This window comes from Yinghuangia soli, assembly GCF_021502675.1.
Classification (GTDB): domain Bacteria; phylum Actinomycetota; class Actinomycetes; order Streptomycetales; family Streptomycetaceae; genus Yinghuangia; species Yinghuangia soli.
The window spans coordinates 565538-618389 of the sequence record NZ_JAKFHA010000001.1 but is presented as its reverse complement, the minus strand read 5'-3'; the positions used below and the strand labels follow the sequence as shown (position 1 = coordinate 618389).

The following is a 52852-nucleotide window of genomic DNA, read 5'->3' as shown; positions in this document are numbered from 1 at the left end:
GAGGGGGGGCGCGGGGGGCGGGGGGGGGGGGGGTGGGGGGGGGGGGGGCCCCCCCCCCCCCCCCCCCCCCCCCCCCCCCACCCGCACCGCGACGCCTACTGCTCACGCGCCGCCGTCGAGCGCCGTATTCAAGGTAGGTCCTAGTCGACCTCGATGCTGACCTTCCACGTCCTGGTGGTGGACGGGCACTCGGCACCCGACGCGACGGGCTTGCAGACCCCCTGCGCGGTGATGGCGCTCGTTCCGGGCTCCTGGACCTTGAAGACCGCGGTGGCACCGCCGTTCGGGGACGTACTGCCGGCGGTGCGCTCCAGCACGCCGGAATCGGAGGCCGAGGGAACACGCCAGGTCCACTTGAGGCCCTGGGCCTGCTTCGGGGTGAGGGTGACCTTGACGGTGTCGCCCACGGGGACCAGGACGGTCTTCCCGCTGTCGGCGTTGGTCAGGGTCACGGTCGCGGCGGACGCCGGGGTGTAGGCGCCGACGCCGACGCTGAACACGACGGCGGCAGCCAAGGACAGGCCGGCACGGCCAAGACGAGATGCAGTCATGCAGAGATCCAACGACGAGGGCCGCACTGCGGCACGTCTCCACCGCCCGAGCCGCCACACCGTCACACCACCGGCTCAACGCGGCCCCGCACGCAGGAGAACCGCTCGTGTCGTGCAGCGATGCGACCGCTGTCGGGCGCTGCGGGCCATGCCTTCAAGGCACTGCCGTGTGTCAGTACGCCAGCCACTCCCGACGCGGCAACGGCCCCTCGGAATCACACAGATACTCGCTCCAAGCAGGGCCCACAAACACAGCGCGGGTCAGCATGATGTCTCCCGCACGCTGGGCGCGCACCATGAGTCCGACGCCCGCGGAACCGAAGTCTCGGGTAGCGGTCTGATAGACCGTGTCGCCCAGTCCGAGCCCGTCCACCTTGGCGAAGAACGACACAACGGTTGTCGAAGGGGTCCGTCCGATCAACTCCAGCCCATCCCAGGTGACCTGTGGCCCGAGACAGGCGTCCACCGCGACTCCCGCGAGCTCGTCGACGTCAGCGCGCCGAAGGCCGTGACCAGTCGGGCCGGTGGCCGCGTTTTCCGGGGAAACTGCACGGTAGTACGCAGTCACCCCATCCCCGGGCAGCGGCCGGTCAAGGAGCCGAAAGCTGTCATGGTCCGGGCTGCTGCACGTGGGCCATTCACCCAATGCGTCCTGCACCTCGGCACGGGTCATCCCGAACCGCAACGGACCCACTTCGATCAGTGGGCTGAAGTCCCACCGCCTGCGCTCCTCTTCCGCCAGCATGGGCCACACACCGTCAGCCCAAGCATGCGTACTACTAAATGCGTTCACGCGCGTCCGCCCCAGTCACTGTCATGTCCTCGCCCGGCGGCCACTGGCAACACCGGCACCTGCTCAGCCGAAGAATCGACGCCGACGCTTCTCCGGCGGAGGCGGAACGACCCGTTTCGGGGGGACGAACGAGGTGGTGCGGACCAGCTTGGCCACGCAGAGGCGGAAATGCCGTGTGTGCGTGCCGTCCTGGATGGCCACCAGCCAGGAACGCTCGCCCAGTTGGTAGATGCGTCGGGAATGTGACCACAAGCCATGTCTGAAACGTCGACTCGGAAGGTGGGTCTGCAGGAGCTCTTCCGCCCAGGCGACGGCGTGCTCTTCGTCCCGTGCCTCATGCTCGGCGACAAGCTTCCAGCGGTAGACGTCGAAGCCACCTACCCCGTCCACGTCGCCGATGTCATCATCCTGCTCGATCAGGACGCACCACGTTCCCTCGGATTCCACGTCCACCACCCCCGAGACCGATTCACGGCATCCCGAGGCAAGCGAGCCCGCAGCCTCGGACGACACCACAGCGAAGCAACCTTGACATCCGCTTTCGGGATGGGCCCGTACATGCCACACGGTGGCGTCGCGGCTTCGCGCGACGCCACCGTGTGAAGTGCCCGGGACTCAGCTTACGAGCGGTGACCCGTGGAGCGGCCAGAGCACGGGGCCCTTGCCGTCGTTGGCGATGTCGGCGTAGACGGACCCGTCGGTGGACCAGCTGCCTCGCGTCGGGCCGTACGTCGTGTACTCGAACGTGTCGGTGCTGTTCGGGTAGCTGGCCGTGCGGACGTTCCACGTCTTCTGTGTCATGCGCCGATCCACCCGTTCGCCGTACATGTCGAACAGGAAGGAATTGAACGCCGGCGCGCTGCGCCCGGAGTCCCAGCTGTACGCCTGGACCTTGGCCGTGTGCCGTAGATAGGCGCCCTGCCGCTGGATGCACAGGGTGATGGTGATCTTGACGTCGCCGCGATTGGGCAGGTCGAAGTTCCTGGCACTGGATTGGCACACGGGCGCGGGCGCGGCTTCGGCCGGGGCCGCCATCGCAACGCCGGCGCCGACCGTGGCGGCCAGGGTGACGAGCATGCTGGCGATCTTCTTGCGCAAATGACACCTCGAGGACGGGAAGGGGCGCGCTCGATCCACAGAACGCCGTGGCCTGCGGGTTTGCACGCGGATGGTGTTTTTACACTAGGTCTGCGGTGGCCGACCGCGATATCCGCTTGGCGCCGGATGCCCCGCGCGCGGATGACGGCAGAACTGCCCTGAACAGGCACCGTCGCCGCCTCACCGTCGGCGCGGAGGTCGTCCTCACCGACGGCCGCGGCCCGCCCTACGCGGCACCGTCGCCGCCGTCGAAGGCTCATCGAGTTCTGCCCAGACGGTCTTGCCGGCCGAGAGGTACGGAGAAGCGCCCCAGCGGTCGGCCAGGGCAGAGACGATGAGGAGTCCGCGGCCGGACTCGGCCTCGATGCCTGGCAGTTGCGTGGGAAGGGACAGATCTGAGCTGTGCGGATCCGCGACCTCGATGCGCACAGTTCGCGTCGGGGAACCGAGGCGGAGAACGAGCCGGAAGTCCCAGTCGCCGGCGGCTCCGTGCAGCACCGCGTTCGCGGCCAACTCCGCCACGATGGTCTCGCCGCGCTCGGCGATGTCGGGCGGCAGCCGCCAGGCTTGAAACTGCTCAATGGCGAGAAGCCGGGCGAGGCGGGCCCCGCGTGGGGTGGCGGTCAGCACCTGGGCGAATGTATCTGCGGCGGGCGGCAGTTGGGGAATCGTCGCGCTCATGGAGTCAACCGTGGCCGGTTTTGAGTGCCGTCGGCGAGCGACTCGCTTCGTACGGTGGGTGAGCGTACGGGTGCAATCCGTAGACGGTACGCATGCTTTCCGGCCAGTCTGTTGCGTTGGACAACGGGGGACCCATCGCACGCACGTTGCACAGGAGGGGCCGCACATGACCGACGACGAGCGCGGCGACGTGACGGAAGAAGATCTCGGATGGGAACGGGAACCCGATCCCTCGGACAGCCTGCGGACGTTCGGAGCAGTGCTCCAAGCGCTGCGCGAGCACGCGGGATTCAGTCGGGCGGCATTCGCCGAGAAGGTGCGCTTCTCGAAGCACACGATCGAATCGGTGGAACTGGGTCGGCGGATGCCGGACAGCTCGCTCATCGACCGCGCGGAACCGCTGCTCGGCAACACGGGAGCGCTCCGCAAGGCCGCGAAGCACCTGACCCGCAGCGACCCGGGCCTGGCAGCGTGGTTCCGCCGCTGGGCCCGCTTGGAGCGCATCGCAGTCAGCCTCTACACGTACGAATGCAGGCTGGTGCCAGGCCTGTTGCAGTCGGAGGCGTACGCGAGGGCGGTATTCGAGGGCACTATTCCGCTCTTGACGGACGCCCAATTGGACGCGCAAGTCGCTGCGCGACTTGAACGCCAGCGGATGATGACCGAACGCCCGCACGTGCCGTTCAGCTTCATCGTGGAGGAAGCCGTCCTGCGCCGCAGGTTCGGCGACCCGGACGCGATGCGGGAGATGCTCAGTCTTGTTCTGGAGCACAGCAGGCCCCGCAATGTGACGTTGCAGGTCGTGCCGATCGAGGCCGGACTCCACGCGTGCTTGGACGGCCCGCTGCAACTGCTCCAAACCCCCGACGGAAGGCGCCTGGCTTATGCCGAGGGGCAGCAGAACGGGCGACTCATCGCTGACTTGAAAGAGGTAAGCCTCCTGCATCAGCGCTATGACACACTGCGCTCGCAGGCCCTGAACCCTGATGACTCGCGGGACCTGCTGGAGCGACTGCGAGGAGAACTATGAGTACGTCGGAACTCTCCTGGTTCAAGTCCAGCTACAGCGGAAGCCAAGGGGACAGCTGCGTGGAGGTGGCTGTGACTGAGCAAGCCGTTCACGTACGGGATTCCAAGACGACGGCCGGGCCAGCGCTCACGCTCGATCGCGCAGACTGGGCGCGATTCGTGGCATCGGCCGAGCGCGGGGATGCTCGGGCATGACGCGCCGAGACTGGTTCAAGTCCAGCTACAGCGGTACGCAGGGCGACAGTTGCGTAGAGATCGCGATCACGGCGCAGGCTGTTCACATTCGGGATTCCAAGGTGGCTGAAGGGCCCGTGCTCCTGGTCCGCCCGGGCAATTGGGCGCGGTTCCTCCACGGCGCCGAGGGACTCGATCATGGCTGAACTGACCTGGTTCAAGTCCAGCTACAGCGGCAGCCAGGGCGACGACTGCGTCGAGGTCGCCGTCAGAGAAGCGGCGATCCACGTCCGCGACTCCAAGCATGAAGGCGGGCCCATGCTCATGGTCCGTCGCTCCGACTGGGCGCGGTTCGTGCGTACCGCCGGACGGTCTGTGTAGAACCCGAGTCAAGCGCGTCCGGCCCCTGCCGCATCCTCGGCAGGGGCCTTGCCTCTCGCGTACGCCCGTTCTGGTAGGCGTGGAGCCCCCGAGGCGTCGACGAGTACCGCGCGGCAGTCGGGGAATCCTCGCGCTCGTGAGGTCAACCGTGGCCGGCGTTGAACGCCGGCGGCGAAGGACGCGCTTCGTGCGGGGTGATACTCCTGCCCGGCCACGACCTACGACGGACGGTAGAGCGTCGGCAGGTCGATCAGGTGGATGTCGGGCGAGGCCTCGGCTGCCGCTTGGGCCTTGGCGTTGAATCCGGCTCCGCTGAAGCAGAGCAAGCGTGTGCCAGACGTGTCGTAGCGACCCGCCGCGGTGACGAGGTCGCGGATGTGCTGCAGCCGCTCGATGTGCGCGATGCCGATCGTGTCGTTCCATTTTGCTTCGCCGATGGCGAGGAGCGGTGGTTTGGTGCCGTCCGCGATACCGACGGCCGCGACGTCGACCTCGTGGCCGGTCCGGGTAGTCGCGTCGTGGACGACTCCGTGCCCTACGCGCGCGGGCAGGCCGCCCAGCAGTTCGGGGTCTGCGTGGTGGAGCGTCCAGTCCCGGCAAACCTGTTCGAAGTGCGGCCCCAGGACGTTGCTGGTGAAGCGGTGGCGGCTGGCTCGCCAGACCCGCGCTGCACTGCCGGGACGTTCCAACTGGTCCCAGACCGGGCGCATGATGGCGTGGTAGAAGCCGATCAGGGGCTCGGCGATACGGTACGTCGGACGGTTGTCACGGAAGACATCCGCGTCGCGGTGCAACAGGCCCGCATCCTCGAGCACGTTGATCGGGTGCGCGATGTCGGTCGCTTTGCGCTCCAAGTAGCCGGCCATCCCACCGCGCGTGGCGTTGCCGTCGGCGACGGCGGCCAAGACCGACAGGTACAGCCCGGTGTCGCGCAGTTCGGGCTCCTCGGCCAGCAGATACCGCGCTTCCCGGAACAGCGGGGTCTCGGGGTTCAGCACCGTACGGACGATCCAGCTATCGAAGTCGTCGGGGCCGTCCGGGCTGTCGTTGCGGGCGAATTCCCGGCGGTACGCGGGAGTTCCGCCCACGACTGCATTGACCTTGAGAGCGAGGTGGGGGTCGGTGATGCCCCAGAAGTCGGCGGCTAGGCGATGGTCCAAGGGACGGACGATCAATTCCAGACCGGCCCGGCCGCGGAGCGGTGCGTTGCCGGAGAGCAGGCTTCCCATGAACGACAGCGCCGAGCCGCACAAGAGAAGGCGAGTGCGTGACGCCGCACGCTGGTCCCGAAGCGGGCGCAGCGCCTCCTGGATGACGGACGGGAGCTCGGAATTTGCTCGGGCGAGGTAGGGGAACTCGTCGATCACCACAGGTACCGAGTGCTCGGTACCGAGGGCAAGCAGCGCGTCGATGGCTTCGGCCCAGTTCGCGAAATGGAACGGGCTTGCCGGTCGGACGTGCTCGGTCAACGCGGCGCTGATCCGCCGCAGGGATTCTGCGTCGGCCCCTTCGGTCGCCCCGAAGTAGAAACCACCGGCTGCTCGGCATGCTGCTTCGAGCAGGAAGGTCTTCCCCTGCCGGCGTCGTCCGGACACGACGCCGAGCGTTGCGCCGGGCTGGGGGTCCGTGATGAACCGGGTCAGCGCGGACCACTCGAAATCACGGTCGAACATCTCCACGGGCTTGCGCACGCCGCACCTCGACAGTTTATAGAACTACACTTCTATAAACTGTACCCCTATATTGGTGACCACTCTCCGTAGGTGGACAATCTCCTAGCGTAGAGCGCTCAGGGGCCTGGGGCGGTGCGGGTACCGGGGAGGCGCATTCGTACGAGGGTGCCGCCGCCTTCGGCTGGTTCGAGGGCTACGGTTCCTCCACTTTCGGCGACTGTGCGGGCGACGATGGCGAGGCCCAGACCGGAACCGGGGAGGGCGCGTGCTGTGTCGGAGCGCCAGAAGCGTTCGAAGACGTACGGGGCGTCGGCCGGGTCGATGCCGGGGCCGTGGTCGCGGACGGTGAGTTGGCCGTCGGTTAGGCGGACCTCGATGGTGCCGTCGGCGGGGCCGAACTTGATGGCGTTGTCGAGGAGGTTCAGGACGGCGCGTTCAAGTTCCTGTTCCTCGCCGCGGACGTACCAAGGGGTCAGGTCGACGGCGAACGTGACGTCGTGGCTGCGGAGTTTGGCGCGTTCGACGGCCTGTTCGGTGGCGGTGTGGAGGGCGGCGATGCCTTCGGGGCGGGTGTTTCGTACGCGGTCGGGGCGGGCGAGTTCGAGTAGGTCGCCGACGAGGCCGGAGAGTTCCCGGAGTTGCCCGCGGACATTGCGCAGCAGGCGCTTCTTGTCGTCTGTGGGAAGCGGGCGGCCCTGCTCCTCGCTGAGGAGGAGCAGGTCGGTGTTGGTACGCAGACTGGTGAGAGGTGTACGGAGCTCGTGGCCGGCGTCGGCGATGAGGCGCTGTTGGCGCTCACGGGAGGCTTTGAGGGCTCCGGTCATGGAGTTGAAGGAGGCTCCGAGGCGGGCGATTTCGTCCTTGCCGTCGACGGGGATGACGGTGTCCAAGTCCTCGGTGCGGGCGACGTGCTCGACGGCGTCGGTGAGGCGATCGACCGGCTTGAGGGCGGCGCGGGCGACGAGGAGGCCGGCGGTGCCTGCGCCGATGACGCCGACTCCGGACACGATCGCCAGGAGGATCGCCAGGTTCTCGAGCGAGTTGTCGATTTCGGTGAGAGGGCGGGCGACCGAGGACGCACCGACTGTCGACCCCGACCTGTTGAGGATGGGACGGGTGAAGACACGGAGGTGCGTGCCGTCTTCGGCGGTGGCGTTGTGAAAGGTCTCCGGTTCCTTTCCTTGCGCCACCTTGATGTCGCCTGAAGAAGCCGGGAACGGCGATGCGTCCGGCTGTGTGCACGCCTCGCCGGCCGGCGTGACGATTTGCACTGATTCCAGTATCGGCCGTGGTTCTCCCATGAAGCGCGGCGACATCGAGGGCATCTCGATGTCCTCACAGGTGAGAGTGGTGCCGGGCGGCGGGTCGAGGCGCATGACCGGCCCTCGCCTGAGTGATTCGTCCATCTGGGAGATCAACTGATCCCGCGTCAAGAACCAGCACACCAAGGACGCCGCGGCCACGGCGAGGGCGACCGCGACGCCGGTCAGCAGGGCCAAACGGGCGCGGAGCGTGAGGCGACGCATCAGGACCCCTCGGGGGCGCGGAGGACGTAGCCCACGCCGCGGACCGTGTGGACCAGGCGCGGCATGCCGCCCGCCTCGGTCTTGCGGCGCAGGTACATCACGTACACGTCCAGGGAGTTCGACGACGGCTCGAAGTCGAAGCCCCAGACGTTGTGCAGGATTTGCTCGCGGGTGAGGACCTGCCTCGGGTGCGAGAGCAGCAGCTCCAGCAGCGTGTACTCGGTACGCGTCAGCTCGATGGACGTACCTGCCCGGGTCACCTCGCGGGAGCGGGTGTCCATCCGCAAGTCAGCGAATTCGAGGGTGCCGTCGTCGTCTGCGGCATCGCCGTTGGCTCCGGACAGCATCGTGCTACGCCGCAGCAGCGCCCTTACCCGGGCGAAGAGTTCGTCGAGTTCGAACGGCTTGACGAGGTAGTCGTCGGCGCCCGCGTCCAGGCCCGTGACGCGGTCGCCGACCGCGTCGCGCGCGGTGAGCATCAGGATCGGTACGGTCTCGCCCCGCGCACGCATGCGCCGTGCCGCGGTCAGCCCGTCCATCCGCGGCATCAGGACGTCGAGGATCACCAGGTCGGGAGTGGCCTCCCGCTCCAGAGCCTCCAGCGCCGCGAGGCCGTCGGGGGCCAGCGACACCGCGTAGCCCTCGTACCGGAGGCTGCTCTCCAGCGCTTCGCGCACCGCGGGCTCGTCGTCGACGACGAGGATGCGGGCGCTTGCGGACGCGGGACTGCTCATCGGGCTGCTGTTCTCCTCATCGTTCTGCTCATCGGTCTGTTCATGGTCTGCCGTGCGCACGGGCACCGCCCGCGGCCACGCTCCCACGCCGTTCGTGCGCCGCGGACGATTCACGCCGGACGCGGGGCCTTGTGTCGCCCCCGCTTATGCCGCCGTGCCGGACTCGAGGTTGCTCAGCAGGGCCTTGACCTGGTTGATCGGGATGGCGAAGCCGAGGCCGACGCTGCCCGCATCGGTGCCGAGTGCGCCCGAGGTGGGGGAGTAGATGGCCGAGTTGATGCCGATCACGCGCCCGTTCATGTCGACGAGCGGGCCGCCGGAGTTGCCGGGGTTGATCGACGCGTCGGTCTGGATCGCCTTGTACTTGGTGCCCTGCGCGGCGGAATCAGAGCCGGAGCCGGAGCTGCCGGACGTGCCGGACGTGCCGAACGGCAGCCCGCGCGGGTCCTGCTGCTCGTCCGGCACGGTCACCTCGCGGTTCAGCGCACTGACGATGCCGGACGTCACCGTGCCGGTCAGGCCCTCCGGCGAGCCGATGGCGACCACCGGGTCGCCGACCGCGACGCTGTCCGAGTCGCCGAGCGTGGCGGGCTTCAGGTTGTCGACGCCGTCCACCTTGAGGACGGCCAAGTCGCTGGCGCTGTCGCTGCCGAGGACGGTGGCCTTCGCGGTGCGGCCGTCGTTGAACGTGATGGTGATCGTGCCGTCGGTGGCGCCGTCGACCACATGCGCGTTGGTGAGGATCTTGCCGTCCGCACTCAGGACGATGCCGGAGCCGGTGCCCTCGCCGCTGCGGGTCCGGACGCCGATCTCGACGACGCTGGGCAGCACCGCGGCGGCGACCGCCGAGATGCCGGTGAGGTTCTTGTCCGCAACCGAGGTCACGGGGGCCGCGCCTGAGACGTACGCGTCGGGCTTCGACGAGCCGCCCGCCTCGGTACCGATCCAGCCGCCCGCCGCGCCGCCGACCAGTCCGGCGGCCAGCGCGGCCGCGACGACGACGGCGAGGGCGCGGCGCTTGCGCGGGGCGCGGGCGGGGCCGTCGGATGCCGCCGACGGCATCGGGGCCACGGCCGGGAGTACCGCGGTGGCGGCGGACCCGTCCGGGGCGGACAGGTAGCCGGTGAAGGGGTTGCCGGTCGGCGGGGTGCCAAGCGACGGAGCGTGCGACGCGGCGTCCTGCCCGGGAACGGGCGCGGGAGCGGGAGCAGCACCGGCACCGGCAGCGGGAAGGGGAGCGGGAGCGGCGGAGTGGGCCTGTGCCGGGGTGGGGCCGGCTACGTCCGGGACACCCTCGGGGCGCGGCGGGAACGGTTCCTGGCCGGGGGTCTTCGGTGTCGTGTCCATGGGCAAGAGCGTCGGGCGGGATTCTGAGAATCGGCTGAGTGCGCGATGAAGTACGCCCTCAATCTCAATCTCGGCGGAGGAGCGGCGAGGAACCGGCGGACATCGCGCCGCAGAACCCGCGGGAGACCGTCGGGACGCCGACCGGGAGCCGCCAGGAAGCCGACCGGCCGCTGACCTGCCCCCGGTCCACCGCCCGCAGCCCCCGCCGGAGGCGAAAGCGCAGGCAAACGCATCCCCGACCGCCCTTGACCCTTGCAGAGGCCAGTGGCTAAATCGGAGCCGGTCACCCCGGATCACCAGGTTCAGCCGCACCGGCCGGACCGATGGGACCCCGGGGCCCGGCCGCCGAAGAGCACACGAGGAGAACTACATGCGCGCGATCCTGCACACGGCCAACGGTGTCGAGACCCGGGACGACGTCGAGATCCGGGACCCGGAGGCCGGCGAGGTCCTGGTGCGGATCGCGGCGACCGGCGTCTGCCACAGCGACGTCAGTGTGCTGGAGGGCGTCATCGAGTGGCCCGCCCCCGCGGTTCTCGGCCACGAGGGCGCCGGCATCGTCGAGAAGATCGGCGCGGGCGTGACCGCGGTCAAGCCCGGCGACCACGTCGTCATCACCACCATCGCGGCGTGCGGCATGTGCCGGTACTGCCAGACCGGGCACCCCAACCGCTGCCGCCAGACGCTCGGCAACCGCAGCACGCCGTTCTCGCTGAACGGCGAGCCGGTGTGGAACTTCGCGGGTGCCTCGACGTACGCCGAGTTGACCCTGGTCAAGGAAATCCAGTGCGTGACCATCCCGGAGGACGTGCCGCTCACCTCCGCGTGCCTGGTCCCGTGCGGCGTGGTGACCGGCGCCGGCGCGGTGCTCAACCGGGCCAACATCCTGCCCGGCCAGACCGCCGCGGTGATCGGCCTGGGCGGCGTGGGCCTGTCCGCGGTCCAGGCGCTGCGCCTCAAGGGCGCCGGCCGCGTGGTCGGCGTCGACACCGTGCCCGGCAAGTTCGACCTGGCCCGGCAGTTCGGCGCCACCGACTTCGTGCAGGCCGGCAAGGACGTGGACGTCGCGGACGAGATCCGCACCCTCTTCCCGTACAGCCCCACCCAGAAGGTCGGCACGTTCGGCGCGGGCGGCGTGGACTGGATCTTCGAGTGCACCGGGCACCCCGCGGTCCTGGAGAACGCGCTGGAGGCGCTCGACTGGGGCGGCACGCTCATCGCGGTGGGCCAGCCCTCGCAGACCGCGACCGCCAACATCCGGATCGCGAACCTGCTGCAGTGCGACCGCGGCATCCTCGGCACCCGGGCCGGCGGCGTGCGCCCGCACGAGGACATCCGGGCCATTGTCGAGCTTTACCGGCAGGGGAAGTTCGACCTGGACGCGCTGGTCTCCAAGGTGTATCCGTCGGACGGATTCCTCGACGTTCTCGACGACATGCACAACGGCCGCATCGCGCGCGGCGTGCTCGCATTCTGAAAACCGGTTTTCGTCAGCAGGTTATGCCGGTCCGGCACGTTCCACTCGTTCCATCCGAGCTCGGGGAGAGCCCATGGCAGAGCAGGCGGAGACCGCGGTCGGCAACTGGGGCCGCTGGGGCCCCGAGGACGAACGCGGCACGCTCAATCTGATCGATGCGAAAGGCGTCGCGGCGGCCGCGCACGAAGTGCGCACCGGCCAGGCCTATGCGCTCGGGCTGCCCATCCAGCGGGAGGGCGCGCCGATCTTCGACTACCGCGGCGCGCCCCAGCGGCTGACCCTCACCAGCCAGACGGACAACATGTTCGACGACTTCCCCGGCGGCACGGAGGTCGGGGCGAACGAGGACGTCCTGGTGATCGCGTCGCACAGCATCACGCACATGGACGCGCTGTGCCACGTGCAGCACCGCGGCAAGTTCTACAACGGCTTCGACGCCTCGACCTTCCGCACCCACACCGGTGCGGCGCGCTGCGGCATCGAGAAGATCGGGGCGTTCGCGGCCCGCGCGGTGCTGCTCGACCTGCCGCGCTTCAAGGACGTCGCGTTCCTCGAGCCGGGTTACACCATCACCCGCGCCGACCTGGAAGGATGCGCCGCGGCGCAGGGCGTCGAGGTACGGGCCGGCGATGCGCTGCTGGTGCGCACCGGGCACCTGGACAACTTCCGGGCCGAGACGTCGGCGGGCCGCGAAGTGCCGTTCGCGCAGGCCGGACTCGGGCTCGACGCGGTGTCCTTCATCCGCGAGCACGACATCGCCGCGGTGGGGTCGGACAACAGCGCGATCGAGGTCATCCCGTTCGACGACAACGTCTTCCTGTCGGTGCACATCGCGCTCCTCGTGGAGCTGGGCGTGCCGCTGATGGAGCACCTGTGGCTGTCCGACCTGGCGGCCGGCATGGCCGAGGCGGGCACGTACGCGTGTCTGCTCACCGTGACACCGCTGCCGGTGACCGGTGCAACGGGGAGTCCCATCAACCCGGTTGCCATTGTCTGAACGGCTGGTCACTGCCATAGTTCGGAGATAGTTCGGAACGGCCCCGGAATTTCGGTACGCCGGACGGGAATGCAGCATCCCGCGTACCGTCACCGACAGGCCGTCTCGGTCTCGTTTCCTCCGTCGGGACCGAGACGGCCGCCCGGATTCACCCCGCCCGGTGTCACGATCCGGAAATCGGATTAATAAATTGACGAAGTCAAGTACTGGTACGATGGCGCCGTGAACTCCACCGACAATGTCGAGGCGATCCAGCGGGCGCTGGAAGCCCTCCTGCGCCGTCACGCCAGCCGCCGAGTCTACGCGCAGCAGGCAGCGGTCGCCGGGGCCACCATCTCGCAGCCCGCGTACGTCCTCCTGCGCCGCGTCAAGAAGGCCGGGCCGCTGCCGATGGGGGAGCTGGCGCGGCTGACCAACATGGACCCGGGTGCCACCGCGCGCCAGGTGGGCCAGTTGGAGCGCGAGGGCTACGTGAAGCGCTCGCCGAGCCCGGACGACGGCCGCGTCAGCCTGGTCTCGCTGACCCCGCGCGGCGATGCGGTGCGGCGCCGGCTCAGCTCCGTCATGGACCAGCACCTGAGCGAGATGCTGCAGAAGTGGAGCGAGGACGACCGCGCCGCGTTCGCGGTGCTGCTCAACCGCTTCGTCGAGGACATGGCGACCACCGAGCTGCACAGCACCGTCGAGGACGAGTCGGCCTGACGCCGCGGTCCGGCGCGTCGGAGCCTGTTCGGACGTGTCGGCCCCTGTCTGGCGCGTCGGCCCCTGCCTGACGCCGTCCAATTTGCGCGGGATTTCCGCGATCGGACGCCGGCTCCGACGTACCGGCGGGCCGGGTCCGATCCGCCCGGGCGGCGGCGCTCCGACTGCGGCGCAAGCCGTACTCCCGTGCTGCCGAACGTGATTCCGGCCCGGTCTCGACGAGACCGGGCCGGTTTGCGTCCGTCTTCCATATGGTTCCGTCTGGTTTACTGTGGTCTGGACCAATCGGCGGAGGATCGTCGCCAACCGTGCAACTCCACGGTTGTTTGCCGCGCGCGATCATCCCGTAGCATCGCCCGCTGTGACTCTCGATCCGCGCGTCCTGCGCCAGAGTTTCGCCATAGTCGAGCGCCGCGGCGACCGGATGGCGAAGTACTTCTACGCCCATTTGTTCCGCGAGCACCCCGGCGTCCGCGGCCTGTTCCCGGCCGACATGCAGGAGCAGCGCGACCGGCTGTTCGGTGCCCTGACCGCGGCCGTGACGCATGTCGACGAGCCGGACGTGCTGGTCCCGTTCCTGCAGAAGCTGGGCGCCGACCACCGCCGCTTCGGCGCCCTCGCCGCGCACTACCCGGCGGTCGGCGCCAGTCTGGTCGCGACCCTGAAGTACTTCTCCGGCGATGCGTGGAGCGAGGAGGTCGAGACGTCCTGGCTGGCCGCGTACACGGTCATCTCGGACGTGATGATCGCCGCCGCGCAGCAGGCCGAGGACGACGGCGAACCCGCGGAGTGGCGCGGCGAGGTGGTCGCCCGCACCCGCCCGGTGCCGAGCGTCGCGGTGCTCACGGTGCGGATCGACCCGGAGTACCCGTACGTCCCCGGGCAGTACCTGAGCGTTGCCCTGCACGACCCCGAAGTCCTCAACGTGTGGCGGCAGTTCTCCATCGGCAACGCACCGCGCAAGGACGGCACGGTCGACCTGCACGTGCGCCGAATACCCGGCGGCGCGGTGTCCGAGCGGCTCGTCGACGGCATCCGCGTGGGCGACACGCTGCGCATCGGCAAGGCCATGGGGGCCGCCACGCTCATCGAAGGCAGCGACCGGCCGCTGCTGTTCGCGGCCGGCGGCACGGGCTGGGGCGCGGTCAAGGCGCTCGTCGAGGAGTACGAAGTCACCCGGCCGGACCGCGCGGCCACCCTGCTGCTGATCGCCCGGGACGGCGACGACGTCTACGACGCGGAGGCCGTCGAGCACCTGCTGTACCGCTGCCCGAAGCTGGAGGCCTGGGCGATCCTGCCGAACGGCGCACGGGCCGGGGAGGAAGTCCCGACCGCGCTGGAGCGGCACTTCCCTGGGCCGGAGGCCGAGGCGTACCTCGCCGGTCCGCCCGGCATGGTGCGCGCCGCGCGCGAATGGCTCACCGCGGTCGGCGGCCTGCCCGACGAGCGGATCCGGCACGACGTGCAGCCCGAGGAGTTCTCGGTGACACGGCCGCTCACCCCGGCGGACTGGTTCATCCAGCGGCCGCCGGTGCCCTGGATCCGGCGGCCGGAGTAGGGCGCCCGGGCCGGGTGCTGCATGCGAAGTGCGGGGCGCGGGGCGCGGGGAAAGCCGAACGGCCCGGTGGCGGGCCACCGGGCCGAACTGCGTTCCTATGAAACGCGCGTGCGGACTACGCGAGGCCGGAGAAGTCGATGTTGCCGACCGTCAGACCGGCGTTGAAGCCGCCGTCCAGGTTGATGTTCACGCCGTTGATGAACGCCGAGGCGTCCGCGCCCAGGAACGCCAGGCCCAGCGCGACGTCCAGGCCGGTGGCCAGGCGGCCGTTGCCCTGCGAGACGTTCCAATCGATGACCTTGTCGGACATCGTCTTGCGGAAGTCCGGCAGCAGCGGGGTGTCGATCGGCGACGGGCAGATGCTGTTGACGCGCAGGTTCTTGGCGGCCGCGGTGCGCGCGTAGTGCATCGTGTAGACCTGCACGATCTCCTTGGAGTAGGAGTACGCCTCGACCTCGCGGGAGGCCAGCTCGGCCTGCGCGGCGTCCCAGTCCTCGATCGCGATGAGCGCCTTGATGTCCTCGAGGTGCGGGCCCCAGCCGAAGCCGGCGATGGACGCGGTGTTGACGATCGCGCCGCCGGCCTGCAGCGTGCCGTTGTCCACCAGCGCCTCGGTGAGGCGGCGCAGGCCGAGGTAGTTGACGCCGAACACGACCGGCGCCGGCAGCGTGCCCGCCACGCCCGCGTTGTTGAACAGGACGTCCAGCGGGCCGTCTTCGGTGATCGCGGCGATCGCGGCGTCGACCGAGGCCGGGTCGTTCAGGTCGGTCTGGATGAACTTCTGCGCCGAACCGGTCGGCTCCTTGACGTCCAGGACCGTGATGTGCGCCGCACCCAGGTCGGCCAGCAGTTCGACGAGGGCGGCGCCTACGCCGGAGAAGCCGCCGGTGACGACGACGCGCTTGCCTTCGTAGCTGAACGGGCTGGTCATGAAGCAGTTCTCCTCAGAGCGTGGTGCGGGAGCCTGGTCAACGTATAACCGTCGCTTGACACGGTCAAGAGTGCTGCTTAGCGTCGCCGGGTGAGCACACAAGCCGAGGAACCCGCGGCCGGGCCGCCGGTCCGTGTCGACATCTCCGCCGGTGTCGCCGTCGTCACACTGGACCGCCCCGAGCGGCTCAACGTCTTCTCGGGCGGGATGGGAGTCGCGCTCGGAGCAGCGTATGCCCGATGCGACGCGGACGACAGGGTCCGGGCGGTCGTCCTGACCGGCGCCGGCCGGGCATTCTGCGCGGGTGCCGACCTGACCCCCGCGGCAGGCGCCTTCGATGCGCCCAAGCGTGCCCGGGAGTTCACCGCCTCGCCGGTCGACCCGCCCGCGTGGCGGCTGCGCAAACCCGTCATCGCCGCCGTCAACGGGCATGCCATCGGCATCGGGTTCACCCTCGCCATGGAATGCGACCTGCGGTTCGTCGCGGCCGACGCGAAACTCGCCATCCCGCAGGTGCGCCGCGGCATGGTGCCGGACGCCCGGTCGCACTGGACGGTGACACGTGCCGCATCGCAGGCGGTGGCCGCCGACATCCTGCTGACCGGCCGTACCTTCCTCGGCACCGAGGCGGTCGCGCTCGGCCTGGCCTCGCGGGCGCTGCCCGCCGACGAGGTGCTGCCCGCGGCGCTGGCCGCGGCCCGCGACATCGCGGACAACGTCAACCCGCTCTCCGCCGCGCTCAGCAAGCGCCTGCTGTGGCTCGACAGCCCCGGGCCGGACCGCGTCGAGGCGCTGGAGACCGCGTACCACCGGCTGCTGATGGGCAGTCCGGACGCCAAGGAAGGCCCGCGCGCGTGGGCCGAACGGCGGGTGCCGGAGTGGACAGGGCGCGTCTCGGAAGAGTGGGATCGCGTCCTGGACGCGGAACGTGCGCTGGACGCGAAACGTGCGTGGGACGCGGAGCGCGTCCCGGAACGGGAACCGGATGCGGAACGCGTCCGGGATCAGCAGTCGGAACGAGAAGCGGAGCAGCCGTGACCCTCCCCCCGCTCGACGTCATGGCCGCAGGCCAGGGCCTGCGCGAGACCGCCGCCACCGCCGGGGCCGCCGAGCGCGCCGGATTCGACGGCCTCTGGCTCACCGAAGGCGGCCGTACGTCCTTCGGCGCCGCGACCGCCGCCGCGCTGGGCACCGAGTCGCTCACCGTCGGCACCGGCATCGCGGTCGCGTTCGCGCGCAGCCCGATGATCGCCGCGGCCGCCGCCCGCGAACTCCAGGAGGCCACCGGCGGCCGGTTCATCCTCGGCCTCGGCACCCAGGTGCGGGCGCACGTGGAACGCCGCTACTCCGCCGAGTTCGACCGCCCCGGCCCGCGGCTGCGCGAGTACGTGGAAGCCGTCCGGGCCATCTGGCGGTCCTTCCGTGGCGAGGAACGCCTGCGCTACCAGGGCGAGTTCTACAACTTCTCGCTCATGACCCCGGAGTGGTCGCCGGGGCCGACCGAACTGCCCGACCCGGAGATCTACCTGGCCGGCGTCAACCCGTGGATGCTGCGCATGATCGGCGAGGTCGGCGACGGCCTGCACGTCCACCCGCTGCACAGCATCCGCTACCTCGACGAGGTCGTCCGCCCGCACATCGCCGAGGGCGCGGCCCGGGCCGGACGCGACCCGGGCGCGATCGCCCTCGTCGTCCCGGTGATGACCGCGGCCGGCGACACCGACGCCGAAATCGACGCGGAGCGCGCCAAGCTGCGCCTGCGCCTGGCCTTCTACGGCTCCACACCGGGGTACGCGAAGGTGTTCGAGACGCACGGCTGGGACGACCTCCAGCCGCGCCTGAACCGGCTGTTCGCCGGAAAGGACCGCGACGGCATGGCCGCGGCCATCACCGACGAGGTGCTCGACGCGCTCACCGTCACGGCCCACTGGGACGGCCTCGCGGACGCACTCGCCACCCGCTACCGGGGCGCCGCGGACCGGCTGGTCGCCTACTCGGCGGTGGGGACGTGGAAGACGCCCGGCAACGTGGAGCGCTGGGCCGCGGTGGCAGCGGACTGGAGGAAGCTGGCCGCGCAGTAGGGGGCGGCGCGGCCGTGTGCTGCGCAGGTGAGCTCTGTGCGGTGACGCGTTGTGCGGTGGTGTGCCGGGGGCGGCTCACAGGGGGATGAGCTGCTCCGGCCGTACCGTGACAGTGACCTGTCGGGTGCCGCCCAGCAGGCCGGGCACCGTGAACGCGACCGACACGCCGCGGAACCCGACGTCGGTCACCACCCCGGCCGCGTCACGGGGGACGTACGGCTTGCTCCAACTCTCGATGTCGGTGCCGGCCGCGACTTGATCGCCGATCTTCATGGAAGGTCCGCCTCTCCTCGGGGAATGGACTGGGAGGCAATGAGCCGCCCATTCAACCCCCGAAGTGGCAGCGAGGCATGGCATTTTCGAGATACCACTCCAAGGAGTGATAGGCAGTGGTACCGGCTCGCGATCGAGGGGCGGGCCGGGAACGGCCGCGGGTCGCTCAGCAGCCGACGAACTCCGGTGCCCAAGTCAGCAGAATGCCGTGGGCGGCGGCGAGCGGGATCCACCTGGAGGATGCGGGCTGTTTCTCCAGGACCAGCACAGGGGTGACGCAGCTTGCGGTGCCGGCCGCCTGCGCCTGATGCGCGTAGTCGAGGATTTGGCCGATGCCGAGCCGGATCTGTTGGTCCTCGCCGGTTCCGCTCAGACTCTTGACTTCGCCGATGAAGACCTCGTCGTCGTGTGCCCAGCCGATGTCGAAGCGGGGTGCGTTGCGGTCGTGTGTGCACGCCTTGATGCCCCGGCCGGCGAGGTGGGCGATGAGCGCGGCGATCGTGGCTTCGTGCGCTGCCGTGCCGCGGTCCAGCAGGTCGAGATCGACCATGCGCACCGCTTCCTGGCGGCTGCCTGTCCTGCGGGGACGGAGCGGCCCGCCCAGGATTCCGTCACCGCTGTGGGGCAGGACCAGGACCCGCCTGCCGCCGTCGGCCCTGCGCAGTTCGAGGCACCGCGCCGACTTCCGCCGGATCAGGTTGCTGAACCCGGCGGCGTCCACGACGCATACGTGGAAGCCCCGATCGCGCTCCGCCGCGACCCGGACCAGCGTCCGGCTGTAGCCCCGGTCGGTGTCGGTCACGGCCTTGCTCGCCAGGTCCCCGTGGACCACGACCGAAACCGCCCCGGAGTAGTCCGCCCGGGTGGCGGCGCCGCGTGCTTCGGCCAGCGTCACGCAGTCCCGGCGGACCGTCCGGACGCCGTCGACGAGCACGGCGCCGGTGAAACACAGCGTCCGGCCTTTCAGTGTGCGGACGAAGCCGTCGCACTCCTTGCGTCCCACTGAACCCCCCATGGCCGGGCGTCGGACATCTGGCGTCGAGGAAACTACCGAGGCGGATGGGGAGTTGACCAGAATGAGGGGGAATCGCGAGCAGTCTGGTCCGGCGTACCCCGGGAGCCGGCCCCTCTCGTGGCGGTGTCCGCCGTCAGACTTGCGCAGTGGGCGCGGCAGGAGCGTTCGGGGTTGCGGGCGCCGGGGAGGTCTCGCCGGTGCGGGCCAGGACGACTTCGGCTTTTTTCAGGACCCTGCTGGTGCCGGCCACGGTGAAGCCCGCGCCGATGATCTCCACCACCGTGCCGTCCGGCGCCGCCTCGTACGGCGGGACGATGGTGCTCGGCTGGTGCACCTCTTCGTCGAAGCGATCCCCCGGCGCGGTGCCGATGCGGGACACGCCGAGGCGTTCCAGTAGGTCCACCGCATCGGCGGCGAAGCGCGCCAGCAGCTCCGCCACGAACGTGTCCTCGCGTGAACCAGCCTTCCTGGCCTGCCGGTTGAGCTGGTCGTAGTGCCGGATCAGGCCCAGGCGCGCGGCCGCGAAGAAGGCCTCTGCCTCGCCGCGGCGCAGCCGTTGGTTCTCGTCGTGCAGCAACTCGGCCACCCGGGCGTGCCGTTCCGCACTGCGGGCGACCGCCTCGACAGCCTCGCGCAACCGCTGGAGCTCCATGCGTACCGCGTCGCGCTCGCCCTCGCCGCCGTCCGGACCGCCGGTCGCCGACGAGCCCCCGTGCTCTTGCGTCATGCGCCCCTCGCTGTCCAGCAGCCGGTCGGAAAGGGAAAAGTCACCGTAGCGGACGGGCTGCGCCCGGCAACAGCGCTGCGGTGATCTTCCGGTGAATGGCCGGTTGCGGAACGGGAGTTGATCAATGAGGCGGGAGGCGAAGGGGGGTGGTTCCTCGAGGGCGGGCTCGGGTGCGGACCGGAAGCAGGTACGGACCGGGCTCAGATCTCCGGGTCGCGGAAGTCCTTCGGCGGGCGGACCCCGCCGGCCGGGCCCGGTACGCCGCGGAACTTGTACATCAGCGGCTCGCGCCCTGCCTGCACCACCCACGCCTGCCCGGTCTCCGTGCTGCGCAGGCAGCCCAGGACCGCCGCGGCGATGTCCGGGGGCGTCAGCAGCGGCATGCCCTGCTCCTCCAGGTACGCCTTCGCGCCGCCCAGCAGCGGGGTGTCCGTCAGGCCGGGGCACACCGCGTGGATGGTGATGCCGCGTCCGGCCAGCTCCGGGGCAAGGGCGCGGACCAGGCCGACGACTGCGTGCTTGGTGGCCGTGTAGATGGGGTCGCGGGGGAGTGCGACCAGCCCGGCGAGGGACGCCGTGGCGACCAGGCGGCCTCCTCCGCGCCGCTCGATCGCGGGCGCGAGGGCGCGTGCGCCGTAGACGACACCGTCCACGTTGATGGCCATGATGCGCCGGTACGCCGCGTCGGTGAGGCTGTCGAGGCCCGCGCCGCCGGTGTCCACGCCGGCGTTGAGGAAGCCGATGTCGATGCCGCCGAAGACCTTGGTGGCGTTCTCGACCAGGCGCGCCCAGTCGGCGGACGAGGTCACGTCCAGCTCCGCGTACCAGGCGCCCAGGGTGTCCGCGGCCTTCTGGCCGGCGGTCGGGTCGATGTCCGCGACGACGACCTGCGCACCGGCGCCGATCAGGGCTTCCGCGGTGGCGTACCCGATCCCGGAGGCTCCGCCGCTGACCACGGCGACGCGTCCCGCCAGGTCGTATGCGGGAGGTGCCGGCTCGGCGGCCGTCTCGGCTCCGGTCGGTACGGCATCTACCACAGGTCCCCCTCGGCTGTGGGCCGCACCGGCGCGCACGGCCGCACCCGGATTGTGCTCTATGACCGGCATCACGTCCAGACCTTGACTTTCTCCCGGGGAGAGTGATCCTCTTCATCTGACGGTGCGTCAGCTAGTGGCCGTGGTCACAGATGAGACACAAGGCGCGGTATCCCCGAGATGTGTCTTCACAGAGCCGACCCAACATGCTAAACACTGTCAAACAGTTCGGACCGGACTCCCAAATAAGGAGTCGGTTGGCAGCTCCGGGGAGCGCTGAACCACCCGTCCGACCTCCTCTGTAGTCAATAGCGGACACGTGCGCCCGTGTGGTGACACGTGTCACGTGCACGCCCTGCTTCACACAGTTCATGCACAGCACAGAGCACAGAACGGACAGGCCCTCATGTCTGAGACCGCAACACCCCCAGCAGGACCTTCGCGACAGGTCTCGGACGACGACACCGGACGCCTCGACGGCGCCTCCAAGGGACGCCTCTTCGGGATCCTCGCGATCATCGTCCTGTTCTCCGAGGTCGTCCCGCTGCAGTACGCGATGATCTCGGCCGCGGTGCCCAAGATCGCCCCCAGCTTCCCGAGCGCGGGTGAGGGCATCTCCTGGATGATCGTCATCCTCGGCCTCGTCGGCGGCGCGATAAGCCCGCTCATCGGCAAGCTCTCGGACCTGCACGGCAAGAAGAAGATGCTGCTGGTCTGCAGCGTCGCGTTCCTGGCCGGCACCGTCCTGTGCGCCACCACCAGCAACTGGCCGCTGTTCCTGGTCGGCCGCGGCCTCCAGGCGGTCGCCTTCGGCATGACGGCCATCGTCTACGGCCTCATCCGCGACCTGATGCCCCGCAAGTTCATCCCGGTCGCCATCGGCATCTCGGCCACCGGCCTCGGCCTGTCCGCCGCGCTCGCGCCGATCCTGGCCGGCGTGCTGACCGACCACTACTCGTGGCGCTCGCTGTTCTGGTTCCTGGCCATCTTCATGATCGTCGCGATCCCGCTGCTCATCGCGTTCGTGCCGGAGAGCAAGCTGCGCGTCAAGCAGAAGCTCGACTACGTCGGCGCCATCGTCCTCGGCATCGGCCTCGCGATGATCCTGCTCTACATCAGCCAGGGCGAGAACTGGGGCTGGGCCGAGCCCACCGCCTGGGGCTACGCGGTCGGCGGCGTCCTGGTCATCGCGGCCTGGACGGTGTGGGAGAAGAAGGTCGACGAGCCGCTCATCGACATGAAGCTGCTCACCGCCCCGAAGGTCGCCGCGGTCCTCGCCATCGCCTTCCTGGCGAACATGATCATCGGCGTGCAGAACTACCTGACCTCGTTCATGGCGCAGACCCCGGAATCGGCCGAGCTGAAGGGCCAGATCACCGGCGGCGTGCTGATGCAGACCGAGGCCGGCGCGAAGGCGCAGGGCGCCCCGGACGCGATGATCCCGCAGATCCTCGAGGGCGTGAAGCAGGGCATCGTCTTCAACGACTCGCTCGACTACGCGCTCGGCTTCTCGATGCTGGCCATGGCGCTGCACCTGGCCGTGTGGCAGTCGATCGGCAGCATGATCTCCGGCCCGGTGGCCGGCGCCTGGGGCCAGCGCGTGGGTCTGCGCACCCCGATGATCGCGGGCATGTCGCTGCTGTCGGCCGGCGCGCTGATGTACGTCTTCCTGCACGACAACTGGCAGCTCATGCTGATCTGCGGTGTCGTCTACGGCCTCGGCTTCGGCATGTACTACTCGGCCGCCCCGAACCTCATGATCGAGGCGGTGCCGCAGGAGCAGCAGGGCATCGCGTCCAGCATGCTGGTCGTCGCGCAGTCGTTCGGCGCCTCGGTGGGCGTCGCGTTCCTGTCGCCGATCTTCACCCGCAACGAGTTCGAGCTGACGGTGACCAACCCGATGACCAAGGAGGTCACGGTCACCGCGATCCCGCAGGTCTACACCGAGAGCGCGTACGTCCAGGGCTTCTGGATGGCGGTCGTGGTCGGCCTCCTCGGCCTGGCCATCGCCATCTTCATGAAGCACGGCCGCAGCGCGGCCACCGGCGGCCTCGGCCACGACGGCGCCAAGCCGGACGGCAGCCCGGCCCGCGAGACGGTCGACGCCTGACCGGTCGCCACCCGGCCGCCCGGCGGCTGACGTAGCGTCACGAGGCAAGTACGGGAAGGGCCCCGGAGCCGAAACCGGCTCCGGGGCCCTTCCCATTCGCTTTGCCGCTGCCGCTGCCGCTGCCCCGGTGCCGGCTTCGGCCCTGGTGCGCCGTCAGCCGCGCAGGCGGTTCAGCTCGGCCACCAGGCGCGCCGCCTGCTGCTCCGGGTCGCCGTCCTCCGGCGTCAGCCGCAGCTCCGGGCTCAGCGGTGCCTCGTACGGCGCGTCGATGCCGGTGAAGTCGCGGATCTCGCCGGCCCGGGCCTTTGCGTACAGGCCCTTGGGGTCGCGCCGCTCGCATTCGTCGATCGGGGTGTCGACGAAGACCTCCAGGAACGGCAGGCCGTCCTTCTCGTGCAGCTCGCGCGCCCGGTCGCGGTCCGCCCGGTACGGGCTGATCACCGGCACCAGCACGACCACCCCGGCGTCCGCGAACAGCCGCGCCACCTCGGACACCCGGCGGATGTTCTCGGTACGGTCCGCCTCGCCGAAGCCCAGGTCCGCGTTCAGCCCCAGCCGCAGGTTGTCGCCGTCCAGCCGGTACGCCGCGATCCCGCGCTCGACCAGCAGCCGCTCGGCCACCACCGACACGGTCGACTTGCCCGAGCCCGACAGCCCGGTGAACCACACGGTCGCCCCGCGCCCGGGGCGGTCCGCCCGGCTCACGCCGCTGTCGTGCCACACCACGTTGCCGTTCGTGCCGCCGCCGCTGCTGTCGCTGCCGCTCATGTCGCTGCCGCTCCGTCCCGGGCTCGTCCTCGTCCGTCCGCCGCCCCGCGTGCCGATCTTTGCGCCGACGGTACCGGGCGGCGGACGAGGTGTCCCGAGTGGTTCAGTCCGTGGTCAGCCCAGGCCCAGCAGCCGTTCCGCGGTGCCGCCGAGGATGGCCTCCGTCTCGCCGGCGGAGAACCCGGCGGTCCGCACGTACTCCGTCGACCGCGGGTACAGCTCGCCGCCCCAGAACGGGAAGTCGCTGCCGTGCACGACCCGGTCGGCGCCCACCGACTCGACCAGCGCCCGCAACCCCGGGCCGTGCGAGGCGCACGTGTCGTAGTACATGCGCTTGACCAGGTCGCTCGGCCGGGCATGGCCGCGCGGCATGTACCAGGTCTCCTGCGTGTCGAACTGGCTCAGGAACGACCCGACCAGGCCGCCCAGCCCGATGTGCACGAAATTGATGTCCGGGTAGCGCTCGACGATCCCGGCCTGCATGAGGTGCACGATCGCCACGGTCGTCTCGATCTGCGCACCGACTGTCCAGGCGAGGCCGTGGTCGTTGATCAGCGGCCAGTCGCAGCCCTCGCCTGCCGAGTGGACCAGGACCGTGGCCTTGCGCCGGTGCAGCTCCGCGAACAGCGGCTGGTGCTCGGGCGCCGCGAGCGACTGCCCGAGCACCGTCGTCAACACCGCCACCCCGCGTACGCCCGGCAGCGCGAGCGCCCGGTCCAGTTCCGCAAGGCTCGCGTCGACGTGCGGGAGCGGCAGCGTCGCCAGCACGCTGAACCGCGCCGGATTCTCCGCCGCGGCCTGCGCGAACAGATCGTTCGCCACCCGCGCCGTCTCCACCGCAGCCGCCTGGTCCGCGAAGTACGGGGCCTGCGGCACGAAGGAGATCGCCTGCCGGTCCACCCCCGCCTTGTCCATGAGCGCGAACCGCTGCTCCAACTCCTCGGGCGTTCCGCCTCCGCCTGTGCCCCGGGCGTTGCCGGTCGTCGTGGCCCCGTGCCGGTCCATCAGGTCCAGCAGCTCGGCAGGGTAATAGTGCGCATGAAGGTCGATGGTCATGTGCCGCGGGTGACCGCAGGGGTTCGAGGCTACGCCTGCGCTAGGCCGTCCGGGGGATGGCGCCTTCTGCGTCCGGCCTGCCCGATGGAAGGTGAATCCCGTTATTCTCGGGGCGCTTTCGCGTGGTCGCCGGGCGTCGGGCCGGCGTCGGCGCCGACCTGCATGGGGGACGAGATGGCGGCGGATGTGCGCCCGGGGCGCCTGGTCGGCGGGCGGTACCGGCTCGTCGCGAGCCTGGCGTCCGGCGGGTTCGGGCACGTGTGGAAGGCCCACGACACGGAGCTCGACGTCGAGGTCGCGGTGAAGCAGGTCCTGCTGCCGCCCACGGCCACCGGCCGGGAGCACCGTGAACGCGTCGCCCGCGCGGCGCGCGAGGCCCGCAATGCCGCCAAGCTGCGCGACCACCCGCACATCGTCGCGGTCCACGACGTGGTCGTCGAGGACGACGTCCCGTGGACCGTCATGCAGCTCGTCGACGGCCGCTCACTGGACCGCCACCTCGAACGGGACGGCGTCCTGGGCATCGAGCGCGGCATCGCGGTCGCCCGGGCCCTGCTGGACGCGCTGCAGTCGGCACACGCGGTCGGCATCGTGCACCGCGATGTGAAGCCCGCCAACGTCATGATGGCCGCGAACGGCCGCATCCTGCTCACCGACTTCGGCATCGCCGTCCACCAGGCCGACACCGCGCTCACCGTCACCGGCAGCGTGATCGGCTCCGCCGAGTACATGGCCCCCGAGCGGTTCGACGGCAAGGAAGACCTGCCCGCGAGTGACCTCTTCTCGCTGGGGGCGACCCTGTACGAGGCGGTCGAGGGCGTCTCCCCGTTCCGGCGCGAGACCCCGACGGCCACGCTTGCCGCGGTCGCGCTGCACGACCCGCCGCCGATGCGGAAGGCGCCGGCGCCGGGCCCGCTGATCGCCGGGCTGCTGCTGAAAGACCCGGTCCGACGGCTCACCGTCCAGGCCGCCCTGGCCATGCTGGACGGCCTGGCGTACGGCGGCGGCGCGGCGACCCGGCATGAACGCGAACGGCCGCGCACACCCGGACGCGAGCGCGAAGCCGGGCCCGCAGCCCCTCGGACCCCTCGGACCCCTCGGACTCCTCCGGACAACGCGGTTCGCGGATGGGTCAAGGTCAACAACCGCGTCGGCGGCAGCGAACCGCTCCACGTCGTCGTGGAAGGCGCCGAGGTCGGGACGGTTGCACCGGGGGCAACCCGGGACTTCGCCATCACCGTGCATGCTCCGACGGTCCGAGTCCGGGTCGGAGGGTCGGCCAGTAGCAGCTTCTTGGTGAACGTCCCGCAGGGCCGCACGGTGTCTACGGGTCGGTGCACGCGTGTGCGGATGCGCTCGGAGCATCCGACCGCACTGCCACCCGAATCGGGCAGTCGGTCGGCCTACTCTGGTTCGCTGTCCTGCAACTCGCGCTCTGGACGGGCTGAGATCAGCCGAGGCCGAGCAACTCGACCGCCGTCTCCCGCATCTCCACCTTGCGGATCTTCCCGGTCACCGTCATCGGGAACTCGTCGACCGCGTGCACGTACCGCGGGATCTTGTAGTGCGCGAGGCGTCCCGTGCAGAACGCGCGCAGCGTCTCCGCGGTCGGCACGTCCGCACCCGGCCGGACCTTGATCCAGGCCATCAGCTCTTCGCCGTACTTCTCGTCCGGTACGCCGATCACCTGCGCGTCGACGATGTCCGGGTGGGTGTACAGGAACTCCTCGATCTCGCGCGGGTAGATGTTCTCGCCGCCGCGGATCACCATGTCCTTGATGCGGCCCACGATGTTGAGGTAGCCGTCGCCGTCCATCGTGGCCAGGTCGCCGGTGTGCATCCAGCCGTCCGCGTCGACTGCCTCTGCGGTCTTCTCGGGTTCGTCCCAGTAGCCGGTCATGACCGAGTAGCCGCGCGTGCACAGTTCGCCGGACTCGCCGCGCGGCACGATCTCGCCGGTGTCGGGCGAGACGACCTTCACCTCGACGTGCGGGTGGACCGCGCCGACTGTCGACACGCGCTGCTCCAGGCTGTCGTTCACCCGGGTCTGCGTGGACACCGGCGAAGTCTCGGTCATGCCGTAGCAGATGGTCACATCGGTCATGCCCAGGTCGCCGATCACCCGCTTCATGACTTCCACCGGGCAGGGTGCGCCGGCCATCACGCCGGTACGCAGCGACGACACGTCGTACGACGCGAAGCCGGGGTCGGCGAGCACGCCGATGAACATCGTGGGGACGCCGTACAGCACGGTGCAGCGCTCGTCCTGCACCGCGGCCAGCGTCGCCGCGGCGTCGAAGGCGGGCGCCGGGATCACGATGCACGAACCGTGCGCGACGGCCCCGAGGTTGCCCATGACCATGCCGAAACAGTGATAAAACGGGACTGGCAGGCAGACCCGGTCCTCGTGCGTCCAGCCCTGGAGCTCGGCGACGAACCAGCCGTTGTTGAGGATGTTGCGGTGCGACAGCGTCGCGCCCTTCGGGAAGCCCGTGGTCCCCGAGGTGTACTGGATGTTGATCGGCTGGCCGGGGCTCAGCGCCGCGGCCGCCTCGGTCAGCCGCGCCGGGTCGAGAGCGCGCCCGTCCGCCACCACCGCGTCCCAGTCGGGGCCGTCGAGGAACACCACGTCTTCCAGCGCGGGGCAGGATGCGCGCACCTCGCCGACCATCGCGCGGTAGTCGCTGGTCTTGAACGTGGACGCGGACACCAGCATGCGGATGCCGGCCTGGCGCAGCACGTACTCCAGTTCGTGCGTGCGGTACGCCGGGTTGACCGTCACCAGGATGGCGCCGATCTTCGCGGTCGCGAACTGCGTCAGCACCCACTGCGCGCAGTTCGGCGACCAGATGCCCACCCGGTCGCCCGCGGTCACGCCGCGGGCCAGCAGCCCCAGCGCGAAGGCGTCCACGGCATCGGCCAGTTCGCGGTACGTGTAGGACACCCCCGCGGCCCGGTCCACGAGCGCCGGCCGATCGGGGTGCGCAGCCGCGGTCCGGTCGAAGTTCGCGCCGATCGTCTCGTCCAGCAGCGGCGAGTCCGTCGGACCGGCCGCGTACGACAGGGCGTGCTCGGCGTGCACCGCGTTCTCCATGGCCGGCTCCTCCGGTGACCAGACGTTTCTCCGCGTCCCAGCCGTTTTGTGTCCGGCGGGGACCCGACCGTACCGGGCACGGTATGTCGGATGCGAGAGGTCCGAGGCTCTTTAACGTGGAGTCCGTGGAGATCGCCAGGGGCCGGGCAGCAGGCCCGTCCCGGCGAAGGCGGAAGGACGGCAGCACGTGCTGGACGGCCTGGACGGGCTCAACGAGGCTCTGGGACACATCGAGCGCCACCTCGACGGCGAGATCGACCCGGCGGTGCTCGCCCGGCTCGCGGCGACGTCCGAGTACCACTTCCGGCGCATGTTCTCGGCGCTGGCCGGGATGCCGCTGTCGGAGTACGTCCGGCGCCGCCGCCTCACCGTGGCGGCCGCCGAAGTGCTGGCCGGCGAGCGGACGCTGCTCGACATCGCGGTGCGGTACGGCTACGGCTCGGGCGACGCGTTCGCCCGGGCGTTCCGGGCCGTGCACGGCATCGGGCCGTCCGAGGCCCGGCAGTCCGGCGCGGTGCTGAACGCGCAGCCGCGCATGTCCTTCCGCCTGACCGTCGAAGGGAGCAGCAGCATGCGCTACCGCGTGGTGGAGAAGGACGCCTTCCGGCTCATCGGCAAGAAGGCGCGCGTACCGCTCGTGCACGTCGGCATGAACCCGGACATCGTCGCGTTCGTCCGCGGCATCGGTGCCGAGACGACCGCGCGCATCGCGGCCCTGGCCGACCAGGAGCCGGAGGGCATCGTCAACGTCAGCCACGACATAGGGGAGAGCCGCGCCGAAGGCACCGAACTGGACTACTGGTACGGCGCGGTCAGCAGCGTGTCGACGGTCCCCGACGACCTCGACGCGCTGCCCGTCGAGGCGGGCACCTGGGCGGTGTTCGCGAGCTCGGGGATGTTCCCCGAGACGCTGCAGTTCCTGTGGCGCGACGTCTTCACCGAATGGTTCCCGGCCAACCCGTACCGGACCCGGCCAGGCCCGGAGATGGTCCACACCGTGCTGTCGGCGGACGGCACGCACGCCGACGCCGAACTCTGGATCCCGGTCGAGCGGATCCCGCCGGCCGCGGTGTGAGTCCCGGTCGGCGCCGGCGGGAATGCGTGGGCGCCGACCGGGAACGTCCAGGCCGCTTACCCCATGGCCGAGTTCACGCGGTCCTCGCGTACGTAGCCGGACTTGCCGTGCTCCATGGGGGTACGCGGACGCCGGGCGGCCTGCTGGAAGGCGGATTCCAGGTCCTCCTGGTCGGTGCCGGCCGGCCAGAAGGAGCGGAACTCCCCTTCCCGGCCCGGGTCCGCGAGGTTGGCCAGGGCTTCCTGCACCGTCCTTTCCCCGCTGATCGCGCACAGCGCCTGGATGGCGGCGGGGCCGTAGAACTCCACCTGGTGCATCGCGTGCTTCAGGAGCTCGGGGTTGTTGGCGAACCGCCGGTCGTAGGTGGCCTCGGCGGTGTCCAGGCGGCCGAGGATTTTGTGGAGTTCGTCGGCCGCGGGCGGTACGGCGGCGCGGGCGGCGGGGTAGGGGGTCACCGCGGTCCGGCATCGGTCCAGCAGCGGGGTGTCCAGCGCGGCGGAGAGAGCACGGTCGGACTCGTCGGCGAGGCGCCGGACGTCGGGGAGGCTGCGCCGCAGCGCTGCCGCGGCCGCGAGGTGCGGGTCCAGCACCATCCGCTTCAGGCTCCCCGGCTCGGCTCCGCTCTCGTCGATCTGCCGGATCCGGGTGAGCATCGGATCAAGGTCCCGCAGGGCGAGGGCGACTTCGGCGGTCTTGCCGCTGCGCAGTTCCTCCAGGACGGCCGCTTCGGCGGCGAGCGCGGCGAGTGCCGCGTCGACGGCCCGGGCCACGGCGGCGTGCGGGGCGCCGGCGGGGGTCGCGGTGACCGTGTCGGTGAGCAGGCGCTGGACGTCGCCCGCGGGGCGGGCCAGGTCCTGTTCGCCGGGGCGGGGCTGGACGGTCAGAAGTTGGGCGTAGGCCTCCTCGGCGATGGCGCGGCGGTCGGGGCGTGCGCCGTTGCGCCAGAGCCGGATGCGGCCGTGTGCGTAGGAGCTCAGGCGGTCGGACCACCAGCGGCGGCGGTCCTCCGCGGCGATTGCGGCGAGTGCGGCTGATTCAGGCCGCAGCGCGGCCCAGCGGTCGTTCAGGCCGCGCTCGGTCTCGTCGATCCACTGCCCCGCGGCGCGGTCCGCCGCCATGCGCAACTGGTCGTCGGTGGCCGGACGTTGGATGGGCTCTGGCACGGGTTCCTCCCCCAAGGACGCGTCTGGCCGCGGGCTCGGCGGCCCTGCTGCGAGTGTGGCAGCGCGCCCGTCACGCCCAGGGGCAAATCCTATGATTTCCCCGTGCCTTGGTGGCCCCGGGCCCGCGCCGGCGCTTGGCCGGACGCCCGCGCCGGGACCCATGCGGACGCCTCCACCGGTACCGTCGACGCCGCGACCGGCCGGTCCCGTCCCTGCTCCTGTCGTGGCCTTCGGCTACTGGGCGGAGCTGGAGCGGTCCTCGCGGGGGTAGCCGGACTTTGCTTTGGCATCGGCTATCTGGGCTAGGCGGCCCTTGTGTTCGTAGGCGGACTGGAGCTTTTCCTGGCTGGTGCCGGCCGGCCAGATGGCGCGGAAGTGGGCCTCGTCGGCGGGGTCGGAGAGAGCGATCAAGGCGTAAGCCGCGATCGCGTCGTCCTTGATCGCGCACAGGGCGCGGATCGCGGGGGCGCCGTAGAAGTCGGTGTGGCGGGCCGCGCGCTCGTGGCGTTCCGGGCTGATGCCGAACCGGGTGTAGTAGGTGTCCGTGGCGGTGTCCAGGAGGCTGAGGATGCGGCTCAGTTCGCCGACTGCGGGCGGGATGGCGGTGCGGGCGGCGTGGTAGGGGTTCATCGCGGCGCGGCAGCGGTCCAGCAGCGGGGTGTCGAGGATCCGGTCGAGGGCGCGGTCGGCTTCGTCGGCGAGGCGGCGGAGGTCGGGGAGGCTGCGTTCCAGGGCCGCGGCGGCGGTGAAGTCCGGGGCCAGGAGCGTGCGCTTCAACTCGTCCGGTCCGGCGGTGTCCTCCTTGTGCCGCCGGATGCGGCGGAGCGGCTCGTTCAGTTGCCGCAAGGCGAGGGTGACTTCGGCGGCCTTGCCGGTACGCAGCTCTTCCAGGACGACCGCTTCGGCGGCGAGGGCGGCGAGTGCGGTGTCGACGCTCCGGGCCGCCGCGGCGTGCGGGGCGCCGGCGGGGGTCGCGGTGACCGTGTCGGTGAGCAGGCGCTGGACGTCGCCCGCGGGGCGGGCCAGGTCCGTTTCGCCGGGGCGGGGCTGGACGGTCAGAAGTTGGGCGTAAGCCTCCTCGGCGATGGCGCGGCGGTCGGGGCGTGCGCCGTTGCGCCAGAGCCGGATGCGGCCGTGTGCGTACGAGCTCAGGCGGTCGGACCACCAGCGGCGGCGGTCCTCCGCGGCGATTGCGGCGAGTGCGGCGGAGTCGGGCCGCAGCGCGACCCAGCGGTCGTTCAGGCCGCGCTCGGTCTCGTCGATCCACTGCCCCGCGGCACGGTCCGCCGCCATGCGCAACTGGTCGTCGGTGGCCGGGCGTTGGATGGGCTCTGGCACGGGTTCCTCCCCCAAGGATGCGTACGGCCGCGGGCTCGCGGGCCCTGCGAGCGAGTGTGGCAGGACGTCCGTCGCGGTCGGGGGCAAATGCCGTGATTCCCGGCCGCCTTGGGGCACGCTTCTTCTATACGGACGCCTCCACCGGCGCGGACGATGCCGCGACCAGCCGCTCGTGTTCGCGCTCGCGGCAGGCGGCCTTCTTGCGCAGGCGCAGCATCTGGGTCAGGCCGAAGGCCTGGAGTACGAAGACCGATGCAAAGGCGATCCGGTAGTTGTCGCCGGTCGCGTCCAGCAGGACGCCGACGGCCAGCAGTGTCGTCATGGACGCCACGAACCCGCCCATGTTGACGATCCCGGACGCGGTGCCCTGGCGCTCCGGCGGATTGGCCGGGCGCGAGAAGTCGAAGCCGATCATCGATGCCGGACCGCACGCCCCAAGCACTACGCACAGCACGATCAGCAGCCACATCGGCGCGTCGCCCGGGTAGCCGATCGCGGCCGCCCACAGCACCGCGGTCGACGCGACCGTGCCGACCGCGACCGGCAGCCGTGCGGTGTGCCGTCGGGCGATGGCCTGGCCGAACGCCACGCCGAACACCATGTTGCTCACCACGACCAGGGTGAGCAGCCCGCCCGCGGTCCCGCGCGACAGGCCCTGCGCCTCGACCAGGAACGGCATGCCCCACAGCAACAGGAAGACCATCGCCGGGAATTGCGTGGTGAAGTGCGTCCACAGCCCCAGCCGGGTGCCCGGCTCGCGCCACGCCGCGGCTATCTGCTCGCGTACGTACGCCGAGCCCGCTTGGGCCACGCGCGGCGGCTCGTGGCCCTCCGGATGGTCCTTGAGGAACAGGAGCAACAGCACCAGGACGAATGCACCCGCGGCCGCGCTTCCGGCGAACGCCGCGGTCCAGCCGACCTCGTGCAGCAGCCAGGCCAGCACGAGTGTCGAGACGAGGTTCCCAGCCATGCCGGCCAGTGCGGCCAGTTGCGCGACGATCGGCCCGCGCCGGGCCGGGAACCACCGGGTGCCCAGGCGCAGCACGCTGATGAACGTCATCGCGTCGCCGCAGCCGAGCAGTGCGCGCGAGGCGAGGGCCAAGCCGTACGACGGGGAGAAGGCGAAGCCCAACTGGCCCGCGGTGAACAGCACCACGCCGATGGTCAGCACCTTCTTGGTGCCGAGCCGGTCGACGAGCAGCCCGACGGGTATCTGCATGCCCGCGTACACCAGCAGCTGCAGGATCGAGAACGCCGCCAGCGCGGAGGCGTTGACCCCGAACCGGTCCGCGGCGTCGAGGCCCGCGACGCCCAGCGAGGTCCGGAAGATCACCGCGACGAAGTAGACCGAGACGCCCACCGACCACACGGCGATCGCCTGGCGCCCGCCCGGCGGGCCGTAGGCCGCTGCCGCGCTCACCGCGTACCGCCGTGCGCCAGGTCCGAGAACCAGGTCACGTGCCGGCGCACCGCGCCGACGACCGCCTCGGCGTCGCCGGCCCGCAGGGCGTCCAGGATCTCCGCGTGCTCGGCCAGCGACTTCGCGATGCGGTCCGGGTTCGCGTGCAGGACGGCCACCCCCATCCGCAGCTGCCGGTCGCGCAGCTGGTCGTAGAGCTTCGCCAGGATGTCGTTGCCCGCGGCCCGCACGATTTCGGCGTGGAAGCACCGGTCCGTCACCGCCACCGATGCGAGGTCCCCGGAAGCGGCTTCCTCCCGGTGCCGCGCCAGCAGCTCTTCGAGCCGGTCCAGCAGCGCGGGCGGCGCGGGGACGACCTTGCGTGCGGTGTACTCCTCGACGAGCTGCCGGGTCTCCACCACGTCGGCGATCTCCTGCGCGGAGACCGGCAGCACCAGCGCGCCCTTCTTCGGGTAGAGCTTCAGCAGCCCTTCCGCCTCCAGACGCAGCAGCGCTTCGCGCACCGGCGTACGCGACACCCCCACGGCCTCGGCGAGCTCCCCTTCCGTGAGCAATGCTCCGCCCTCGTAGCGCCGCTCCAGCACGCCTTGCTTGACGTGCCGGTAGACGCGCTCCGGCGCGGACGCCTGCCGAGGGACCTGGGGAGAAGACATGCGCACAAGATAGATACAACAGCTGGCGGGGGTGCGTCCTGTCCGCGATTCGGACGATTCCGACCGAGGTGCGAATGCGGTGTGGACGCGGTGCGACCGAGATGTGGACGGACGCGGCCCGGCTCAGCGGGTGGAGACGACGACCGTTCCGCTGAGGAGGTCGTGGAGGCCGCGGCGGGCCGGGGTGAGCATGAGCCACAGCGCGGCGATGCCGGCCAGGAGGACCAGCCAGCCCACGCCGGCGAGGGCCGTGTCGCCGTTTTCGTGGGCGACGACCGTCAGGTAGAAGACGCCCGACGGTACGCCCGTGAAGACGAGCGCGCGGATCATGCCGCGGAACCGCACCTTGCGGCCGTCGGGGTCGGACTTGGCGCGGACCGCCAGCCCGCACAGCATCTTCCCGGGCGTCCGGCCGAACACCGCAAGGAAGACGAACTCGTAGACCAGCGGCAGGAGATAGATCGCCACCCCGAACCACAGCACGAGCACGCTGATGTCGTGCACGGCATCCAGCTGCGCACCCTCGATCACGTCGAGCACCTCGGCGTCGTCGGCCGTGGGGTTGCGGAGCAGGTCGAGGATGACGTCCGAGCCGACCTCCGCGGCGCGCTGCTGGATCTGCCGCAGGAACGTCCCGATGAGCACCGCCCACAGCACGACCAGCAGGACGAGGTCGAGCACCCGGGCCAGCACGCGCTTGCGGCGGAGCCCGAAGTCCTTGTGCGGTTCATCCGGACCGTCGTGGGAGTAGCTGTAGTCGGGGCCGGACGGATAGCCGGACGAATAGGCGGGAGACGCGCTGGGCGCGGCGCCGGGGTATCCCGCGCTCGGCGCGGCCGGGTACGCGTACTGCTGCCCGTAAGGGTCCGCAGGCCCGGCCTGCCCCGGAATGCCGCCCGGGGCCGCATCGGGATAACCCGGATACCCCTGCGGACTCTGCGGACTCTGCGAATCGTACGGATCCTGCGGAGAACCGGACTGCTGCCCGTAAGGCCATCCCGACACCGTGCACCCCCACCCCGCGACCGCCTCCCCGCGCTGCCCCACCCAGCGCACGGTCGATCGCCCCAGCGTAGGCAGTCGTCCCGCCCGCACGCAGCCGAACGCCGAAGGCCGCCTGACCGGCGACGCTGTTCCACTCGTAGGACACACCTGGTAGACCAAGTTCCGCTTGTCGCCCATCGACGGAGGAACCATGGGATCAGGCTCTGCCGGCCTGCCGGAAAACAGCGGACGCGCGGGCGCCTTGGGGCGCCGCGGCTTCATGGTCGGGATCGCGGGGGCCGCCGGCGCGGCTCTGCTGCCCGGTACCGCGGCCGCGCACGGAGGCGGCACCGGGACCCGGGAGCGGCTCGTGCCGCTGGCGGGCGCGGTGAACACGCGCGACCTCGGCGGATACCGCGCCGGGTGCGGGCGGCGGGTGCGGTGGGGGCGGGTCTACCGCGCCGACGCGCTCGGCAAGTTGACCGATGCGGACCTGGCCAAGCTGGCCGGTCTGAAGGTGCGTACCGTGGTCGACTTCCGCGGCGCCCCGGAGATCGCCAAGGACGGCGCGGACCGCCTGCCGCCCGGGGCGCAGCAGGTGCTCAGCCCGGTCCTGGACGCCGCGGGCGGCGCGATGGCCGAGGCCATCGGGCGCGCGCTCGCGACCGGCGACCTCGGCTACCTGGAGCAGATATTGGGCGGCGGCAAGGGCGCCGCGCTCATGCTCGAAGGGCAGCGCAACATGGTGCTGTCCGACGCGGGCCGGGCCGGCTTCGGCGACACCCTGCGCCGCATCGCCGAGGACCGCAGCGGCAACGCGCTGCTGTACCACTGCACCGCAGGCAAGGACCGCACCGGCTGGATGAGCGCACTGCTGCTGGAGGCCCTCGACGTCCCGCGCGCGACGATCGTCGAGGACTACATGCTCTCGAACGTCTACCGCCGGGCCTCGAACGAGGCGACCTACGCCTTCCTGCGCTCGCGCGGCATCGACGTGGAGCTCATCCGTCCCTTGATGGAGCAACGCCCCGAATACATCGAGGAGTCGCTTGCCGTGATGCGCAGCGAGTACGGCTCGGTGGACCGCTACATCCGGCGCGGGCTGCGCCTGTCGCCGAGCACCGTCGGCCACCTGCGCGCCCGCCTGCTGGACTGACGCCCACTGAAGCCGGCCGAAGCCGGCCGAAGCCGACCGAAGCCGACCGAAGCACGCGCCCTGCGGCTGAACGGCACGCCCTGCGTCAGCGGGGCTCGTCGCCCTCGATGACGATGCGGTGCATCACGCGCGGGCCCGCATAGTCGTAGGCGGCGTAATGCTGCGTGCTGCGGTTGTCCCAGAAGGCGACGTCGCCCGCCCGCCACCGGAAGCGCACCTGGAACTCCGGGCGGGCGACGTGCTCGAAGAGGTACGGAAGAATCAACTCGTTCTCCCGGGCGTCCAGTTCCACGATCCGGGTGGTGAACACCCGGTTGACGTAGAGGCAGCGCCGCCCGGTGGCCGGGTGCGTGCGCACCACCGGGTGCACCGACGGCGGCAGCGCGTCCTTGTCCCCGCCGCGGTGCGCCCGGGACTTGGTGAAGTCGTGCTCCGCGGTCAGCCCGTCGAGCATCTCCCGCAGCGGCGCGGACAGCGCCTGGTACGCGCTCTCCATGTCCGCCCACAACGTGTCCCCGCCGAGCGCAGGCAGGGTGACCGCGCGCAGGATCGTGCCCATCGGGGGCCGGGCCAGGAACGTCGCATCGCTGTGCCAGGTGTCGGCATTGGAGACCTTCGGCCCCGAGCCGTCGGTGGGCAGCACCATCACCTCGGGCAGGTCGGGGGCCGCGGGACGGCCGAACGGGAAGTGCTGGAGCACCCCGAAACCCGCGGCGAAATCCCGCTGCTGGTGCGCGGTGATGTCCTGGTCCCGGAAGAAGAGGACCTGGTGGGTGTGCAGTGCGTCGGTGAGCGCCGCGTACGTCGCGGCGTCCAGGCCGCCGCGCAGATCGAGCCCGTGGACCTCGGCGCCGATGGCAGGGGTGAGCGGGCGTACGTCGAGCATGCCGCACCTCGCAGAGAGTGTTGAGACAATCTGTCTTAATGATGTGAGACGGAATGTCTTACACTCCTCGCGTGGATGTCAAGACCGAGACCCGCGCCCGGATCCTGGACGCGGCCGAACGCCTCTTCGCCGAACGCGGCGTCGCCGACGTGTCGCTGCGCGAGATCGGCGCGGCGGCCGGCCAGCGCAACAACTCCGCGGTGCAGTACCACTTCGGTACGCGCGACGCCCTGGTCCGCGCGCTCTACGAAGACCGGCTGGCCCCCCTCAACCGGCGCCGCCTCGAACTCCTGGCCTCGCTGCCCGAGGATCTGCCCGCGACCGGGCCGGGCGCGCTCGATGCGCTGGACCGGCTGGTGGACGTCTATGTGCGCCCGCTCGCCGAGGCCATGCGCGACGGCCGCGCGGACAGCCACTACGCACGCTTCATCCACCGCTTCACCCTCGAAGGCGCCCCGGTCACCCCGCCCCTCGGCGCGGAGACCACCGGCGGCGTCCGCGAGGTCCTGGCCCGGCTGGACGCGGCACTCGCGGCCGCCGCGCCCGGCCAGGCCCCGGCCCGCCGGGCCTTGCGGCTGCGGCTCATGCACCTGCTGGTGACGGCGACGCTCGCGGACACCGAGCGGCGGCTCGCCGACGGCGTGGAGATCGACCTGCCGTTCGACGAACTGATCGGCGAACTCAAGGCCGCAGCGGTCGGCGTGCTCGCCGAACCCGAACCCGAACCCGGAACCGACCCTGGACCCGGAACCGCCCCCGAATCCGGGACGGGAATCGGAACCGGGGCCAACCCGGCACGCGCGTCAGGCGGCCGGGCTCACGGTTCCCGGGCCGGGAGCCGCGCCGCCAGTTCGTCCAGCGCACGGCGCAAGTCCGCCAGCTGACCGGTCAACCGGTCGGCGGCTGCCGCGGATTCGCCGTCCTTGGCGTCCCGCAAGCGGTCGGCGAGCCCGGCCGCGGACTCCTCGGCCTCGGCCAGCGACACCTCGGCGGCACGCGCGAAACTGCGCAGGAACGCCGCCGACGGCGTCGCCCCCGCGGCCTCCGCGGCCTCCGCGCCCCCGGCGAAGGCGGCCTGCTGGGCGCGGAGTTGCCGCTGCTGGGCGTACAGCTTCACGAAGACCGCGACCTTCGACCGCAGCACCCACGGATCGAACGGCTTGGTCACATAGTCGACCGCGCCGGCCGCATAGCCGCGGAAGGTGTGGTGCGTGCTGCGGTCGTCCGCGGTCAGGAAGATGATCGGGATGTCGCGCGTCGACTCCCGGGCCTTGATGTGCCCGGCGGTCTCGAAACCGTCCATGCCCGGCATGTGCACGTCCAGGAGGATCAGCGCGAACTCCTGGAGGAGAAGGGCCTTGAGGGCCTCCTCGCCCGATCCGGCACGGACCAGCTGCTGGTCCAGCGCGGAAAGTGTGGCCTCCAGCGCCAAGAGGTTCTCCGGCCGGTCGTCGACCAGCAGGATCCGGGCCTTGCCCCAGTCGTTCTGCTCGACCAATGCGTCTCCTGCGAGCGAGAGTTCGGCGAGGCCGGGGGCTTGGGCGGCACACCCGGCACGGCCGCTGGGGCAACGTTAGCGGCCCATACCGGGCGGCGGCGACGGGAACCGGCCGATCGACCGGAACGACCGGATCCGCAGCCGGTCAGGGGTGCGGCTTCCGGTCCGGGCAGCCGGCGGTGTACGACGCGGAGTATTCGAAGTGCCACGGCTCGTTGTCGTACATCCGACACCACCCGAAGCGCGAGCCGTTGCGTTCGAGCCAGGTCTGCGCGGCCTTCGGGGCGATGTCGATGGCCGTGCCCTGCACATGGGAGGACTCGCCGGGCGGCAGCACCCGGGCGCGGGCCGCGGACTCCGATCCCTTGCATGCCACTTCGGTGTCCCACAGGAGCTTCTGGTGCTCGTACGTCCGGGCCCCGGAGCGCAGCGTGAGGGTGATCTTCGCCGCCGCCATCGCCTCCTCGGCCTTGCGGTACGCGGCCCGCGCGCCAGGGGCGAGCTTGTCCGGGTCGGTGGCGCCCGGGTCGGGGATGTCCGCGCCGTCGCCGGCGTCGCAGCGGACCGTGACCTCGCTCGGCGTGCTCCCGGACGCGCCCGAAGCCGGTTTACTGCCGGCGGCGTTCGGCGCCGGCCCTGGAGCGCCCGAGCCGCTCGGTGTGGCCCGCGGACCGGCGAAGGGGTTCGACACCGTCACCGTGTCCGGGCTGCCGCGCCCCATGTCCGCGAACACCGTCGCACCGAGCGCGGTCCCGATGCCGGTCGACACGGTGACCGTGCCGACCCACAGCATCACGATGGGGACGCGGACGCGCTTGCGCGCGGACCGGCGGCCGGTGCCGGTGGCGGTGCCCGAGCCGGGACGGGGCTCGGGGGATCCCGGGGATACGAAAGTGGGGTTCATGGCTTGCCTGTTCCTTTCGGCAAGGCCCGGCCCCGGGGTCGGGGCGTGCGGGCATGGCGGATCGCGCTGCGGCGGGCCGGGCCCGGCGCAACGGACTGCAGTGAGGGGGACAGAAGTGACGGACAGAGGCGCGTTACTCGGTGCGCAAGTTCTCCGGTTTGACCAGCCGCCACAGCGGCGGCAGGCCCAGCAGTGCGACGGTGAACACCGCTGCCGCGCCCAGGCCGGCCACGGTCGCGACGTACGACCAGTCGACCGCCACCGGGTGGGCCGCGACGCCGAGCAGGACCGTCCCGAGTCCGACGCCGCCGGCCACGGCCAGTGCCAGGCCGGCCAGGACCGGGATCGCGGCCTGCGCCAGCACCGACAGCGCCAGCGTGCGGTGCGGTGTGCCGATCGCCGCCAGGGCGGCGAGCGGGCGACGCTGCTCGCGCAGTTGCTCCAGCATGGCGACCAGCATGCTCACCGCGATGAGCAGCAGCGTGACCACCGCGCCGATGAACAGCCCGCGCTTGATGTTGGTGTACTTCCGGACCTGGCTGCGCTCGGCCAGCGCGTGCGCATTCGCGGTCGGATCGATCTTGGCGACCGCGGTACGCACCTGCTCGGCGGAGTCCTGATACCCGGGGACGAGCCGGACGTACGCCGCCGCGGCCATCGCCCGGTAGCCGCTGCCGGCCAGCGCCTCGGGGGTGATGTACAGCCCCGAGCCGCCGAGCGGTGCGACATCCTGCGCGAGCTGGGTCCTGCGCACCGTCGCCGGGACGGTCCACGGCACGGTCTCGTTCTCCGTACCGGGCAGGGTGAGCCGGACCGCCGTGCCGGGTGCGAACCCGCCGTCCGCCCCCGCCGCCGCATCGCTCCCGGGCAGCGCGGGCGACCCCGGAACGCCGTACCCATCGGGTTCCGCACCCCTCGGCGGCCGGGGCGCGAAGCTCACCGAGAAGACGTCCCCGGGACGGCAGTCCGCGATCCCCGCGAGTACGAACATGGCCGCGCAGTCGGCGACCGCGACGTGCTGGAGCTTTTCGGAGGTTCCGTCGGTGGCCGCGCTCTCCGAGAACGCCACGACACTCTCGACGCCGGGCGCTGCGGCGACGGCGGCCAGCTTTTCGACGCTCTCCGGTCCGGCCTGCACGGTCACCCGCATGTCGGCCAGGTCCGGGCGCTGCCCGGTGGCCTGGGTGAACGTCGACTCCATGCCGGTCAGCAGCATCTGCACCGCGATCGCCCCGGCGACCGCCACCGCGATGCCGTTGACGACGCGGACCGACGCCGCGTTGCCCGAGCCGAGCCGCCGCACGCCGAGCAGCCACGCGACCGGGCCGCCGCCGAGCCGGGCGGTGGCGAACCGCACCAGGCCGGGGATCAGCGCGGTCAGCCCGAGCAGGAGCAGCGCGATGCCCGCGGACAGCACGTAGATGTTGACCGACTCGGTCGGCTCTTCCGGGCCGCGCAGCATCGGGAGGAGCAGCACCAGCCCGAGCAGGGCCGGCACCAGCCGCAGCCACCAGCGCCCTTGTGGCGGTTCGGCGCGGCGTACGACGCCGAGCGGTTCGACGGTGACGCCGCGCAGCGCCATCAGGCCCGCGGCCACCGCGGCGGCCGGGATGCCCAGCACCACCAGCAGCCCGAGGCCGGGCGAGGGCGTGACGTCGGCGGGGAACGCGCTGACGTCCCACAGTTCCACGTCGCGCACGAACTCCCGGCCGACCACGAAGCAGACGATGCCGAGGACGCTGCCGGCCGCCGCGGTGGCCAGCAGCTCGCCGGTGGTGATCCGCCGGGTCATGGCCAGGTCCGCGCCGACCAGGCGCAGCGCGGCCATGCGCCGGTCGCGGGCGGCGGCGCCGAACCGCGAGGCGACCGCCACGAAGACGAGGACCGGGGTGAGCAGTACGACGAAGACGGTCACCGCGAGGAGCGTGAGCAGCGGGCCCAGTTCGCTGGGCTGGTGCGGCCGCCCGAATCCGTCGACGCGCTCGGCCACGTCCAGGGTGAGCCTGTCGCTGCCCGCGTAGAAGACGAGTTCGGCGGGGCCGGTGAGACCGCTGTCGCCGACCGTCGCGACGGTCTTGTACGGCAGCCGCTCGCGCAGCAGTTCGCTGCCCGGCGCGCTCAGCAGGTCGGCGAGCGCGGGGGAGACCGCCATCTCGCCCGGGCCGGGGAAGGCCTTCAGGCCGGGCGGCAGGGGAGCGTCGGCACCGTCCGGTTGCAGCAGCCGGCCGCGGATCTCGTTCCCGCGGAACTCGGTGTCGGCGCTGCCGACCAGGAGCGTGTCCGGCCGCGGCCGGGACGCTGCCGCGTCCGCCGCGGCGGTGGCCGGGTCGACCGGAAGGACCTTGCCCTGGACCCAGCTGCTGTACGGGGCGACCGACCGTTCGACGCGGGCCTCGCCGCGGGCCTCGCGGGCGTCCAAGGCACCCGGCACGGCGGTGGCGAGCAGCAGGAGTCCGGTGCCCAGCGCGATGCCGACGACGGTGAACAGCGAGCGGAACCAGCTTCCGGCGCCGCCCGTGACGGCGAACCGGGCGCCCATCCCGAGGTCGCGCAGCCACGCGGACATGCCGCCGGTGCCGTCCGCCTCCGGCCCGCTCACGCCGTCGCCCAACTGCGGGTGCGGCCGTCGCGCACGACGACTTCGCGGTCCGAGTACGCGGCGACCCGGGCGTCGTGGGTGACCAGCACCACCGCGGCGCCGGACTCCCGGGCCGCCTCGGTGAGCAGGGTCATCACGCGCTCGCTGTTGAACGAGTCGAGGGCGCCGGTGGGTTCGTCGGCGAACAGGATGCGCGGCTCGGCCGCCAGCGCGCGGGCGACGGCCACCCGCTGCCCCTGGCCGCCGGACACCTCGCCGGGCCGCTTGTCCGCGACGTCCCCGACTTCCAGCCGGTCCAGCCACTCGGCCGCGCGGCGGGCCGCCTCGCGGCGCTTGACGCCGCCGAGCCGCAGCGGCAGGGCGGCGTTCTCGCCGCAGGTCAGCTCGGGCACCAACTGCCCGAACTGGAAGACGAAGCCGAACGCCCGGCGCCGCAGCGCGCTGCGCTCGCGGTCCGACATGGCGGCCATGTCGCGGTCCTGGTAGCGCAGTTCGCCGGCATCCGGGGGCACGATGCCGGCCAGGCAGTGCAGCAGCGTGGACTTGCCGGAGCCGGACGGGCCCATCACCGCGACGACCTCGCCGGCGGCTATCTCGAAGGCCGCGTCCTCCAACGCCGGGGTCGGGCCGTACGCCTTGCGCAGCCCGCGCGCGACCAGCAGCTGCGCCGGGGCCGCCGCCGGGACATGCGGCGCGGCGGAGCGTGCCTCGGGGGCCGCGGTCACAGCGCGACCTCGGCCTTCAGCCGGTCCAGGCGCGCCTCGGTCAGCTCCAGCCAGCGCAGGTCCGCCTCCAGGTGGAACAGCGCGTGGTCGCAGATCAGTTGGTCGGCGAGGTCGCCGCCCTTCTTGCGCTCGGTGAGCTCGCGCATCATGCGCAGGTGCTCGGCCCGCTGGGTGTCCAGCAGGTCGCCCGCGCTGCGGCCGGTCAGCAGTGCGATCACGACCTTGGTGAACAGCGTGCTCTGCAGGTACGGCTCGGGCTTCTCCGGGCGGCCCAGCCACGCCGCGACGTCGGTTATGCCCTCCGCGGTGATCGCGTACCGCTTGCGGTCCGGCCCCTCGCCGTGCTCGATGCCCTCGACCTCGACCAGGCCGTTCTTCAGCAGCCGGGACAGCGTCGCGTAGACCTGGCCGTACGCCAGCGGCTTGCTCTTCCCGAAGCGGTCGTCGAACGCGCGCTTGAGGTCGTATCCGTGCCGGGGCCCGGACTCCAGCAGGCCGAGCAGCGTGTGGCTAATCATGAGGACGACTATACACACGAGGTATACCTCCGGTGTATACACCGAGTGTGCAGCCGTTCGGGGGCGGCTCCCGGCCGGATACGCCGAAGGGCGGCGCCGGCCCGTGGCCGCGCCGCCCTTCGGTATTCGTGCAGGTCAGGCGGTGACCGCATCCGATGCGGAGGCCTCGGTCGGGACCGGTTCGGGCTTGCGCATCGTCGATGCGGCGTCCTTGTCGCGGACGGTCAGCGCGGCGAGCGCACCGACCAGCGCGATGCCCGCGGCCGTGTAGAAGGCCGCGCGGTACGCGTCCAGGTTCGGGGACACCGCCCCGCCCGGGCCCACGGTGAACGCGCCGACCGCGGCGATGACCGTGCTCAGCAGCGCGATGCCAAGCGCCGAGCCGAGTTGGCGCTGCGTGCTGAACAGCGTGGACGCCGAGGCGCTGTCCTCGGGCTTGGTCTTCGCGAACGCGGCGGCCTGCATCGGGATCATGTTGAAGGCCAGCGAGACGCCGGTGAAGAAGAGGATGGCCACGAAGACCGCGGGGGAGGTGTGCTGGTCGGTGAAGCTCAGCATCAGCGCGGCCGCGGCGATACCGGCCAGGCCGACCGCCATCAGGCGGCGCGGACCGACCTTCGGGTAGATGCGGGACACGATCTGCGAGGTGATCATCACGCCGAACGCCTCGGGGAAGGTCAGCAGACCGGTCTTGAGCGCACTCCAGCCGAAGGCCTGCTGGCCCATCAGCGGGTAGACGTACAGCAGCCCGAGGAAGCCGGCCGAGCCGAGCAGCGACACCGTGTTGGTGCTGGCGAAGAGCCGGTCGCCGAACAGGCGCAGCTTGAGGATGGGCTCGGTGGCGCGCAGCTCGTACCAGACCATCGCGACGAGGAGCACCGCGCCCGCGATGCCGGTGCCGATGATCAGCGGCGAGTCCCAGCCCTTGCCCGGGCCCTCGCTCAGCGCGTACATGAGGAGCGCGAAGCCCACGCCGGCGAGCAGGAAGCCCGGCAGGTCGAAGCGGCCCGCACCGGGCTCGTGGTGCTCCTTGAGGAACAGCGCGCCGAAGACGAGGGCGACCGCGCCGACCGGCAGGTTGATGAAGAAGACCCAGTGCCACGAGACCTTGTCGACCAGCAGGCCGCCGAGGACCGGGCCGAGCGCGGGGGCGATCGCGGTGGGGACCATCAGCACGCGCGAGGCGCGCACGCGCTCCTCGGGCGGGAACGCGCGGAACATCATGGCCATGCCGACCGGGGTCAGCAGGCCGCCGCCGACACCCTGCAGGATGCGGAAGAGGACCAGCTGATCGAGGCTCTGGGCGAACCCGCACAGGGCGGATGCGCCCGTGAATATCGCGAGTGCGGCCAGGAAGACCCGCTTGCTGCCGAACCGGTCGCCGAGCCAGCCGGACGCCGGGATGAAGACCGCGAGGCTCACCAGGTAGCCGACCGCGACCGTGCCCAGCTCCGAGGGGGCCACCCCGAAGTCCTCGCCGATGGCCGGCAGTGCGACGTTGATGATCGTGATGTCCAGGATGTTCACGAACATCGCGGCCACGAACACCGCACCGACGACGACCTTCTGGTTCAGCTCGGGCAAAGACGATCGGCCTGGGGATGCCATATGGGCGGACTCCTGGGGGCAGTGCGGGCCGGGGACCGCGGACACTTCGGGACGGGTGTGCGGGCGTGCCGAGTACGGCGCGCCGGGCGCGCGGGGACTGCTGCCTGTGCACGGGCAGGCACGGCTCCGGGTCTGCGCCCCGGCACTGCGCCAACGTGGCGCAACGCACCGGGCCCGGGAGGAATTCCTCCCGGGCCCGGATTGTGGCACGGATTACATTTGGATCCGAACGATCCGGCTGCGGTCCCCGCGGTCCCTGTGGCTCCCGCTGTCCCTGCGGCTCCCCGAGGGGGAGCTCAGTGCTCGCCCTCCTGGCGCGGCTCGATGCCGAGCGCGGCGCAGGCCTCGTTGTAGAGGCGCACGACCTCGACGCGCACCTCGCGGCGCTCGGTCAGTTCGCGCTCCCACGGGATGCGCACCGCGGTGCCGGCCCCCTCGACCACCGCGGTGAAGTCCGCGCCGAGTCCGTCGAGCCCGGTCATCGTCGCGGCGGTGGCGTCCTTCTGCCCGCCGAGCCCGCGCACGATGAGCAGGTTGTCGTCGGGGTGGTCGTCGTTCATGTGCTTGGTGATCGCCGCCACGACGTCCGGGCCGAACGGGTTGGCCGTCGCGTCCTGTGCAGCGGGGGTGGTGGTCATGGGTCGCGCCTCCGGAAGGGACTTGATGTGACGTCAGTTCGCGTTGCGGCGGCGCACGAAGAAGTAGGTGCCCGCACCGACCACCACCACGACGGCGGCGATGACGCCGATCACGATGCCGGTCGACGAGCTGTCGTCGGACTTCTCCGCGGCGCCCGCGGTGCTGTCGGCGCTGCCCGCGCCCGGGGAGGCCTCGGGCACCGCACCGCCCGGGTTCCCGGTCGCGGCGGCGGACGAGCCGCCGCCGGTCGCGGGGGCGGACGGCGCACCGCTCGGGCCGCCGGTCGGCTGCGGTGCGGTCGGCAGCGACGCGGGCACGCCGCCGGTGAAGTTCACTGCGAGGGTGGCTTCCTGGGTGCGGTCCTTGCCGTTGCCCATCCAGCTGGTCTGCAGCGCGCAGGGCGTGGCCAGGCAGTCCGTGGTGCCGAACTTGGCGACCGGCTTGTACTCGGCGACGAAGCCGCCGGCGGAATCGGTGTCCACCATTTTGAAGTTGATCACATCGCACGCCCGGCCGGCGCCCTTGCTCGGGTCGCAGACGGTCAGGAACAGCTTGATGCCGGGATTGAAGCCCTTCCCGGTGACCGTGATCGTCTGGCCTGCCGGATCCAGGCCGGTGGAGGTCGAGGCGGTGATGCTCACGCCGACCGCGTGGGCGCTGCCCGCACTCAGGAACAGCCAGGAAAGCAGCAGGGACAGGACGGCAAGGGCCCCGGCCGTGCGGCGGGTAAGGATGGTCACGCTGCTTAACTCCCAGGTCAACGGCCTGTACACCGGCGTACGTTCGTTGCGGAGGTTAGGCTACCCTCATCATCATGGTGCGCATCGCCGGGGCCTTCCCCCGGACCCCTTGGGGCCTAAGAATGCACCTCCGACATCGTTCCGACAAGATGTCGGCAAGTTCTTGACGGCAGCGTACGGAGCCGAACACACTGCGGTTCGGCAGCTTGTCGTACCGATGCCGTTCTAGGCCTGTCATGGGCCGTGCCAAGGGGACTCAAACGATGACCACGACCGAAACCGCAGAGACCGCCGAAGAAACGTTCTCCGCACTCATCCGCAAGCGTTCCTGGGGCAGCCACCAGAGCGCCGAGGGCGAGGGCTTCCTCGACGTCCTGATGCGCGGCGGACTCACCCGCGACGCGTACACCGCGATGGTCGCCCAGCACTACTGGGCGTACGAGGTCCTGGAGCAGGCCTCCGTGGTCATGCGGGACGACGCCGTCGCGGCACCGTTCTGCCCGGAGAGCCTGGACCGCATGGCCGCGCTGGAAGCCGACATGCTCTTCCTGGCCGGCGAAGGCTGGCAGGAGAAGTACCCGGCCAACGCCGCCACGCAGCGCTACATCGACCGCATACGGGAGAAGTGCTTCGACTGGCCCGGCGGCTACGTCGCGCACCACTACACCCGCTACCTCGGCGACATGTCCGGCGGCCAGCACATCGCCAAGCTGATGCGCCGTCACTTCGGCCTCGAGGGCAACGAAGGCACCGAGTTCTACAACTTCGAGGCGGTCGGCGACCTGGACGCCTTCAAGACCGGCTACCGCGCGTCCCTGGACAACGGCCCGTGGGACGACGAGGAGAAGGAGCGGATCATCCAGGAGGTGCTGTTCGCATACGCGGTCAACAGCGCCGTGCTGCAGGACCTGGGTGCCGAGATGGAGCAGTGGCGCAAGGCGGAGTGACCCCCCGCCGTCCACGCGCATCGGCCGTGGGGTGGGATAGCCGAGACGAACCGGTGTCCCACCCCACGGCCGCGCAGCGAACCAGGCAACTCAACAGGAGCGGAACATGGCCACGTACATCCTGCGGCGCGCGATAGGCGTGCTCGTGGTGATGTTCTCCGTCGTCACCGCCATGTTCCTGCTGCTGCACGCCTCCCCGGTCTCGCCGGTCAACCAGCTCGCCCCGCAGGTCGCCGCCGACCCCGTCGCCCGCGCCGCGGTCGAGCACAAGATGGGCCTGGACCGGCCGCTCGTCGTCCAGTACTTCGACTACATCGGCGGCCTGCTCACCGGCGACTTCGGCGTCTCCCTCTACGACGGCTCCTCGGTGGCCGACCAGATCGGCCGCGCCCTGCCGGTCTCCCTCGAACTGGGCCTCCTCGCCGCACTGCTCGCGGTCGTCCCGGCCGTCGGACTCGGCACCTGGTCCGCGCTGCGCCAGGGCCGCGCGGTCGACCAGGTCACCCGCGTGGTCACCGTGGTCGCCATGTCGCTGCCCGGCTACTGGCTCGCGGTCGTGCTGCTGGTCATGGTCGACAACCCGGACTTCCTGCCCGGGGCCGGCGGCTACATCGAGTTCTCCGAGGACCCGGTCCGCAACCTCCAGGTCCTGCTGCTGCCCGCACTCGTGCTCGGCCTCGCCGCCTTCGCGATGATCACCCGCTCGCTGCGCGGCGGCCTGGTCGAGGCGTACGCCTCCGACCACGTCGCCTTCGCCCGGGCCATGGGCTCCTCGCGCACCGAGGTGCTGCGCCGCGTCGCGCTGCGCGGTGCGGTGGTGCCGACCCTGACCGTGGCCGGCGTCCTCATCGGCGGGCTGCTCTCCGGCACCGTCCTGGTGGAGAACGTCTTCCAGATCCCGGGCCTGGGCCAGCTCATGGTCACCGCGTTCCAGCGCCAGGACTACCAGCTCGCCCTCGGCGGCTGCGTCGCCACCGCGGCGATCTTCCTGGTGCTCAACCTGGTCGTCGACCTCCTCTACCTCGTCGTGGACCCGCGCACCCGACAGGGGCTGCACCGTGCCTGACAGATCCGGCCCGCCCGCCGCGGCCGCCACCGCCAAGGCGTCCGCCGCCCGCCCCGCGCGGTTCCGGCACCTGCGCAACCTCGGCCCGGCCGGCTGGACCGGCCTGGTCTTCGTCGTCGCGTACCTGCTGGTCGCCACCGTCGGGCAGCTGCACGGCAGCCCCACCGAACTGGTCACGCTCGGCCCCGAGGCCCCTTCCCTCGCGCACCCCTTCGGCACCGACCACCTCGGCCGCGACCTGCTCGCGCGCACCGCCGAAGGCGCCTGGACCTCGCTGTGGATCTGCCTGACCTCGATCGGCTTCGCGCTGGTGGTCGGCACCGCGATCGGCGTCTCGGCCGGCTACCGGCACGGCGGCCGCCTCGACGGGCTGCTCATGCGCAGCGTCGAGACCGTCCAGGCGCTCCCGCAGTTCATCTTCGTGATGTTCGTCATCGGCCTGGTCGGCACCCAGGACATGCACTGGGGCCCGCTCACCATCGGCAACGGGGTGCGCGTGGCGCTGGCCATCGGCATCGGGTTCGTGCCGTACTTCGCGCGGGTGGCGCGCGCCGCGACCGTGGTGGAGATGCGCGAGGATTACGTGGTCAACCTCCGTGGCCTCGGAGTGCCGCCACGCGAGATCCTGTTCCGCGAGGTGCTGGTCAACGTCCTGCCCCCGGTGCTCGGCCAGGCGTTCCTGGCGATGGCCATCGCGGTCTTCGCCGAGGGCGGGCTGAGCTTCCTGGGGCTCGGCGTGCCGGCCCCGCACGCGACGCTGGGGAACCTGGTCGCCGACGCCGGCGGCCAGATCCTGGGCGACGCGTGGTGGTACGCCACCTTGCCGGGCGCGGTCCTGGTGCTCGGCATCCTGGGATTCAATCTGCTCGGCGAGGCCTACGGCAGCCGGAACCGGAACCGGAGCACCCGGTCGGTACGTTCCGTACCCGCCGGCGCCGCACCGGGCGGCACCACCGGCAGCACCGGCGGCATCCCCGCCGGGTACGCGACAGAGGAGACGAAGTGACGCGCGCAGCGTGGGGGGCCCGTACCGAGACGGCCGGCGGCATCGCGGGCCCGGCAGGCCCCAGCCGGCGCGGCTTCCTCGGGCTGACCGCGGGCCTCGCGCTCGGCGGCACCGGCCTGCTGACCGCGTGCAGCTCCGCCGATTCCGGCTCGCGCGTCGCGGACCGGCACAAGGACGGCATCCTGCGCATCGGCGTCGCGGCCGCGCCCAGCAGCCTCAACCCGCTCGACTCCGGCGCCGAGGTCACCCGGTGGATCGCCGAGCCGGTGATGGAGAGCCTGTACGCGTACGACGACCAGCTGAACTCGGTGCCGCTGCTCGCCGAGGGCGAGCCCGAGGTGTCGCCGGACCAGCTCACCTGGACGGTCCGCCTCAAGCCGGGCCTCACCTGGCACAACGGCGACCCGTTCACAGCCGACGACGTGGTGGCCACGCTGACCCACATGCTCGACCTGTCCGCGGGCAGCGAGTGGATCACGTACATGCTCGGCTACGTGCTGCGCTTCGAGAAGGCCGACGCCCGCACCGTGCGGATCGTGCTGGCCAAGCCGTACGGCCTGCTGCGCTCGCACCTGACGAACCTGCCGGTCACGCACAAGGACTTCGTGTCGCGCAAGGACACGATGATGGGCACCGGCCCGTTCAAGCTGGACAGTTACGTGGCCGGCCAGAGCTTCACGATGTCGAAGTTCGACGGCTACCACGGCGGCCAGTACAAAGCTCCGTTCGCGGACCTGCCGGGCGGCGCCGCGTTCAAGGGCATCGAGTACACCGTCTTCACCGACGGCAACACCCGCGCGGTCAGCCTCAAGCAGGGCAAGGTCGACCTCATCACCGCACCCGCGCACACCACGCTGCCGGTGCTGGAGAAGGAGAAGGGCGTCGCCGTCGTCTCCGCGATCGCCCCGCTCGACGTCCTCACCTATGTCATGGTCAAGCGCGAGCCGTTCGACGACCCGGACTTCCGCAAGGCGATCGCGTACTCGATGGACCGCGAGGGCGTGCTCGCGCGCGTCTACGGCGGCAAGGGCGCCCCCGGCCAGGGCCCGATCGGCCCCGGCGAACTGGGCTACGACAGCGCGCTCGCGGTCTACCCGCCGACCCCCGACCTGGCCAAGGCCCGCGAGCACCTGGCGCGCGCCAAGACCCAGAAGCGCTCCTTCACGCTGACCGTCGGCGCCAGCCAGGTCGTCCGCGACCTCGCCCAGGTCCTGGTCGCGGGCTGGGACAAGATCGGCGTCAAGGTCACCATCGAGCAGCTGTCCGGCGGCCCGTGGTCCAACAAGTGGCTGTCCGGCGACTACGACATGCTCATGAACACCTTCTCGTCCGGTTTCACCTCGGGCCCGGCGAACTACCTCACACTCGCGCCCGCGTCGTCGTCCAACGTGCTCTCCTGCGGGTACAAGAACCCTGCGGTCGACGCCGCGATCGACACCGTCTGGCAGACCACCGACCCCGCGGCGCGCATCGCGGCGCTCAAGACCGTGGACCGCGCCCTCGCCGAGGACGCGGTGATCTTCCCGCCGGTCTACCCCGAACTCGTCGTCGCGCAGCGCACCGAACTGAGCCCGCTCAACCAGGCGCAGCTGAAGATCTGCCGCCTGTCGCCGCAGACCCTGCGCTTCACCGACGCCTGACCCGACCCGCCCACCCACTGCGCCCACCCACTGCCCACCCCGACCGATCCGGCGACGCACCACCGCACCGCCCCGACCGACCCCGACGGACGGACCCCATCCATGGCCACCACACTCGGACCGGGCTCCCGCCCCGGCACGGCCGCGACCCCCGAGGCCGGCGCGGCCGCGGACCAGGCGGCGCTGCTCCGGGTCCGCGGGCTGTCGGTGACCTACCCGTCGGCGCGCGGCCCGGTGCCCGCGGTGCGCGACGTGGCCTTCGACGTCCGCCCCGGCGAAATCCTGGGCCTGGTCGGCGAATCCGGCAGCGGCAAGAGCAGCGTGTGCACCGCGGTGATGGGCCTGCTCCCGGACGGCACCCGCCTGGACGCCGACGAGATCGGCTTCGAGGGCCGCGACCTCGCCCGGCTGCGCGAGCGCGACCTGCGCCGCATCCGCGGCCGCCGCATAGCCCTCGTCCCGCAGCAGCCGATGACCTCGCTCGCCCCGACCACCCCGGTCGGCCGCCAACTGCGCTGGTATCTCGGGGACCGCCTGGACGACCCGCAACTGCGCGGCACCCTCCAGGCCATCGGCCTGGGCGCGGTCCTCGACCGGCCGCACGACCTGCCCGGCGCGTTCTCCGGCGGGCAGTTGCAGCGCCTCGTCATCGCGATCGCCGCACTCGCGCACGAACCCGCGCTGCTGCTGGCCGACGAGCCGACCACCACACTCGACGCGACCGTGCAGGCGCAGGTCCTCAAGCTGCTCCTGACACTGCGTGAGGACCTGGGCCTGGCCGTGCTGTACGTCTCGCACGACCTCGCCGTGGTGGCGCAGATCTGCGACCGGGTGGGCGTGATGTACGGCGGCCGGCTGGTGGAGACCGCGCCGGTCGCGGAGATCTTCACGAACCCCCGGCACCCCTATACCCGCGCGCTGGTCGCCGCGATGCCGTCGACGACGCCCGCCGACCAGCCGCTGCGGCCCATCCCGGGCACCGCGGAGGGCGCCAACCTGCTGCCCGGCTGCCCGTTCGCGCCGCGCTGCCCCGAGGTCATGGACGTGTGCCGCACCGCGATGCCCGCGCCGGTCCGCCGCGCCGCCGCGACGGTGGGCTGCCACCGCAGCGGGGGAGAAGCAGGAGAAGCCGCATGACGCGCCCCGCCGACGCCGCCGTTCCCGCGCCTGCCGCGCCCCTCGACGCGGACGCGGGCGAAGCGACCGGCCAGGCCCCGATCCTGACGGCGCGTCACCTCAGGCGGTACTTCCCGGTGCCGCGCACCCTGGGCAAGCGCGGCCCGGCCGCCCAGGTGCACGCCGTCGAGGACGTGTCGTTCGACGTCGCACCGGGGGAGATCCTGGCGATCGTGGGGGAGTCCGGCTGCGGCAAGTCCACCGTCGCGCGCATGCTCGCCGGGCTGAGCGAACCCACCGCCGGGACCGTGGAGTCGGACGGCCGCACGCTGGCCGCGCACCGCTCGGCCGCGGACCAGCGGCTGGTCCAGCTGGTCACGCAGAACCCGAGGGCCGCGTTCAACCGGCGCCGCAGCATCCGGCACGCACTGCACCAGCCGCTGCGCGTGCACGGGCTGGCCGACAAGGACGAGCGCGAGCGCCGCGCGCTGGAGACCGTGCAGCGCGTCGGGCTGTCCGCCGAGCACCTGGACCGCATGCCACGCGACCTCAGCGGCGGTGAGCTGGCCCGCATGGTCCTGGCCCGCGCGCTGCTGGTCGAACCGCGGGTGCTGGTCCTCGACGAGCCGACCGCGAGCCTGGACGCCAGCGTCAAGGCGACCGTGGTCAACCTGCTGCTCCGGCTGCGCGACGAACTGGGCCTGGCGATCGTGGTGATCACCCACGAGATCGACATCGCCCGGCGCCTCGCAGACCGGGCCGCGGTCATGTACCTGGGCCGGATCGCCGAGCTCGGCCCGGCGTCGGAGGTTCTGCACGGGCCGGTGCACCCGTACGCGCGCATGCTGCTGGCCAGCATCCCGGAGCCCGATCCCGCGAGGACCGGCCCGGCCCGCGCCGCGGACACGCCGACTGCGGTCGGCGAGGTGCCCTCGGCGGTCGCGCCGCCGCCCGGCTGCGCGTACCACCCGCGCTGCCCGCTGGCCACCGCCGTGTGCACGGCCGAGGTCCCGGAGCTGCGCCGGATCGGCGCGGTCGACGCGGCTTGCCACCACGCGGACGCCTGACCCGGCCCTGATCCGGCCCTGGTCCTGAGTCGGCGCTGCCCGTCCGGCCTCTCCCTGCGGGGGCTGCGTCAGCGGGTCAGCCGGCGGCCGGTGACCAGCTCGGGCTCGATGCGGAACATGTGGCCGCGGTCCGACCAGGGCAGGGGCAGCTGCCGGGCCAGCCGGGCGATCTCGTCCTGGTCGGTGATGCGGGTGGCGTGCCCGGTCGCGGTGACCGTCCAGCCGTCCCCGCGGTCCGCCTGGTACTCGTCGGTCTGGAACGCGACGACCGTGTTGTGCAGGCCGTCGGCGAGC

At 71.3% G+C, this 52852-nt stretch carries 52 protein-coding genes and 1 pseudogene (1 of these 53 only partly in view); 21 read left to right on the top strand and 32 right to left on the bottom strand.

Translation table 11 applies throughout. The features are described from left to right. Window positions 1–140: 140 nt before the first annotated feature. The 5 genes from LZ495_RS02670 to LZ495_RS02650 all read right to left on the bottom strand — a co-directional run bounded on the left by LZ495_RS02670 (window position 141) and on the right by LZ495_RS02650 (window position 3123). A complete protein-coding gene (locus LZ495_RS02670; RefSeq protein ID WP_235050185.1) occupies window positions 141–551 on the bottom strand; it encodes a hypothetical protein in 411 nt (136 codons plus the stop codon). 172 nt (window positions 552–723) lie between these two features. Next, window positions 724–1296: a hypothetical protein gene (locus LZ495_RS02665; RefSeq protein WP_235050184.1), complete on the bottom strand. Its 573-nt coding sequence runs from the start codon at window positions 1294–1296 to the stop codon at window positions 724–726. A 111-nt stretch (window positions 1297–1407) separates the two neighbouring features. Further along, window positions 1408–1860 (bottom strand): hypothetical protein, encoded by a 453-nt coding sequence (locus tag LZ495_RS02660; protein ID WP_235050183.1) that lies wholly within the window; start codon window positions 1858–1860, stop codon window positions 1408–1410. A gap of 99 nt (window positions 1861–1959) precedes the next feature. Continuing rightward, window positions 1960–2442: a hypothetical protein gene (locus tag LZ495_RS02655; RefSeq protein ID WP_235050182.1), complete on the bottom strand. Its 483-nt coding sequence runs from the start codon at window positions 2440–2442 to the stop codon at window positions 1960–1962. A gap of 204 nt (window positions 2443–2646) precedes the next feature. Then, complete coding sequence (locus tag LZ495_RS02650; protein ID WP_235050181.1) at window positions 2647–3123, bottom strand: ATP-binding protein; 477 nt, start codon at window positions 3121–3123, stop codon at window positions 2647–2649. 166 nt (window positions 3124–3289) lie between these two features. Between LZ495_RS02650 and LZ495_RS02645 the strand changes: the two genes are divergently transcribed. Genes LZ495_RS02645 through LZ495_RS02630 form a run of 4 tightly spaced genes read left to right on the top strand, consistent with a single transcriptional unit; the run spans window position 3290 to window position 4707 of the window. Further along, complete coding sequence (locus LZ495_RS02645; RefSeq protein WP_235050180.1) at window positions 3290–4153, top strand: helix-turn-helix domain-containing protein; 864 nt, start codon at window positions 3290–3292, stop codon at window positions 4151–4153. Continuing rightward, the gene (locus LZ495_RS02640) at window positions 4150–4347 is read left to right on the top strand and encodes a DUF397 domain-containing protein (protein ID WP_235050179.1); all 198 of its coding nucleotides are present in this window, start codon (window positions 4150–4152) and stop codon (window positions 4345–4347) included. The genes LZ495_RS02645 and LZ495_RS02640 overlap by 4 nt, the downstream gene beginning before the upstream one ends. Beyond that, window positions 4344–4532, top strand: a complete 189-nt coding sequence (locus LZ495_RS02635) for a DUF397 domain-containing protein (RefSeq protein ID WP_235050178.1) — start codon at window positions 4344–4346, stop codon at window positions 4530–4532. Before LZ495_RS02640 ends, LZ495_RS02635 begins: the two co-directional genes overlap by 4 nt. Continuing rightward, window positions 4525–4707: a DUF397 domain-containing protein gene (locus tag LZ495_RS02630; RefSeq protein WP_235050177.1), complete on the top strand. Its 183-nt coding sequence runs from the start codon at window positions 4525–4527 to the stop codon at window positions 4705–4707. The genes LZ495_RS02635 and LZ495_RS02630 overlap by 8 nt, the downstream gene beginning before the upstream one ends. A 218-nt stretch (window positions 4708–4925) precedes the next feature. Here LZ495_RS02630 and LZ495_RS02625 read toward each other — a convergent pair whose 3' ends face one another. The 4 genes from LZ495_RS02625 to LZ495_RS02610 all read right to left on the bottom strand — a co-directional run bounded on the left by LZ495_RS02625 (window position 4926) and on the right by LZ495_RS02610 (window position 9987). Beyond that, window positions 4926–6398 (bottom strand): AAA family ATPase, encoded by a 1473-nt coding sequence (locus LZ495_RS02625; RefSeq protein WP_235050176.1) that lies wholly within the window; start codon window positions 6396–6398, stop codon window positions 4926–4928. Between the two features lie 98 nt (window positions 6399–6496). Beyond that, window positions 6497–7906, bottom strand: coding sequence for a sensor histidine kinase (locus LZ495_RS02620; protein ID WP_235050175.1), 1410 nt, complete (start codon window positions 7904–7906; stop codon window positions 6497–6499). Next, complete coding sequence (locus LZ495_RS02615; RefSeq protein ID WP_235050174.1) at window positions 7906–8640, bottom strand: response regulator transcription factor; 735 nt, start codon at window positions 8638–8640, stop codon at window positions 7906–7908. The genes LZ495_RS02620 and LZ495_RS02615 overlap by 1 nt, the downstream gene beginning before the upstream one ends. A 144-nt stretch (window positions 8641–8784) precedes the next feature. Further along, window positions 8785–9987: a S1C family serine protease gene (locus LZ495_RS02610; protein ID WP_284701849.1), complete on the bottom strand. Its 1203-nt coding sequence runs from the start codon at window positions 9985–9987 to the stop codon at window positions 8785–8787. A gap of 370 nt (window positions 9988–10357) precedes the next feature. Here LZ495_RS02610 and LZ495_RS02605 point away from each other — a divergent pair, with 370 nt between their 5' ends. The 4 genes from LZ495_RS02605 to LZ495_RS02590 all read left to right on the top strand — a co-directional run bounded on the left by LZ495_RS02605 (window position 10358) and on the right by LZ495_RS02590 (window position 14721). After that, window positions 10358–11464, top strand: a complete 1107-nt coding sequence (locus tag LZ495_RS02605; RefSeq protein ID WP_235050173.1) for an alcohol dehydrogenase catalytic domain-containing protein — start codon at window positions 10358–10360, stop codon at window positions 11462–11464. A 73-nt stretch (window positions 11465–11537) separates the two neighbouring features. After that, window positions 11538–12461 (top strand): cyclase family protein, encoded by a 924-nt coding sequence (locus LZ495_RS02600; protein WP_235050172.1) that lies wholly within the window; start codon window positions 11538–11540, stop codon window positions 12459–12461. 222 nt (window positions 12462–12683) lie between these two features. Continuing rightward, window positions 12684–13163 carry a MarR family winged helix-turn-helix transcriptional regulator gene (locus tag LZ495_RS02595; RefSeq protein ID WP_235050171.1) on the top strand — a complete coding sequence of 160 codons (480 nt, stop codon included), beginning with the start codon at window positions 12684–12686 and terminating at the stop codon, window positions 13161–13163. A 361-nt stretch (window positions 13164–13524) separates the two neighbouring features. Continuing rightward, entirely contained in the window at window positions 13525–14721 is a 1197-nt protein-coding gene (locus LZ495_RS02590; protein ID WP_235050170.1) for a globin domain-containing protein, read from the top strand. A 115-nt stretch (window positions 14722–14836) separates the two neighbouring features. Here the strand turns inward: LZ495_RS02590 and LZ495_RS02585 are convergent, their stop codons facing one another. Further along, window positions 14837–15652: an SDR family oxidoreductase gene (locus LZ495_RS02585; RefSeq protein ID WP_235050169.1), complete on the bottom strand. Its 816-nt coding sequence runs from the start codon at window positions 15650–15652 to the stop codon at window positions 14837–14839. A 90-nt stretch (window positions 15653–15742) separates the two neighbouring features. Here LZ495_RS02585 and LZ495_RS02580 point away from each other — a divergent pair, with 90 nt between their 5' ends. Together LZ495_RS02580 and LZ495_RS02575 are read left to right on the top strand one after the other, a co-directional pair. Continuing rightward, on the top strand, window positions 15743–16690 hold the full coding sequence (locus tag LZ495_RS02580) for an enoyl-CoA hydratase/isomerase family protein (protein ID WP_235050168.1): 948 nt from the start codon (window positions 15743–15745) through the stop codon (window positions 16688–16690). Then, complete coding sequence (locus LZ495_RS02575; RefSeq protein ID WP_235050167.1) at window positions 16687–17733, top strand: TIGR03617 family F420-dependent LLM class oxidoreductase; 1047 nt, start codon at window positions 16687–16689, stop codon at window positions 17731–17733. The genes LZ495_RS02580 and LZ495_RS02575 overlap by 4 nt, the downstream gene beginning before the upstream one ends. Window positions 17734–17808: 75 nt before the next feature. On the opposite strand, the gene LZ495_RS02570 is transcribed toward LZ495_RS02575, so the two are convergent. The 4 genes from LZ495_RS02570 to LZ495_RS02555 all read right to left on the bottom strand — a co-directional run bounded on the left by LZ495_RS02570 (window position 17809) and on the right by LZ495_RS02555 (window position 20785). Next, on the bottom strand, window positions 17809–18006 hold the full coding sequence (locus tag LZ495_RS02570) for a hypothetical protein (protein ID WP_235050166.1): 198 nt from the start codon (window positions 18004–18006) through the stop codon (window positions 17809–17811). Between the two features lie 166 nt (window positions 18007–18172). Continuing rightward, window positions 18173–19009, bottom strand: coding sequence for a hypothetical protein (locus tag LZ495_RS02565; RefSeq protein WP_235050165.1), 837 nt, complete (start codon window positions 19007–19009; stop codon window positions 18173–18175). A 145-nt stretch (window positions 19010–19154) separates the two neighbouring features. Continuing rightward, a complete protein-coding gene (gene grpE, locus LZ495_RS02560) occupies window positions 19155–19748 on the bottom strand; it encodes a nucleotide exchange factor GrpE (protein ID WP_235050164.1) in 594 nt (197 codons plus the stop codon). Between the two features lie 200 nt (window positions 19749–19948). Further along, a complete protein-coding gene (locus LZ495_RS02555; protein WP_235050163.1) occupies window positions 19949–20785 on the bottom strand; it encodes an SDR family oxidoreductase in 837 nt (278 codons plus the stop codon). A gap of 403 nt (window positions 20786–21188) precedes the next feature. On the opposite strand from LZ495_RS02555, the gene LZ495_RS02550 reads away from it, so the two are divergent. After that, window positions 21189–22892: an MFS transporter gene (locus LZ495_RS02550; protein WP_235050162.1), complete on the top strand. Its 1704-nt coding sequence runs from the start codon at window positions 21189–21191 to the stop codon at window positions 22890–22892. 153 nt (window positions 22893–23045) lie between these two features. On the opposite strand, the gene cysC is transcribed toward LZ495_RS02550, so the two are convergent. Further along, complete coding sequence (gene cysC, locus LZ495_RS02545) at window positions 23046–23660, bottom strand: adenylyl-sulfate kinase (RefSeq protein ID WP_268822185.1); 615 nt, start codon at window positions 23658–23660, stop codon at window positions 23046–23048. Window positions 23661–23774: 114 nt separating this feature from the next. Then, window positions 23775–24716 (bottom strand): amidohydrolase family protein, encoded by a 942-nt coding sequence (locus LZ495_RS02540; RefSeq protein ID WP_235050161.1) that lies wholly within the window; start codon window positions 24714–24716, stop codon window positions 23775–23777. Between LZ495_RS02540 and LZ495_RS02535 the strand changes: the two are divergent. Further along, window positions 24699–25682 (top strand): annotated as a pseudogene (locus tag LZ495_RS02535) (serine/threonine-protein kinase); the annotation flags it as partial. The gene LZ495_RS02540 and the pseudogene LZ495_RS02535 overlap by 18 nt on opposite strands. A 484-nt stretch (window positions 25683–26166) precedes the next feature. Here the strand turns inward: LZ495_RS02535 and LZ495_RS02530 are convergent. Then, window positions 26167–27810, bottom strand: a complete 1644-nt coding sequence (locus tag LZ495_RS02530; RefSeq protein WP_235050160.1) for an AMP-binding protein — start codon at window positions 27808–27810, stop codon at window positions 26167–26169. 187 nt (window positions 27811–27997) lie between these two features. Here LZ495_RS02530 and LZ495_RS02525 point away from each other — a divergent pair, with 187 nt between their 5' ends. Continuing rightward, window positions 27998–28885, top strand: coding sequence for an AraC family transcriptional regulator (locus tag LZ495_RS02525; RefSeq protein ID WP_235050159.1), 888 nt, complete (start codon window positions 27998–28000; stop codon window positions 28883–28885). A gap of 56 nt (window positions 28886–28941) precedes the next feature. Here the strand turns inward: LZ495_RS02525 and LZ495_RS02520 are convergent, their stop codons facing one another. The 5 genes from LZ495_RS02520 to LZ495_RS02500 form a co-directional block, all read right to left on the bottom strand. Continuing rightward, window positions 28942–30048, bottom strand: coding sequence for a hypothetical protein (locus LZ495_RS02520; RefSeq protein WP_235050158.1), 1107 nt, complete (start codon window positions 30046–30048; stop codon window positions 28942–28944). 234 nt (window positions 30049–30282) lie between these two features. Next, window positions 30283–31386 (bottom strand): hypothetical protein, encoded by a 1104-nt coding sequence (locus LZ495_RS02515; RefSeq protein ID WP_235050157.1) that lies wholly within the window; start codon window positions 31384–31386, stop codon window positions 30283–30285. A gap of 124 nt (window positions 31387–31510) precedes the next feature. After that, the gene (locus LZ495_RS02510; protein WP_235050156.1) at window positions 31511–32806 is read right to left on the bottom strand and encodes an MFS transporter; all 1296 of its coding nucleotides are present in this window, start codon (window positions 32804–32806) and stop codon (window positions 31511–31513) included. Continuing rightward, window positions 32803–33459 carry a GntR family transcriptional regulator gene (locus LZ495_RS02505; protein ID WP_235050155.1) on the bottom strand — a complete coding sequence of 219 codons (657 nt, stop codon included), beginning with the start codon at window positions 33457–33459 and terminating at the stop codon, window positions 32803–32805. The genes LZ495_RS02510 and LZ495_RS02505 overlap by 4 nt, the downstream gene beginning before the upstream one ends. A 123-nt stretch (window positions 33460–33582) precedes the next feature. Continuing rightward, the gene (locus tag LZ495_RS02500) at window positions 33583–34506 is read right to left on the bottom strand and encodes an RDD family protein (protein ID WP_235050154.1); all 924 of its coding nucleotides are present in this window, start codon (window positions 34504–34506) and stop codon (window positions 33583–33585) included. A 148-nt stretch (window positions 34507–34654) separates the two neighbouring features. Between LZ495_RS02500 and LZ495_RS02495 the strand changes: the two genes are divergently transcribed. Continuing rightward, window positions 34655–35599: a tyrosine-protein phosphatase gene (locus LZ495_RS02495; protein WP_235050153.1), complete on the top strand. Its 945-nt coding sequence runs from the start codon at window positions 34655–34657 to the stop codon at window positions 35597–35599. An 85-nt stretch (window positions 35600–35684) separates the two neighbouring features. Here LZ495_RS02495 and LZ495_RS02490 read toward each other — a convergent pair whose 3' ends face one another. Then, window positions 35685–36485 carry a TauD/TfdA dioxygenase family protein gene (locus tag LZ495_RS02490; RefSeq protein ID WP_235050152.1) on the bottom strand — a complete coding sequence of 267 codons (801 nt, stop codon included), beginning with the start codon at window positions 36483–36485 and terminating at the stop codon, window positions 35685–35687. 71 nt (window positions 36486–36556) lie between these two features. Here LZ495_RS02490 and LZ495_RS02485 point away from each other — a divergent pair, with 71 nt between their 5' ends. Beyond that, window positions 36557–37369 carry a TetR/AcrR family transcriptional regulator gene (locus LZ495_RS02485; RefSeq protein WP_235050151.1) on the top strand — a complete coding sequence of 271 codons (813 nt, stop codon included), beginning with the start codon at window positions 36557–36559 and terminating at the stop codon, window positions 37367–37369. Here LZ495_RS02485 and LZ495_RS02480 read toward each other — a convergent pair. From LZ495_RS02480 to LZ495_RS02445, 8 genes are all read right to left on the bottom strand, one after another. Next, window positions 37303–37983, bottom strand: a complete 681-nt coding sequence (locus LZ495_RS02480; RefSeq protein WP_235050150.1) for a response regulator — start codon at window positions 37981–37983, stop codon at window positions 37303–37305. The genes LZ495_RS02485 and LZ495_RS02480 overlap by 67 nt on opposite strands. A gap of 145 nt (window positions 37984–38128) precedes the next feature. Further along, window positions 38129–38887 carry a D-alanyl-D-alanine carboxypeptidase family protein gene (locus LZ495_RS02475; protein WP_235050149.1) on the bottom strand — a complete coding sequence of 253 codons (759 nt, stop codon included), beginning with the start codon at window positions 38885–38887 and terminating at the stop codon, window positions 38129–38131. 133 nt (window positions 38888–39020) lie between these two features. Then, window positions 39021–41486, bottom strand: coding sequence for an FtsX-like permease family protein (locus LZ495_RS02470; RefSeq protein ID WP_235050148.1), 2466 nt, complete (start codon window positions 41484–41486; stop codon window positions 39021–39023). Beyond that, on the bottom strand, window positions 41483–42211 hold the full coding sequence (locus tag LZ495_RS02465; protein WP_372498505.1) for an ABC transporter ATP-binding protein: 729 nt from the start codon (window positions 42209–42211) through the stop codon (window positions 41483–41485). The genes LZ495_RS02470 and LZ495_RS02465 overlap by 4 nt, the downstream gene beginning before the upstream one ends. Next, on the bottom strand, window positions 42208–42729 hold the full coding sequence (locus LZ495_RS02460; RefSeq protein WP_235050147.1) for a PadR family transcriptional regulator: 522 nt from the start codon (window positions 42727–42729) through the stop codon (window positions 42208–42210). The genes LZ495_RS02465 and LZ495_RS02460 overlap by 4 nt, the downstream gene beginning before the upstream one ends. A gap of 135 nt (window positions 42730–42864) precedes the next feature. Next, window positions 42865–44337: an MDR family MFS transporter gene (locus LZ495_RS02455; RefSeq protein WP_235050146.1), complete on the bottom strand. Its 1473-nt coding sequence runs from the start codon at window positions 44335–44337 to the stop codon at window positions 42865–42867. Between the two features lie 296 nt (window positions 44338–44633). After that, window positions 44634–44975, bottom strand: a complete 342-nt coding sequence (locus LZ495_RS02450; protein ID WP_235050145.1) for a DUF2470 domain-containing protein — start codon at window positions 44973–44975, stop codon at window positions 44634–44636. Between the two features lie 33 nt (window positions 44976–45008). Beyond that, the gene (locus LZ495_RS02445) at window positions 45009–45716 is read right to left on the bottom strand and encodes a neocarzinostatin apoprotein domain-containing protein (RefSeq protein ID WP_235050144.1); all 708 of its coding nucleotides are present in this window, start codon (window positions 45714–45716) and stop codon (window positions 45009–45011) included. A gap of 263 nt (window positions 45717–45979) precedes the next feature. On the opposite strand from LZ495_RS02445, the gene LZ495_RS02440 reads away from it, so the two are divergent. From LZ495_RS02440 to LZ495_RS02415, 6 genes are all read left to right on the top strand, one after another. Beyond that, entirely contained in the window at window positions 45980–46663 is a 684-nt protein-coding gene (locus LZ495_RS02440; protein WP_235050143.1) for a biliverdin-producing heme oxygenase, read from the top strand. Window positions 46664–46769: 106 nt separating this feature from the next. After that, entirely contained in the window at window positions 46770–47729 is a 960-nt protein-coding gene (locus LZ495_RS02435; protein ID WP_235050142.1) for an ABC transporter permease, read from the top strand. After that, window positions 47722–48735 (top strand): ABC transporter permease, encoded by a 1014-nt coding sequence (locus tag LZ495_RS02430; protein WP_235050141.1) that lies wholly within the window; start codon window positions 47722–47724, stop codon window positions 48733–48735. Before LZ495_RS02435 ends, LZ495_RS02430 begins: the two co-directional genes overlap by 8 nt. After that, window positions 48732–50375 carry an ABC transporter substrate-binding protein gene (locus LZ495_RS02425; protein WP_235050140.1) on the top strand — a complete coding sequence of 548 codons (1644 nt, stop codon included), beginning with the start codon at window positions 48732–48734 and terminating at the stop codon, window positions 50373–50375. Before LZ495_RS02430 ends, LZ495_RS02425 begins: the two co-directional genes overlap by 4 nt. Window positions 50376–50477: 102 nt before the next feature. Continuing rightward, window positions 50478–51512, top strand: a complete 1035-nt coding sequence (locus tag LZ495_RS02420; protein ID WP_235050139.1) for an ABC transporter ATP-binding protein — start codon at window positions 50478–50480, stop codon at window positions 51510–51512. Next, window positions 51509–52558 (top strand): oligopeptide/dipeptide ABC transporter ATP-binding protein, encoded by a 1050-nt coding sequence (locus LZ495_RS02415; protein WP_235050138.1) that lies wholly within the window; start codon window positions 51509–51511, stop codon window positions 52556–52558. Before LZ495_RS02420 ends, LZ495_RS02415 begins: the two co-directional genes overlap by 4 nt. Window positions 52559–52626: 68 nt before the next feature. Here the strand turns inward: LZ495_RS02415 and LZ495_RS02410 are convergent, their stop codons facing one another. Further along, window positions 52627–52852, bottom strand: partial view of a pyridoxamine 5'-phosphate oxidase family protein gene (locus LZ495_RS02410; RefSeq protein ID WP_235050137.1) — the 3' portion only. The gene runs 179 nt beyond the window's last position; the window shows 226 of its 405 coding nt (coding positions 180–405); its start codon lies off the right edge, out of view; it ends in the stop codon at window positions 52627–52629.

Coding starts and splice junctions, on each gene's coding strand:
- LZ495_RS02505 (WP_235050155.1), bottom strand. CDS start 33,459: ATGTCTTCTCCCCAGGTCCCTCGGCAGGCGTCCGCGCCGGAGCGCGTC.
- cysC (WP_268822185.1), bottom strand. CDS start 23,660: ATGAGCGGCAGCGACAGCAGCGGCGGCGGCACGAACGGCAACGTGGTG.
- LZ495_RS02610 (WP_284701849.1), bottom strand. CDS start 9,987: ATGGACACGACACCGAAGACCCCCGGCCAGGAACCGTTCCCGCCGCGC.
- LZ495_RS02620 (WP_235050175.1), bottom strand. CDS start 7,906: ATGCGTCGCCTCACGCTCCGCGCCCGTTTGGCCCTGCTGACCGGCGTC.
- LZ495_RS02645 (WP_235050180.1), top strand. CDS start 3,290: ATGACCGACGACGAGCGCGGCGACGTGACGGAAGAAGATCTCGGATGG.
- LZ495_RS02420 (WP_235050139.1), top strand. CDS start 50,478: ATGGCCACCACACTCGGACCGGGCTCCCGCCCCGGCACGGCCGCGACC.
- LZ495_RS02585 (WP_235050169.1), bottom strand. CDS start 15,652: ATGACCAGCCCGTTCAGCTACGAAGGCAAGCGCGTCGTCGTCACCGGC.
- LZ495_RS02450 (WP_235050145.1), bottom strand. CDS start 44,975: ATGACCACCACCCCCGCTGCACAGGACGCGACGGCCAACCCGTTCGGC.
- LZ495_RS02540 (WP_235050161.1), bottom strand. CDS start 24,716: ATGACCATCGACCTTCATGCGCACTATTACCCTGCCGAGCTGCTGGAC.
- LZ495_RS02490 (WP_235050152.1), bottom strand. CDS start 36,485: ATGCTCGACGTACGCCCGCTCACCCCTGCCATCGGCGCCGAGGTCCAC.
- grpE (WP_235050164.1), bottom strand. CDS start 19,748: ATGACGCAAGAGCACGGGGGCTCGTCGGCGACCGGCGGTCCGGACGGC.
- LZ495_RS02670 (WP_235050185.1), bottom strand. CDS start 551: ATGACTGCATCTCGTCTTGGCCGTGCCGGCCTGTCCTTGGCTGCCGCC.
- LZ495_RS02475 (WP_235050149.1), bottom strand. CDS start 38,887: ATGAACCCCACTTTCGTATCCCCGGGATCCCCCGAGCCCCGTCCCGGC.
- LZ495_RS02460 (WP_235050147.1), bottom strand. CDS start 42,729: ATGATTAGCCACACGCTGCTCGGCCTGCTGGAGTCCGGGCCCCGGCAC.
- LZ495_RS02635 (WP_235050178.1), top strand. CDS start 4,344: ATGACGCGCCGAGACTGGTTCAAGTCCAGCTACAGCGGTACGCAGGGC.
- LZ495_RS02435 (WP_235050142.1), top strand. CDS start 46,770: ATGGCCACGTACATCCTGCGGCGCGCGATAGGCGTGCTCGTGGTGATG.
- LZ495_RS02495 (WP_235050153.1), top strand. CDS start 34,655: ATGGGATCAGGCTCTGCCGGCCTGCCGGAAAACAGCGGACGCGCGGGC.
- LZ495_RS02640 (WP_235050179.1), top strand. CDS start 4,150: ATGAGTACGTCGGAACTCTCCTGGTTCAAGTCCAGCTACAGCGGAAGC.
- LZ495_RS02455 (WP_235050146.1), bottom strand. CDS start 44,337: ATGGCATCCCCAGGCCGATCGTCTTTGCCCGAGCTGAACCAGAAGGTC.
- LZ495_RS02650 (WP_235050181.1), bottom strand. CDS start 3,123: ATGAGCGCGACGATTCCCCAACTGCCGCCCGCCGCAGATACATTCGCC.
- LZ495_RS02440 (WP_235050143.1), top strand. CDS start 45,980: ATGACCACGACCGAAACCGCAGAGACCGCCGAAGAAACGTTCTCCGCA.
- LZ495_RS02415 (WP_235050138.1), top strand. CDS start 51,509: ATGACGCGCCCCGCCGACGCCGCCGTTCCCGCGCCTGCCGCGCCCCTC.
- LZ495_RS02600 (WP_235050172.1), top strand. CDS start 11,538: ATGGCAGAGCAGGCGGAGACCGCGGTCGGCAACTGGGGCCGCTGGGGC.
- LZ495_RS02630 (WP_235050177.1), top strand. CDS start 4,525: ATGGCTGAACTGACCTGGTTCAAGTCCAGCTACAGCGGCAGCCAGGGC.
- LZ495_RS02550 (WP_235050162.1), top strand. CDS start 21,189: ATGTCTGAGACCGCAACACCCCCAGCAGGACCTTCGCGACAGGTCTCG.
- LZ495_RS02570 (WP_235050166.1), bottom strand. CDS start 18,006: ATGAAGATCGGCGATCAAGTCGCGGCCGGCACCGACATCGAGAGTTGG.
- LZ495_RS02530 (WP_235050160.1), bottom strand. CDS start 27,810: ATGGAGAACGCGGTGCACGCCGAGCACGCCCTGTCGTACGCGGCCGGT.
- LZ495_RS02665 (WP_235050184.1), bottom strand. CDS start 1,296: ATGCTGGCGGAAGAGGAGCGCAGGCGGTGGGACTTCAGCCCACTGATC.
- LZ495_RS02615 (WP_235050174.1), bottom strand. CDS start 8,640: ATGAGCAGTCCCGCGTCCGCAAGCGCCCGCATCCTCGTCGTCGACGAC.
- LZ495_RS02605 (WP_235050173.1), top strand. CDS start 10,358: ATGCGCGCGATCCTGCACACGGCCAACGGTGTCGAGACCCGGGACGAC.